Raw genomic sequence first — 56,922 nt, 5'->3', positions numbered from 1 at the left:
TCGCCACCGGCATGGCGGCCGGCCGCGGCGTGCTGTCATGGCTTGGCCAAGGCGTATGACGCCAGGCGTCAGAACCAAACTGATTGAAGCAGCAGGCAAAGCCCGGCAGCGATAGCAGCGACTCCCGTAAGGCCCGCGATGCGGCGGCCCTCAGGCATGAGCCGCTCCATCGCAATCGCCAGCGTGATCAGCATCATGGCCCAGATATTCATGACGCCAATGGCCAGCAGAATGACCATCAGTCCTGCGCAGCTTTTGATACAGTTCCAACCGTAGCGCAGCCCGTACCGCAAGGCAGGCCCAATGCCTGGCTTTATCTCAGCACAGCCTGCTGGCATATCGCGGCAGCTTGCCAGATGGCGCGCCTTCCAGCGGGAGAGTTGAAATACGCCTCCGCCCAGCACAGCCATTCCCGCAACGATTGGTACCTTACGCGCCAGGGCCATCTCGCGCAGCATGAGTTCGGACATGGCCGCGCCCAAAACGAAGATCGCAAGCCCTAGGCCAATCCAGATGGCGAAATATCCCGAGGCGGCGAGCAGCATCCAGACGTCCGGCGTCGTGTGATGGATTGTCTGACGCCAGTGCCAGAGCATCGGCGCGACGGCCGGCAGCATCATTGCCACCGTCATCACCGACCACATGCCGATGAAGGAGGCCATGGCGGTTGCCCAGCTCTGTCCGCAGACCGGCATCCAGGCCATCGACAATGTCCAGCCGCCGGGCATCGGCAGCCCCGCATCCATGTCCGCCATCGCGCCGCCCCATGCCAACGTCACCGACAGACTGGCGACGAAGAGCAGGGCCAGGATGCACAGGAAATTCCGTTGGGCTGCCGATGTGAACATGGGGATGCGTTGATATTGAGTGCGTTGATTACGAACTGCAGCAGCCGGCGTGGTTCTGCATGGCATCGTATTCATCGCGACGGCGGCACCAGACTCCCGTTTCCTGTCGGCCTTTCGGTGCCCGGTCGAGCCATTGGTACATCCCCCAGAGGCCATCGAGGCCGCGGGCATAAGTGGAATAGGTGTGGTAGATGACGCCATCTTCCTGCACGAAGGCGCTTAGGCCCGGACGGTCGCGCGCATAACTCTGTGCATCGGTGCCGGACATGGCCGCCATCTGGACGACGGGCTCCGGTAACGGCGCCAGGTCCATCGCATGGCCGTTGCGCCGGTAATTGTATTCTATGGCGTTCTGGCGCTGCTGCTCCTCGGTGAAGGAGACGTTGAAATCGTAATTGAAGTCGCTACCCTGCGACGAAGCCCAGGGAAAGCTCCATCCCATGCGCCGCTTATAGGCCTGCAGCTTGGCGAGCGGCGCACGCGATACTGCCATCAGCATGACATCATGATTCGCCAGGTGAATGGCGAAGCCATCGAACCCATCGGCCAGCGCCGAGCAGGACACGCAGCCTGCGGACCAATCGGGTCCGAACATGAAATGATAGACCAGCAGCTGCGAGCGCCCCTGGAACAAGTCGACCAGCGTTGCGCTGCCCGCATCGGTATCGAAACTGTATGTCTTGTCGACACGAACCCAGGGCAAGGCCTGGCGCTGCCGCGCCAGTTCGTCGCTTTGGCGGGTTAAGGCCTTCTCGGCTTCCAGCAGCTCCAGTCGCGCCGCCAGCCATTCTTCACGCGTGCCAATCCTGTGCATGGTCATGATCGCTCTCCTTGTTCGATGGCAGGAGCAGGCTAGTGCCGTTGCGGCCCTGGCTGGGAGTTACAAGTGTGTCGGGATTTCACCGCGCTGGCTGCCCGCCATGCAGTGCAGTAGGATTGTCGCCGGATCTTGCGGAGCTCCTATGGACTCGTTGATTACGGCCGCCGCGCGCGCTCTTGCCGAGGGTGATCCCCTCGGCGCTTTGAACCGGGTCGCTTTGCGTGACGACCCGCCGGCTTTGGCATTGCGCGGCATCGCGATGGCACAGCTTGGTGATTTCACCAAAGCAAAACTTCTGCTGCGCAAGGCCTCGCGCACCTTCGGTGTCAAGGAAGCTGTTGCCCGGGCGCGTTGCGTGGTGGCCGAGGCGGAAATCGCACTGGCATCGCGTGACCTGAGCTGGCCGGAAAAGAAACTGGAGGCCGCGAGAATGGTGCTCGAGACCCATGGCGATCTGGCGAACGCCGCGCATGCGCGGCATCTCGAAGTACGGCGGCTTCTCCTGATCGGCCGCCTGCAGGAGGCTGAACGCAAACTCGCCCTGCTCGACCCAGCGCCCATGCGGCCAGCCCTGCGTGCCAGCCACGAACTGGCCGTCGCCGGCATAGCGATGCGCAAACTGCAAACTAAGGCAGCGCGTGCAGCGCTGGAACGGGCGGGCCGGGCGGCACAGCGCTCCGGGATCTCTGCCTTGATGGGGGAAGTGGAAAGCGCGCTGCGCATGCTGGAAGCCCCAGCGGCGCGGCTGATCGCGCGCGGGCAGCACCGCCTGCTTATGCTGAGCGATGTCGAGGCTTTGCAGACCCCGAAACGGCTCATCGTCGATGCCTGCCGCTATGTCGTGCGGGAAAAGCAGAATCTCGTCTCTCTTGCCAGCCGGCCGGTGCTGTTTTCACTGGCGCGCACGCTAGCAGAAGCCTGGCCGAATGATGTCTCGCGCGAGGATCTTGTGGCGCATACCTTTCGCGCCCGGCATGCCGATGAATCGCATCGCGCACGCCTGCGGGTGGAGATCGGCCGGCTGCGGACGGCGTTGCGCGATCTCGCCGAGATCAATGCCTCCCCATCAGGCTTCGTCCTGGTACCGCGCTATGCCGAGGAAGTCGTTGTCCTGGCGCGCCCCGTAGAGGAGGAGCATGCCGCAATACTCGCCCTGCTCTCCGATGGCGAGGCCTGGTCGAGTTCGGCGCTGGCGATGGCCCTGGGCACCAGCCAGCGCACGATCCAGCGCGCATTGGAGGATCTGGCGGTGGCTGGCAAGGCGCAGTCCTTTGGGCAGGGCCGGGCCCGGCGCTGGATGACAACTCCGATACCGGGATTCACGACGACATTGTTACTCCCTGGTCCGCTGCCTGGCAGCTAACCTGCATGGGCAACAGCGAGAAGGATTTCCCATGAAACGCAGCCCTGCAGAGATCATCCGCGAATACGGTCCCTTTCCAGGCATCGAAACTGTGCACGGCCTTACCTTCGACGGGCGGAATGTCTGGTTTGCCTCCGGAGACAAAGTCATCGCACTGGATCCGGACAGCGGCCAGACGATGCGGGCGATCGAGGTGCCTGCCGATGCCGGCACGGCCTTTGACGGGCAATATCTGTTTCAGATCGCCGAAAAGGTCATTCAGAAGATTGACCCCAAAAATGGCAAGGTGCTTGCCACCATCCCGGCACCCGGCAATGGCTGTGATTCAGGGCTGGCCTGGGCCGAGGGCACGCTATGGGTTGGTGAATATCAGGCGCGCAAGATCCATCAGATCGATCCCGAAACCGGCGCGGTGTTGCGCAGCATCGAATCCAACCGTTTCGTCACCGGCGTTACCTGGGTCGACGGCGAACTCTGGCACGGCACCTGGGAAGGCGATGAAAGCGAGCTGAGGAGGATCGACCCGCAAACCGGCAAGGTCATGGAAAGCATCGGAATGCCGGCAGGAACCGGCGTGTCCGGCCTGGAAGCCGATGGTCGGGACCGCTTCTATTGCGGCGGCGGGCGCAGCGGCAAGGTCCGCGCCGTGCGCCGGCCTCACCGGACATGATACGCATCCTGAACTGGCCTCTCAGCGGCGATCCAGCGGTTCGTTGGATGCCGCATGGCGCGGGGCGCTAGGGGTGAAGGCGCTGCCAGCAAAGCCCTGATCGTCGTCAGCGATGGCAGCCCGTTCCGCCCGATTCAGGTAGCGCTGCAGGAACAAAGCAATCGCACCGGACAGGGCGGCGCTGGCGACGACGTCGCTGACGAAATGCTCGCCGATCACAAAACGCGTTGAAGCCAGAACCATCCCGTAGCCGATGAAGGCCCACCGTGCCGGACGGAAAGCGAGCGCGGCTGCAAAGGAGAAAGCCAGCGCGGCGGTGGCATGGGACGACGGCATGGAATCGAAAGGCTTGAATCCCTCCAGCCAGGAAAGATCATCCAGGCCGTGATCCAGCAGCAGATGCGGCCGCGGGCGGCCCAGAATAATGGCGACGGCCTCTCCCGCCAGAATGCTGACCGCCATTGTTACGAATATATAGAGGGCGCGGACGCGAAGCAGGGCTGTCTTACCCAACAGGGTGACATCCCCGAAAAGATAAGAGACGACGAAAATAATGGCGGTGCCAAGCAGATAGGGCCAAGCGTCGCCGTAATCCGTTATCACCTCGGCGATATCGACGACCCAGCTTTCCCGCTGCGCGCGCATGAACGACGCCGCAGCTGGATCCACCAGCATTGCCGAGACCGGACATAGCACTATCGCCAGCATCAGGGGCACAAGCCATCGGTTCTCCTGCCGCGCCAAGACGCGGATCAATCCCGGGCGTATGGACAATTCCGTCATCGTCAGAACCGGTAACTGAGGAAAAGGCCGGTGATGAACTGGCTGTCGGAGCCGCGATCCTCCACCAGCGGGCTGTCAGCTGCATCGCCCAGCATCCGCTTGTAGCCGAGCCGTCCAGTGAGCACCCAATGGTCGGTCAGGCTGTAATCGAGATCGAAGCTCACGCCGACATCCTTGATTCCGCTGCCCGGCTGATAGGCCCGCATGCCGCTGCGGGCCGATTGCGCTGCCGTGACGCCGAAGAAAGTTTCCATGTAACTTTCATCGGCCCAGGTGGTGGAAAGCTCGCTGCGCAGCCGCATCTTGGGCGAGAAGGCATGGCGATGACTGGCAGACAGCTTTGCGGTGAAGCCGTCATGGCTGCCGCTGACGTCCTGTAAGATCGTCAAACCGGCCGCCCAGGCGCCGATGCCGTAGGTGATGAAGCCGCCGAGTTCGATGCCGCCATCGATATCGCCCATGCCGTGCAGGTCATCGCTGTCATCCTCGTCGCGTCCGGGCTGGTATCGGATCAAGGGGCCGATCTGCAGCTTGTCGCCATCACGCGGGCCCTGCCAGGTGAGCGCATTCGCACCGAGCGTGGCTCCGCGCAGGAAAACTAGGTCCCGGTAGCTCACCATCAATAGCGGCAGCGGATCGAAATCGTATTCGTCGCTGCCTTCATATTCCGGGCGATACAGAACCCCCGCGCCAAGACTGACTTTCCAGTCCTTGCCGGATGCATCTCTTTGCGACGCCTGCTGCGCCAGTGTAGCGGCTGGCGCAGCCAGAAAGATGACGGCCGTCACGAGCGTGCTTGCGACGGAAATGCGGGGAGTTTTTTTCATCACAAAGGCTTTTTATGGTCGTGGCCGGAGCGGCCGGCGATTTGAGTGAGGGAGTGAGGATGGCGCCACCCTACCCAATCCGGCGCTCCGGTCGATGACGGCTGCGTATCAATATGTTTCAGAATGTTGCTGTAGGGCAGCGCGGCGACGACGGACTGCTATGGTGCGCGCTCAGAAATCTTCCTGCAGAGATCCTGCCTTGAATCCGGCCAGCATCCACGTTCTGATTGTTGATGATGATCATCGAATTCGCGCCATGCTTGCGCGTTTTCTCACCGATCATGGCCTGCGCGTAAGCCAGGCCGGCGACGGCAGGGAAATGTTTACCATCTGCAGCAGCGCCCGGATCGATGTCATCGTGCTCGACATCATGATGCCGGGCGAGGACGGCCTGTCGCTGTGCCGGCGCCTGCGCGCGCAGAGCAGCGTGCCGATCATTTTGCTGACGGCGATGAGCGGCGATACCGACCGCATCATCGGACTGGAGATCGGCGCCGACGATTACGTGGTCAAGCCATTTAATCCGCGTGAACTGCTCGCCCGCATCCGCGCCGTCACCCGCCGCCTCGGCGCCGCCAGCATCAACGCCGAGCGGCCGGTGGCGTCCGTCTATGCGTTTGGCGGCTGGCGGCTCAATGCCAGCCGCCGCACCCTTACCTCGCCATCCGGCATGCTGACCGATCTGACCAGCGGCGAATTCGATCTGCTGCTGGCCTTTCTGGAGCATCCGCAGCGCGTGCTGAGCCGCGAGCAGCTGCTCGATCTTGCCCATGGCCGCATCAACCAGTCTTATGATCGCAGCATCGACGTGCAGATCAGCCGTCTGCGCCGCAAGATCGAAGCCAATCCGCAGGAGCCGGTCTTCATCAAGACCATCCGCAATGAAGGCTATCTCTTCACCGCGCCGGTCGCTCTGCTGCGGGATGATGCTGCATGAGGGTGCAGATTTCCTTCTGGTCGCGTCTGCGGCTTGCCCCGCGCATCGCCCTGGTGATCGTCGGCTCTCTTCTTGCGGTGGAAGCCGTCGACAAGTTGATGCCGCTGGTGATCCGGCCGCCCGATGTCATGTTCATGGATCGCGACTGGCTGCTGGACAGGCTGGAGGAGTATCACAGTCACAGCCTCAAGACGCCCGCTGCCGAACGCATGGCGCGGTTGCAGGATCTTCCGGCACAGCAATGGCTGGATGTCGCCACGCCGAACGCTCCTTTGGATTTCAGCCATACGGAACGCCCCGGCGGCTTTGCCGATCTTCATCAGCGGATTGCCAAGAGGCTCGGGCTCACGCCGCAGGATGTGGTCATCCGGGCGGACGATCCGGACGATCCCGAATATTCCCGCCGGCCGCTTGTGATCATCCTGCCGCCGTTGCCCATCGTGATCACGGATGTCTTCGATGAGCGCAGCGCCAACATGCTGAGCAGCGATCTGCGCATCGCTGTCCGCATCGGCCCGGAAGAATGGCTGATGGTGACGCCGAAAAGCGACGGCCAGGAAATGGTGCGCATGATCCGCAACGTGGCCTTGCCGCTGCTGGCGGTGGTCCTGATCGGCGCAGTGTCAATCTGGGTTGCGCGCGGCATCGTAAAGCCGCTGGACGACCTGGCGGCGGCGGCCGAGAAACTTGGCCGCGAACGGGAACTCAGTCTGGTCGGCGACTTCAACACGCCGGAACTGCAGGCCATCGGCAATTCGTTCAACGCCATGCAACGGCGCCTGAAACGCTTCGTCGATGACCGCCTGCACATGATCGCTGCGATCAGCCACGACCTGCGCACGCCGCTGACGCGGCTGCGGCTCTTTGCCGAGTATCTGCCCGATCCAGACCAGCGCCGGCAGGTTCTGTCCGATATCAACGACATGGAAGAAATGGTCAGCACCACGCTGACGTTCGCCAGCAATCGTCTGAAAAATGAAGCCCGCAGCGCCGTCGATCTTGCATCCTTGGCAATCAGCCTGTGCGACACCGCCGCCGATGCTGGCTGCGCCATCATCTATGATGGTCCAGATCACGCCGAACTGACCTGCCGCCCGGTGGCGATCCGCCGCGCGCTTGGCAATCTGATCGACAATGGCTGCAAGTTCGGCAGCCGGGTTGTCGTGACTTTGCGCGCATCCGACAAGGAAATCATCATCACCGTGGCCGACGATGGCCCCGGGATTCCCATTGATCAGCGTGAAGATGCCTTCCGTCCCTTCATGCGGCTGGAAAGTTCGCGCAACCGGGAAACCGGGGGCACGGGCCTTGGACTGACCATCGCGCGCGATGTGATTCATGCCCATGACGGCACAATCACATTGGGAAAGGCCGATATCGGCGGCCTGCTGGTAACGGTGACGATCCCGAAAGTGGCGTAAAATCTAAAGAGCCCGCGCCCGCCAGACTTTGGTCGAAGCGGAATGTCGTTGACAGCCCCTCGACCACAGATATCTTGTATACAAGATATGCCAGAGGCGAGATGATCCTTCAGCGCTCGAGCGTCAAACCCCTGCCGGCCCGGCCTGCCTTGCGCTCGGCCCCACGCTCGACGGCGGCAGCGCTGGTCTATGACCGCCTGCGCAGTCAGATTCTCTCACTCGCCATCCCGCCCGGCGCGGCCTTGTCGGAGAATGAACTGGCAAAAAGCTTTGGCGTCAGCCGCACGCCGGTGCGCGAAGCCCTGCTGCGGCTCGCCGATGAAATGCTGGTCGAGATCGTGCCCAAATCGGGCACCACGGTCAGCCGTATTCCCTATTCGCAATTGCCCGAGGCCATCGCGATCCGCAAGGTGCTGGAAGAACTCGCCGTGCGCACGGCCTGCGAGCGCGCCAGCAAAAGCCAGCTGACCAACATCTGGATGCAGGTGGAGCGGCAGCGCGAAGCCGATCATGCCGGCGACATCGACGCTTTTCATGAGGCGGATGAGGCCTTCCACGCGGCGATTGCCGATGCCGCCGGCTATCCCAGCATCTGGCAGCTGGTCAAACAGGTGAAGCTGCAGGTCGACCGCTATCGCCGCCTGACCTTGCCGGAAACCGGCCGCATGGCGCGGGTGATCGAGGAACATGCCGCCGTGATTGCGGCAATCGAGAAAGGCGATGCGGCGCGGGCGATGACGGCCATGCGCGGCCATCTCGAAGGCCTGGAGCATAGCCTGCCCAATATCCGCAACCTCAATCCGGACTATTTCGTGGAAGACGTCGGCGAGTTCGCTCGTCCAACAACAATGAATGGGAAGTGAGTATGCGAAGCTAGCGTAAGAACCAAACCTAGGGAGGTTACCATGACAAAAGAAAAGATCGGGCTGGCCTGTCTGGCCATGGCCATGGCCATGGCGCTGGCCGTTTCAGGCCCGGCCGCGGCGCAGACCAAGCTGAAATGGGCCCATGTCTACGAGACCAACGAGCCCTATCATACCGAAGCTCTTTGGGCCGCCAGCGAAATAGCTAAGCGCACCAACAACAAATACCAGATCGAAGTTTTCCCAGCCTCGCAGCTTGGCAACGAAAACCAGATCAACGAGGCCCTGACGCTTGGCACCGTCGACATGATCTATACCGGCGTCGCCTTCGCCGGCTCGATCCACAAGCCTCTCGCAATCACCAACGCGCCCTTTATCCTGCGCGACTTCGATCACTGGAAAGCCTACCGGGATTCCAGGCTGTTTCGCGATATCGCGTCCGGTTACGAGAAAAAGACCGGCCACAAGGTGATGTCGCTGACCTATTACGGCCAGCGCCATGTGACGGCGAATAGGGAGATCAAGGTCCCCGAAGACATGAAGGGCATGAAGCTGCGCGTCCCGCCCGCGCCGCTGTTCATGATGTTCACCAAGTCGGTCGGCGCGAATGCCACACCGATCGCTTTTGCCGAAGTCTATCTTGCCCTGCAGCAGAAGACAGTGGACGGACAGGAAAATCCGCTGCCGACCATCATGGCCAAGAAATTCTATGAAGTGCAGAGCCATATCATGCTGACCGGCCATATCACCGAATCGCTGGTCACCCTGGTCGGCGGCCATGTCTGGAGCAAGCTGAACGATGCGGAGAGGAAGGCATTCGATGAAGTGCTGCAGCAGGCGGCCGCCAAGGCCAGCGATCAGATCCGCGCAGCCGAAATGAAGCTGGCAGAAGAGTTCCGCAAGCTGGGCAAGACGGTCGTAGAAGTCGACCGCGAAGTCTTCCGCAAGGCTGCCATGCCGCTGCACAACGATCCCAGCGCCGGCGCGGGCTGGAGCAAAGCTGAATACGACGCCCTGCAGGCGTTGAAATAGTTGCGTCCAATCGACCGGGCCGGTCCGGCATGGCAAAGCCGGGCCGGCATTCCTGTCACGGGAGACCGAAATGTACAGCAATCCTGCAGGCGAAAAGCGCCCCAATGACATTCCTGAAAATCCTCACGAAGATGAGTTGCATCTCATCGTGGCGCAGGACGTCGAGGTCGAGATCAAGCCTTACCTGGAGGATGTGATCGGCTTCACCGTCTTCTGGATCCTGGGCTTCGTGGTCTTTCTGCAGTTCTTCACGCGCTACATCCTCAACGATTCCATGGCCTGGACCGAGGAGATCGCGCGCTACCTGCTGATCTGGCTGACTTTTATCGGCTCGGCCACCGCCATTCGCCGCGGCACGCATATCGGCGTCGAAGCCGTGATGCATTTCCTGCCCGGCCATATCGGCACTTTCTTCCGCTTCGGTGTCGACATCATCACTGTAGGCTTTATCGCCCTGCTCTGCTGGTTTTCGATCATCGTCGCCGAGCGGATGCAGATTCAGACCATGATGGTGATCGAATGGCCGATGAGCATCGTCTATGCCGGCGTCGCCTTCGGCTGCTTCCTCATGCTGTACCGCTGCGTGCGCATGATCTTTGCCAATGCGCGGCGGCGCTGGCAGCCCGACCCCGATAAAGCCAACCTGATCATCGACTGACGGAGCGTCCGATGGCACCCCTGTTTCTTACCTTTTTTGGCCTTCTGGCCTTCGGCGTTCCGATTTTCATTGCCCTCGGCGGCGCCTCACTGATCTATACGCATTTCATGTCGGCCATGCCCGACTTCGTCGTGCTGCACCGGATCGCGGGCGGCGTCGATTCCTTCCCGCTCATCGCCGTGCCCTTCTTCATCCTGGCCGGCAACCTGATGAACACCGCCGGCATCACCAACCGCATCTATGACTTCGCCGTCGCCGGCGTGGGCTGGCTGCGCGGCGGGCTTGGCCATGTCAACGTGGTCGGCTCGGTCATCTTCGCCGGCATGTCCGGTACGGCGGTTGCCGATGCCGGCGGCCTCGGCACCATCGAGATCAAGGCCATGCGCGATCATGGCTATCCCGACAAGTTCGCCGTCGGCATCACGGCTGCCTCATCCACCATCGGCCCGATCATTCCGCCGTCCCTGCCGATGGTCATCTTCGGCGTCATGGCCAATGTTTCGATCGGCCAGCTTTTCGCCGCAGGGCTGATCCCCGGCCTGCTGATGGCTGCTGCCATGATGGCCTATGTCACCTGGTATGCCCATCGCTACGGGATCGGCCGCGACCAGGCCTTCCGCTGGGGCGTCCTTGCGCGCAGCTTCCTGCGGGCCCTGCCGCCTTTGCTGACGCCAGCCATCATCATCGGCGGCATGTCGGCGGGATTGTTCACGCCGACCGAAGCCGCCATCGCCGCCTGCGCCTGGGCGCTGCTGCTCGGCGTGCTGGCCTATCGCTCACTGAGCTGGCGGCAATTCTACCGCATCACCATGGACACCATCGAGACGACGGCGAGCGTGCTGATCATCGTCGGTGCCGCCTCGCTGTTCGGCTGGGTGCTGACGACGACCCGCGTCACCGAGACGGTTACCGAGGCGCTGCTGGCGATCACCTCGGACCCGCTGCTTCTGCTGCTGATCATCAACCTTCTGCTGCTGATCATCGGCTGCTTCATGGAGACGATCGCCGCGATCTCGATCCTGGTCCCGGTGCTGATGCCGGCCATCGAGAAGGTGGGCATCGACCCGGTCCAGTTTGGCGTGATCATGGTACTGAACCTGATGATCGGCCTGCTGACGCCACCCGTCGGGATGGTGTTGTTCATCCTGTCACGGGTGGCGCGCATGTCGTTCGACCGCACGGTGATGGCGGTACTGCCCTTCCTGTTCCCGCTGCTGGCTGTGTTGGTGGCGATCTCAGCCTTCCCGTCGCTGACGCTTTACCTTCCCAGCCTGCTGTATCGCTGACAGGACTTAACGGTCAGCGGGATGAGACAAGGCGGGGCCGAAGGCTGCTGTTTGCGGCCTTCGCATGCTGCGATGGGGCGGAGGGTCCGTGGCCAAGCCGCTCCTGCAGGTATTCCTCGACGTCCTTGACCTTGAGGTTTCTTTTCTCGTTGAATGTCTTCGACTTGTCCCACCACATGCCATCGCCAAGGGCGAAGGCGGCGCGGTAGCGGGTCATCACGTCGGTGGGCGCCGCGGCCAGATCGGCGCGCAGCTTGTCCAGGGTCCACTCTGTCTTTTCAAACGTGCGCCCCGTGACGCGTTCGACCACTTCCGCCAGCCTGCCGTAGGAAATCGTATCGCCGGCGACAAAGACGACTTCATTGGCAATCCGCGGTTCGGTCAGCAGGATCTCGGTCGTCAGCTTGCCGACATCCTCAGGCGTCGTCACCGTAACCTTCGTGTCCCAGCTGCCCAGCCCATGAATCGTCCCTCGGTCGAGATTGACCACATCGAAGGCCGGTTCGAACAGGAAGCTCGTGAACATGCCGGTCGAGACGATCACCCACTCGGTGCCCTGTTGAGCGCGGAGCAGCTCGCGGACTTCATACTGCTCGTCAAAAACCGGCTGCCCGCTGCCGCGCCCGACGATGTCGTAATCGACCCCGAACTGCCATGGGAAGTACCGCTTGACGCCAGCCGCCAGCACGGCGCGTGTGATCCGCAACTGGGTGCCCGGGCCGGCGACAAATCCGGTGCAGTTCACGACGGTTCGAAAGCGCCTGAACAGCGCCGTCAGGTCGGCTTCATCGGAGTTCAGATCAAAACCGATGAGCTCCACGCCGAGCGCACGCAGCTCCGCAAGGTTTTTTGCGTCCTGTTCGGAGGGACTGCTCAACACCTGCGGGGCGATCAGAACAGTGAGCGGCTGCTTCGCCGTCCGGATCCGCGGCGCCAGCGCGCGCAGCACGGCCATCCCGAGCTGCCCAGCTCCCAGAACCAGGATGTCCCGCAGATCGACTTTTCCATTATCGCTTGTCATTTGGTATCCTTTCGCATTCGTTTGAAACTGATCGAAACGCCCTCTCAGGCGGCCTCTCTGATGACGTTGACCTGACAGAACTCAGCCAGACCGAGTTCCGTCCACTCCACTCCGATGCCGGACTGCTTCGCGCCCGCGAGCGGCACCTCGGGGCCGAAATTCAGATGCTGGTTCACCCAGACCGTGCCTGACTGCATCCGCCTCGCCAGCGCCTTTGCCCGCGCGGAATCCGCCGACCAGACCGAACCGCCCAGGCCGAATTCACTGCGATTGGCCCGCGCCAGGGCATCCTCGCCATCTGTGACCCGGACAATCGGCAGGATGGGACAGAACTGCTCCTCCGTGACGAGTTCGCTTTGGTCGTCGATGTCGCGCACGATGGTCGGGCGGATGAAGTAACCCTCTCTCTCCATCGCCATGCCGCCCGCAATCACGCGGCCATCGCGATGCGCGACATTCAGAAAGTGCTTCGCCTTTTCGAATTGCTGGCGGTTCTGCAAAGGCCCGATCCGCGTGGAAGGCTGACTGCCCGGCCCCACGACGGCTTCCTGAGCCCGGCGGGCCATTGCCTTGCAGAAGGCCTCATAGATCGCATCGGCGACATAGACGCGCTTGATGGCAAGGCACGCCTGCCCGGCATTGAAGAACGCGGCATCGAAGATGCGATCTGCTGTCTCCTGGATATTCACATCGTCGAGCACGATCGCGGCATCGTTTCCGCCCAGCTCCAGCGTCAGACGCTTCAGCGTCGAGGCGCCGTTCGCCATGATTCTCCGGCCGGTCGCCGTGGATCCTGTGAATGTGACCTTGGCAATGTCAGGATGCGAGGTGAGCATGTTGCCGAGATCGTTCTGATCCGTAATGACGTTCAGCACGCCAGGCGGCAGGATGCCGATCCCCAGTTCGCCGAGCATAAGAGTGAGGATAGGCGTCGTCGGCGCCGGCTTCATCACCATCGTATTGCCCGCAATAAGCGCCGGTGCGATCTTCGCCGCGGGAATGAGCAACGGGAAGTTCCAGGGACTGATGCCAGCCACCACACCCAGCGGGCGATGACGCAACTCAACCCGTCCGCCCGGTGCCGGTATGACTTCGTCCTGCAATCTCAGGCCGGCGAAATAGCGGATAAAGGCGATCGAATAATCGACCTCGTCCGCCGCCTCGCGGCTGGGCTTGCCCTGTTCGGCGATCATCACGTTGATGAAGTCGCCGCGATGCTTCTCCAGGCTGTCGGCAAGCGCCTTCAGCATTTCACCGCGCCGGTCCCATCCCAGCGCCTCCCAGCCCGGCTGGGCCTTCTTGGCGGCCGCAATCGCTGCCGCCGCCTGCTGCTGAGACGCACGGGCGACGGTTGCGAACAGCTTGCCTGTCGCGGGATTGATGACATCGAGGGTGTGGTCGCCCGCCACAAGCTTTCCGTCGATGACGAGCTTTGTTCCGAATTGCATAGGGAAATCTCCGATGAAAGGACCTGCCGCCGGCGCCTCCGGCCCGAAGCGGCAGGGCGGGTTAGTGTTGCTGAGGGGAAAGCCCGCTGCCGTGCTCCCGGATGATGCGCCAGCCGTCGCTGGACCGGCGCCAGACAAGGCTCGACAGCGTATGGGCCTGGCCGGTATCGCCGTCGGCGGTCACATATGACGTGATGAACTGGACGCTCATGATCGCGAGATCGCCCGACACCAATATGCGTGGGCCGCCGACAAGGACATTGGTCAGCTGCTTCATTTGGGGAACGACCTCATCCCAGATCGCGGCATATTGGGCCGCGGTCTTGTTGACGCGCCGCTCCTTGTCGAAGTCGTCGAAGAACTGCGTATCCGGCGACGACCAGTCGTAGAAGCGCTCCAGGCGCTGGCGGAAGTTGAAGGGTTCCTCGGGCGTATGACGCCAGCCCACCTCCACCCATTCCCGGGCAAGGTTGGCCAATGTCGTGACATCCGGCTCCTGGGTATTGGTCTTGAAAGCCCGTTGCATGCTGAGACTCCGTTGGAGAGTGATGGCGACGATCTTCTGGGAGGCCTCGCGGCGTCCGTCGCCTGCATATTGCTTGCTTCGCTGCGGTGAATAAGACCGGCAAATCTGATTTGATTATTCGTCTATAACGAATAATCTTCGGGGCGTCGCGGCCGGTCCGGTCCCCCGTCCTGGCAAGGCGCCGCTTTACCGATCCTGCGGAGAGCAACGGGATGGATCGTTTTCAGGCGATGGAGACGTTTACGCGCGTTGTTGAAGCAGGCAGCTTCAAGCGCGCCGCCGAAACCCTGCGTGTTCTGCCTTCCAGCGTCACCAAGACCATCAAGGATCTTGAAGCGCATCTTGGCGTCCAGCTGCTCAAGCGGACGACCCGGGCGATCAACGTCACCGAAGCAGGCCTGCGCTACTATGACAGCTGCAAGGCAATCCTGCGCGAGGTGCAGGCTGCCGAAGGGTCCATCATTGCAAAAGGCGGCGCCGTTCGAGGTGCCGTCCGTGTCAGCACGACGCCCTCTCTGGCCCGTCGCTTCATCATCCCTGCGCTTCCGCGGTTCCGAACACGTTATCCCGACATCGACATCGACCTGCATCTGGGCGATGCCGTGATCGATCTCGTTCAGGAAGGCATCGACTGCGTCATCCGGGCGGGCAGGCCTCAGCCGTCGAGCCTCATCGTTCGCCGGCTCGCCAGTTTCCATTGGTATGTATGCGGCTCGCCGGATTATCTAGCGCAGTACGGCGAACCTGCCAGCATCGCCGAGCTTCGCAAGCATCTGGCGGTGGGTTACGCCGACAGCCGGACCGGAAGGCCGATCCCCTGGACCTTTCGGAATGGCAAAGAGGCCACTTCCGTTGCGATGAAGTCGTCCGTTACCGTCAACGACACCGACGCCTACATTGCGGCGGGCATGGCCGGGCTCGGCCTCATTCGCGCTGCCAGCTACATGGTGCGGCAGCCGCTGTCGGAAGGGCGTCTTGTCAGGGTATTGGCGGATCTCGACGCCGTAAAAGATCCGCTATCGGTGCTTTATCCGCAGAGCCGGCATCTCTCACCGGCTGTGCGGACCTTCATCGACTGGTGCATAGAGATTATCGGCGCGGAAGCGGCGGAGTTTTAGCGCCAAGGCAGGTCAGACAGCTCCGCCGCCACCGTCATCAGAAAGTTGCCCGGTCATCAGAAGGTTGCCCGCACGCCGGCATAGACTGCACGGCCGGGCGTCTCGTAGGTGTAGACATCCTGATATTCCCTATCGAGCAGATTTTCGACGCGGCCGTAGATCTCCACCGCCTCGGTCACCTTGTAGCCCGCCCCCAGATTCACCAAGGTATAGCCGTCCAGCGTCACGCGGCTGGCATTTGCACCGAAACCCGTCTCGAAATTGTGGTCAACCTGCCGGCCGTTATACAGGATGCCCAGGTTGACGTTCGCCTTGCTCTCCATGAAGCGGTAATGGACGTTGAGGCTGCCGGTATGCGCCGGACGCCGCACCGGCTCCTCGCCGGTATCGGGCAGCCTGCCATCCAGATAGGTATAGGCAGCCCGCAGCATCAGGTTGGGAAACGGCTCGACCGCGCCTTCCAGTTCGATGCCGCTGATCCTCGTTTCGCCATTCGCATTGAAGGCCGATGCGCCGGAATTGCTGATCAGGTCGTCAATGCGCTGGTCGAAGTAGGTCAGGCCAACCATCGCCTTGCTGTTCCAGAAGCCCTGATCGATGCCGACATCCCAGCCCTTGGTCTTTTCCGGCTTCAGATTGGGGTTGCCGGTGAAGGTCGCCGTGAAGCCGTATAGCTCGGTCATCGTCGGGTTCTTCACGCCCGTGCCGTAGCTGCCGCGAATCTTGGTGTCGGTGTCCAGGAAATGGTAGGCCGCGGTGCCGCGATAGGTCCGGGCATCCTTGAAGAGGTCGTTTTTGTCTTCGCGGACGGCACCGGTCAGGAATAGCTGCTTGAAGAAATCGATCTTGTACATGCCGACAAAGCCGGTGCTGTCGATCTTGCGGATAACACCAGGTGTCACGCTGTTGCGGTACTCCTCATGCTCCTGCTCGGTCAGGAAGGTTACCGTATGGCGCGCATCGGCGAAGGACGGTGTGTCGAACAGCACATTGGTGCGGTAGTCATACTTGAGCTTCGAGCCCTCGACGCTGTTGGTGAAACTGCCCCAGCTGTCACGATGGTTGCGCGTATAGGCGGTGCCGACAATGTGTTCCCAGCGGCCGTCCAGCACCGTCAGCTTGCCCTGGCCGCGACCGTAAAACTGGCCGCCCTTGCCGGTATTGTTGGCATCGACCACCTCCGTGTCAGGATAATCGTCGAGCTCGGCGTTGTAATCCGTGTAGCGGCCGACGAAATCCAGATCCAGGGTCTCAAGCGGGCTGAAGCCGAACTTGGAAAAAATGGTCTGATTTGAGTAGCCGTCGTTTTCATTGAACCCGCGATCCTTGCGGGCGTGCGAAACACCGCTGGTGCGATAATCGGTGCCGGTCAGCGAGAAATGATAACGCTCACCGCCGCCACGGACCGAGGCCGCGGTCTGATAGGTATTGAACGATCCGGCCTCGAAGCTTGCGCCGTAAACCGGCTTGCCGGAGCCGCGCCTGGTGACGATGTTGATTACGCCGCCGGCTGCATCGGAGCCATACAGCGCGCTCTGCGGGCCGCGCAGGATTTCGATTCGTTCAATATCCACTGCCAGCAGATTGGCGAAATCGAATTCCGAAATGCCCCCCGCAGTGTCGTTGACCTCGATGCCGTCGATCAGAACGAGGGTCTGGTTGCCTTCGGAGCCACGAATGCGGACCTGCGTGGAACCGCCAACCGTGCCGCTGCGGCTCACCGCCAGGCCCGGCACTTCCCGCAGCACATCGGAGACAAGCTGCGTCTGGCGCTGCTGCAGTTCCTCGCCGGTGATGATGGTGACGGCGCTGCCGACTTCCTGGAGCGGCGTTTCGGTCATGTTGGCCGTAACGGAGATCGACGGCAGTTGTGCGACACTGCCTGTATTCTGCGCGCCAGCCTCACCGCTGAGGGCCAGGCTCAATGCGGCGGCGGTCGCGAGGAGAGTGTTGCGATGGGAATGGGAGAAACGGCGGCCGTGAATGGCCAGGGACAGGACGTTCATATGACCTCGGCGGTATACGCCATGTGGCACGTCACCGCGTTCGAGGTCGCTCCTGGACGTCCTTACAACAGGGGACGCCCAGGTGGGCTAACCCATCGGTTCACCCTGCCCGATGTGATCGCGTGTGACCACGGATGACGGCAGGTCTCCTGGCTCGCAGGTCGTCGTCTTCAGTCTCCTTCCCAGGGCTTTGCGACCCCAGTGGCTACGGACAGAAGACTCTCTGCTTACAGTTGCAGGGGCAGCCGCGGCTTTGAACCGCGTTCCCAGTTAGGCCCCGAGGGGCACCGTCGCGCCGGATGCTAAGATGCGCCAGCTTGGCCGTCAACTCAGCGCCGGCTTGCATCAAAGGCCTCGTCTGGCCCCCAAGACTGGTCAGGGTGGACTGCACACTGGCGAGCACTAACTGCCTTTCTGAGCGGCTGACATCCCGGCCACAAAAGGGTTGGGGTTTTTGTCATTTAGCTGTAATGATTCTGTAACATATCTAAATTTAGGCTGTAGGCTGATGTTTTTCCTACAAAATCCTGACCCTGACCCGGACGGCTTTGGCATGGCGCAGCCCCTCGTTCGTCCGCGCCTTGGCCGGGGGGCCAACCGATGACCGAACACGGCGCGACCGAACTTCTGCTCAACCTTGTCGCCGGCGTCGCCCTGCTTCTATGGGGCGTGCGCATGGTGCGCACCGGCATGACCCGAGCCTTCGGCGCTCAGCTGCGCCGTTATCTGGGCCATGCAATGCGCAACCGCCTACAGGCCTTCGTCGCCGGTATCGGGGTAACCGCGCTGCTGCAATCGAGCACGGCCACGGCAATGATCGTGTCTTCCTTTGCCGGCCGCGGCCTGCTGGCCGGCGGGGCCGCGATCGCCGTACTGCTGGGCGCGGGCATCGGCACCTCGATCACTGCGCAATACCTGTCGCTCGACCTGCACTGGCTCGGGCCGCTCTGCATTATCCTCGGCGTGATTGGTTTCTTCGCCGCCGAAAGCGGCATGCCGCGCCATGTCGGCCGGCTCGGCATCGGCATCGGCCTTATGCTGCTGTCGCTGGAAATGATCATCGGCGCTTCTGCGCCTCTACGTGACGCGCCGGGCCTTGCCGCCATCCTGCTACCGCTGGAACGAGAGCCGGTCCTTGGCGTGCTGCTGTTCGCTCTGCTGACCTGGCTGAGCCATGCCAGCCTCGCCACTGTGCTGCTGGCCGCCTCGCTGGCCAAGGCCGGCACGGTGGATGCCACGCTGGCAGTGGCGCTTGTGATCGGCGCCAATATCGGCACCGCGATCTCGCCGTTGGTGGCCAGCACCGGTCAACCACCTGCGGCACGCCGCGCCCAGCTCGCCAACCTGCTCACCCGCGTGATCGCCACGCTAGCCCTGCTGCCATTTATCGACCAGTTGCCGCACTGGCTGGCCTATGCGGGCGGGGATGGCGCCCGCATGGCAGTGAACGCGCATACTGCCTACAACCTTGCTGTCGCCGTGATCTTCCTGCCCTTCGTCACGCTGCTGGATAAGCTGGCGAAGCGGCTAATGCCCGATGCCAAGGAATCGGCTGTCTTCGCTCCGCGCTATCTGGATGAATCGGCACTCGATACGCCGAGCGTCGCGCTGGCGGCCGCTGCGCGCGAAACCCTGCGCATGAGCGACATCGTCGCACAGATGCTGAACCAGACGATGACGGTGTTCACCCGCGACGACGCCAAGCTGGCCAAGGCGGTCGAGCAGAGCGATGACAGCGTCGACCGCCTGCACGAGGCGATCAAGCTGTATCTGACCGAACTGTCCAAGCACGGCATGGACGAGGCGGAGAGCCGCCGCTATGTCGACGTGCTCACCTTCACCACCAATCTGGAGCATATCGGCGACATCATCGACAAGAATCTGATGGAGCTGGCGCAGAAGAAGATCAAGAACAAGCTGACCTTCTCCAAGGAAGGCCTGGCCGAACTGACCGACTTCCATCGCCGCGTCGCCGCCAACCTGCAGATGGCCTGCAACCTGTTCATGGCCGGCGATCCGAAACTGGCGCGCCAGCTGCTGCAGGAGAAGGCCGCTTTGCGCGAGGCCGAGCAGCTTGCCGCCGAACATCATTATCAGCGCATCCGCGAAGGCCGCGCCGAAAGCATTGAGACCAGCGCGATCCATCTCGACGTGATCCGCGATCTCAAGCGCATCAACAGCCATCTCACTGCCGTGGCCTATCCGATCCTGGAACAGACCGGCGAGTTGACGGCAACGCGCCTGCGCGCCGACAAGCGGCCCGATCTGACCTCGGCCCAGTCGGCGCCGGGCGGCGGTCTGGAAGCGGGCAAGAACGGCAAGGCCAGCCTAGCATAATCAGGCTGGCCTGAATTCCGCTGAAATCGAAAGATTAGGCTGGCAGGGCATTCGCCTTGTCTCTCCTTGAAATGCGCCTTTTACAAAAGATTCCGTGAATAAAATTTTCGACTCGAAATTGATGGAAAACTGAGGTTTTCCGTGAACGGAATTTTAGCTGTGCGAGCGGGGCTTGAGTGCTAAAAGATCGCCCTAGTTGTGCTCGCCAGTAGTATCCCCCATGACCGCTCACATCGCCGATCCGCTGCTCCTGCAGCTCTATAATTACTGGAACGGCCGCCGTAACGGCCGCCCCGTTCCGGATCGGCGCGATATCGATCCGATCGACATGCCGCGCGCGGTCCTGCCGCACCTTCTGCTGGTCGAACTGCACGGCCCAATACCGCGCGTCCGTTATCGTCTGGTCGGCACCGCGATCTGCGCGCGCTATGGATCGGATTTCACCGGTTACTGGCTGGACGAGCTTTCGGGCCCGCAATATCGCCAGCGACTGGAAGAGATGTATCGCCGCATGCGCGATACCGGCCGACCGATCTATACCGAGAGCGAATTCCGCATCGATCCCGAAACGACAGCGATCACCTGCCGGCTTTATCTGCCGCTGTACCATCAGGGCAGCATCAACATGGCGCTGGCAGGCCAGACCTTCCCGGCCTATCCCTTCGACGAGCGTGCCTTCTTCGGCATGATCCGCTCCGACTTCAACGACCGGCTGGTCCATCGCGACTGGATCATCGATCCCGATGTTGCGGTATCCGGCCCTTCGACCTTGATCGCCGCCTGATCAGCTAAGAAATCCAGCACAAAAAAATGGGCCGGCATGATCAGCCGGCCCATCTTGCTTTTCACATCGTCATGCTGCGGCAGGCAGCGCCGACAATTTCTCGCCGGCGAGGCTATGCAGACTGAGCAGCGGCACGAGCTGCTCGCCCACCCGGGCGATGCCTTCGACCAGATGCGACGACCAGGCCTCCTCGCCTGAGCGGGTGATGCTGCCGCCGTCGATCTCGACGATATCGGACACGCCGTCCACCAGAAGACCGAACGGCTTGTCTTCCATCACCGCAACCACGATGACGTCCTGCGGCCGCGGCTCCGGCGCCGGCTTGCCCAGGATGCGCCGGGCATCGAATACCGGCAGCACATTGCCGCGCAGATTCAGCACGCCAAGGCAGGACGCATCCGTATTCGGCAGCCCCGTCATCGCCGTCCAGCCGCGGATCTCCTGGATCTGCAGCAGCGGCAAGGCATAGGTCTGATTGCCGACATTGATCAGCAGGGCGTCAAACCGGTCCATGGTCAGAACTCCTGCCAGTCTGCGTCCTCTTCATATTGCAGGGCCGCCGGAACGGCCTGCTTCGGCGCCGGAGCGGGCATGGCCTTGAGCTTGGCCGGGGCCGCTGCGGCCACAGGCTTCGGCTGGGAAACAGGCTTCGACTGCGGGATGGGCTTTTCCACCGCTTGCGGACGGATCGGCGTTACCGTCGCGCCGGTACGGAAGAAGCTGACCAGCTCCATCAGCTGATCCGCCTGCTGCGACATCGACTGCGCCGCCGCCGAGGTCTGCTCGACCAGGGCGCCGTTGCGCTGCGTGGTTTCGTCCATCTGGCCCACAGCCGTGTTGATCTGCTCCAGACCGGTGGCCTGCTCGCGGCTGGCGGCCGCGATCTCGGCCACGATATCGGAGACCTTCTTCACCGCGCCGACGATGTCCTGCAGGCTGGAGCCGGCTTGCGCCACAAGCTGGCCGCCTTCGCGCACCTGACCGTTCGAGGTGGTGATCAGCGTCTTGATCTCCTTCGAGGCATTGGCCGAGCGCTGCGCCAGCGCGCGCACCTCCTGCGCCACCACTGCAAAGCCCTTGCCGGCTTCACCCGCACGTGCGGCCTCAACACTTGCATTGAGCGCCAGCAGGTTGGTCTGGAAGGCGATCTCGTCGATCATGCCGACGATCTCGCTGATCTTGCTGGCCGAAGCCTCGATCCCCTCCATGGCGCGCACCACGTCGCCCATCACCGCGCCGCCCTTGTTGGCGGCCTCGCGGGCCACCGAGGCAAGCTGGTTGGCGGCGGCAGCATTGTCGGCATTCTGCTTCACCGTCGTGGTGATTTCGTGCATGGAGGCAGCCGTCTCTTCGATACTGGCGGCCTGCGATTCTGTGCGCTGCGCCAGATCCTGGCTGCCGGCCGCGATCTCGGCTGCTGCACTTTTGACCAGTTGCGAGCTTTCGTTCAGCTTGCCGGCAAAGTCGCGCAGCTTGGCCGCCATCGCGTTGACGCTGTCCTTCAGCGTGCCGAACACGCCGTGATAATTGCCACGGATCGAATTGGTCAGGTCGCCCTCGGCCATCGCGGAGGTGATCTTCGCCATTTCGCTGGTCATCTGCTGCAGCATGGCGGTCAGGCCGTTCAGGCGCTGGCTGATGGTCAGCAGAAAACCTTCCTTGCCGTTCTCGTCGATGCGCATCGACAGATCACCGGCCACCGCCTTCTCGCAAAGCGCAGAGATTTCCTCGATCGCCTTGCGCTCGCGGGCTTCGCGGGCGGCACGCTGCCGCTCATTCTCCTCGCGCTGCCGGGCGATGTCAGCCTCGGCCTTCTCGCGGGCGATCATGTTGTCCTTGAAGACCTGCACGGTTTTGGCCATGACGCCGATCTCATCGCCGCGGCCGACGCCGAATACTTCCACTCTCGTATCGCCGCCGGCAAGCGTTTCCATGCCGGACACAAGGCGCGCAATCGGGCGCGAAATGATGAAGGCCGCCAAAGCTAGGCCAGCGCCGAATGAGACCAGCAGCACCAGGCGGACAGGGCGAGGATGAGGTTCATCTGCTCGGACTTGAAGTTATGCAGTTCCGACGAGATGGCATTCAGTTCCTCGTCGCTGCGCGCCACCGCTTCGACCAGCGCCTTGTTCAGCATCTGGCGGTTCGCACGGTTGGTGTCGTTGTTGCCGAACTTGTCGGCTTCCACCGGGCCGACCTCGGTGCCGATGCGGGCCAGTTCGCGGCGGAAGGCGACGAAATCGGCAATCGTTTTCTTCTGCTGCTGGAATTCGGCGCGATGTTCCGGCTTCTGGGACGCCTCATAGGCCGGCAGGTTCTTTTCCATCCAGGCCAGCTCTTCCAGCAAAGGCTTGGCGAAGCGCTGTGCCTCTTTTACGTCGCTGGCGTGATAGATGCCGCGCGAATCCATCACCACGGAGAGAACGGCGGAATTGTATTTCTGCGCGAGCTGCGCGCGATGGGCGGCGGCGTTCAGATCTCCCAGGCGTTCGTCATAGGTCTGGATGGCGTTGACGCCGAGCCAGCCGACAACGCAAAGGCCTGCGCCCATGAGGATGAGTGTCGCGAGGATTCGCGTGCGGATTTTTACATTGTCTAGGAAGTGCATGGGAAACCCTGGTTGCAGGGCGCGGGATGCAGGCTACGTGCGGGAGATGTGAGAGGCTGATCGCCATTTCGGCGATCGCCGATAGCGTCAGCTCAACACATGAGTAACATGATCAACCACAACGTGCGCTTTTGCGCAGACCTCGCCCGTTTTGTTTCGTTAGGGGTAACGCGGGAAACTCACACTGAAATCGCCCTGAGGCAAAGGGTCGCAGATATGATGTTTTGTTCAGACATCATGCGAAGTCGGAATGTGTGGATCGGCGCACAATCGCACCGATGTGGTGTTGCTAACTTGCGCGTGCCGCCGGCCGCAATCGCATCTGCCGGGTAAGCAGCCATGCTGCAATCACCGCATTGACGATATTCCACGCGACGCCGTTCATCATCGCCGCCTGATACGATCCGGTCGCATCGAAGATCGCGCCCGATACCCAGCCGCCCAGAGCCATGCCGCCGAGCGTGGCGGAAATCGCGAGACTGATGCGCAAACCCGCCTGGCTGGCAGGAAAAAGCTCCCGCACGATGAAAGCATAACTCGGCACGATCCCGCCTTGCACCAGACCGAACATCGCCGAGATGATGTAGAGCGACGCCAGTCCATCGAAGGGAATGTAGAAGGCCAGCGCAATCGCCTGCAGCACCGAGCCGAGCAGCAAGGTCGCCAGTCCGCCGATGCGGTCGAGAATCCAGCCCGAGGCCAGCCGGCTGACGATGCCGAAAGCCAGCATCAGCGACAGCATTTCCGCGCCGCGTGCCGGGCCGTAACCGAGATCGACGCAATAGGCGACGATATGCACCTGCGGCATCGACATCGCGACGCAGCAGCTCAGGCCTGCAATCATCAGCAGCGCCTGCACCAGATTGATCGGCAAGCCGAGCGGCCGCGCCGGATCGCCACCGCCAGGCTGCATTCCGCCGCTGGTGCCGGCAGCAAAATCCTGCACAGGCGGCCGGCGGCGCAGGGCCAGCGCCAGAGGCAGGATGGTGGCAATGCAGAACAGACCGATGCCGATATGTGTGGCGCGCCAGCCCTCGGCGGCGACGAAATGCTCGATCACCGGTGGCCAGAGCGTGCCGGAGAAGTAATTGCCGCTGGCGCAAAGCCCGATGGCCAGCCCGCGATGGCGCGTGAACCACAGCGAGGTATCGGCGATCAGGGGCGCGAACATGGCCGAGCCGCCCATCATGCCGATCAGCAGGCCATAGGCGATGGTGAAGCTGATGATGCCGCCGGCAAAGGCGGAGAGCACATAGCCGAGCGCAATCGCGCTGGCGCCGATGACCAGAGGCACGAAAATGCCGTGCCGGTCGGCCAGCCGCCCCATGACAACGGCGCCGAAGAGCAGCCCGATCATCATCATCGTGTAAGGCAGCGAGGCATCGGCGCGGTCGATGCCGAACTCGGCCTGCACCACCGGCATGATGACGACGATCGACCACATGCCGACGCCGCCGATGATGCCGATGAGCACAGCAGCGATCAGCCTGAACCAGGCATAGGACGATTCGACTTCGCTGACCCGCTGCTGCGCCATTGCGGCTCAGTCGACGATGAACAGCTTGGCGCCGGCCGGGCCGGTGCGCGAGCGATGCGGCTCGGCATTGTCGGCCACCTGATAGGACTGGCCGGGCTTGAGCACGAAGACGCGGCCGTCTTCCAGCTCGGTGGTCAGCTCGCCTTCCAGCACCAGAAGGATATGGCCTTTCACGCACCAGTGGTCGGCCAAGTAATTCGGCGTGTACTCCACCATGCGCACGCGGATATTGCCAAAGGTCTGGGTGCGCCAGATCGCCTGGCCGGTCTCGCCCTTGTGATAGGTCGGCTCGATCTTCGACCAGTCGGTGGTGCCGAAGGGAATATTGGACATCTGCATAATATGAACTCCGAAACGGACCTTTTCGTTCTAGGCCGCCGGCCCTGATAAAACCAGCCTCGAATTGTCGGCGGACAATTCCTCGATGGCTGCCTTCTTCACTCACCTGCTGTCGCCGTCCGATGCAGAGCAGGTGGGGCGGTCATGCTGACCGCGGTGCGGCCGATGGCGTCTGGCTGATGGATGCCGAGCATTCCGGCCGTCCAGGCAGACGCACCCGCATAAAGGAATATGGCTCAAAGAGCACTATCCAATCGCGAGCATCCAGATGGCCCAGCCCTCGTTTGAGAAGCCCGGACGTCTTCGAGAAGGACGTCACCACCCCAGCTGACGGCTTGCCAGATCCTTCATGATCTCCTCGGCGCCGCCGCCGATGGCGTTGACCTTCACCTCTCGATAGATGCGCTCGACCTTGGCGCCGCGCATGTAGCCCGCGCCGCCGAAAATCTGCACGGCTTCAGAGGCACAGAAAGCCATGGTCTGTGTCGCCTGGTTTTTCAGCATGCATAGTTCGGCAATCGGGCTTTCGCCCTGATCGAGCGCCCAGGCAATGCGCTCCAGCATGGCCTGGCTCGCTTCAATGCGCTGCGCCATGTCGACCAGCTTGTGCCGCACCACCTGATGCCTGATCAGCGGCTTGCCGAAGGTCTCGCGCAGCCGGGCATAGGCCACCGCTTCCTCATAGGCCGTGCGCGCAAAGCCGATCGACGAGGCCGCCAGCGACAGGCGTTCGTCATTGAAGTTGAGCATGATGCCCATGAAGCCGGCATTCTCGGCGCCGATCAGGTTTTCAACCGGCACGCGGCAATCGTCAAAATGCAGCGTCGCCGTGTCGGAGGCCCACCAGCCCATCTTCTTCAGCGGCGTGCGGGTGAAGCCCGGCGTGTCGCGCTCGATCAGCAGCAGCGAGATGCCCCCCATGCCCGGCCCGCCGGTGCGCACCGCCACGGTATAGAAATCCGCGCGCATGCCGGAGGTGATGAAGGTCTTTTCGCCGCGCACGATATAATGATCGCCATCGCGCCTGGCCGTCGTCTTCAGATTGGCGACATCCGAGCCGCCGCCGGGTTCGGTAATCGCCAGGGCGGAAATCTTCTCGCCCGCCAGCACGGGGCGCAGCACCTTTTCCTTCAGACGGCCCGAGCCCAGCTTGGCAATCGGCGGCGCGCCGATGGTATGGCTCATCAGGCTGGCCGCCACGCCGCCGGAGCCTGCCCGCGCCAGTTCCTGGCCGGCGATGATGGCGTAGAAGCGGTCGGCTTTGATGCCGCCGTACTCTTCCGGGAAGTTGAGCTGCAGCAGGCCGATCTCAGCCGCCTTTTTGTAAAGCTCGCGGGGGAATTCGCCGGCCTCGTCCCATTGATCGGCGAAAGGCTCGATCTCTTTTGCCACGAAGCGCCGCAGCTGATCGCGGAAGGCTTCGTGATCGGGCGTGTAATAGGGCGACTTGGCGAGCATGGATATGGTTTCCCTACGGCGTCATCCCTGCGATGGCGGCCGCAGCCGCGCCATGATCACGATATCGTCGTAATGATTGTCGAGCTTGCGCGCCCGCACGCGCACGCCTTCGGTGACAAAACCGAATTTGCGGTACAGCGCAATCGCGCCGGTATTGCTGGCATAGACCTGCAGCTCTATGCGTTCCAGGCCGATGCGCTGCGCCCAGTCGAAGCAGACCCGCATCATCTTCGTGCCCAGCCCCTTGCCGCGGAAGCCGCGATCCAGCCCCATGCCGAGCTGACCGGCATGCTGGAAGCCGGGCCGCAGCGGATTGGGCGGCGGCACATGAATGTCGCACCAGCCGACGACGGTATTGCTGCCGTCCACTGCGACGACAAAAGGCAGGTCGCGCTGGATCATCGCCTTGACGAAGAAGCGCGCCTGCTCGGCCGAGGGCGCCTCGGTGAAAGCAAGATACATGCGCTCCTGCGCAACGCGGTCGAGACAGGCGCGGTAGGAGTCGGCATCCTGCTCGGTGATCGGCCGCACCGTGGCAATCGCGGTTTCGGTCATGGCTGTTTTGCCACCTCATTTGGCGTAAGCGCCGCCAGCAACTGCCGGCTGGCCACCTGATCGCCAACCTTGACCGGCAGCTTGTCGATCACCGCATCGGCGCGCGCCACCATTTCATGCTGCATCTTCATTGCTTCCAGCACCACGATGCGCTGGCCCTTCTTCACCTTATCGCCTTCCGCCGCCAGCACGGCGACGATCTTGCCATTCATCGGCGCGCGCAGTTCCCGTTCGGCAGCGGCCTCCGCCGCGCCGGGCAGCTGATAGGTCACATCGCGGCAGGTCAGATCCGCCCCACCCGACGCCAGATGCAGGTCATCGCCGACGAAGCAATAGGCGATATCGCATTCGGTGCCGTCGATGGCGACGCGCAGCGCATCAGGCCGGCGCTGCACAACATGCAGAAGCTTGTCCTCCACCTGATAGCGGTCCGGCCCCAGCGTGGCGATCTGCAGCTTGCGCTTCGCCTGCCCGTCATCCAGCAGCAGCGGCCAGGCCATGCGGCCGGTGGACGACCAGGCACGCGCCGGATCATGACCCAGTGAAGCGGCGCTATGCTCGAACCAGAGCAGCGCGGCTGCAGCCAGCAGCCCGTCGTCCGCGGCCGGTCTGGCGGGCGCGGCGAAATGCTGCGGGATGAATCGCGTGCTGGCGCGGCCGGCGGCGAATTCCTCATGCTTCAAAAGGTCGATCAAAAAGCCGCGATTGGTTTCGATCCCCAAGGCCACCGTGCGTTCCAGCGCCGCGATCAGGCGGCGGCGGGCTTCGTCGCGCGTCAGACCGTAAGCGATGATCTTGGCGATCATCGGATCGTAATGCGGCGTGATCGTCTGCCCGGCGCGCAAACCATGATCGACACGGATGCCAAGGCCTTCCGGCGGCTGCCACGCGGCCAGCAAACCGCTTTGCGGCAGGAAGCCCTGATGCGGCGCTTCGGCATAAAGACGGGTTTCGATGGCATGGCCGGTCAGCACGGCCTCATCCTGCTTCAGCGGCAAAGCCTCGCCGGCGGCAACGCGGATCTGCAGCGCCACCAGATCCAGGCCGGTGACCATCTCGGTGACTGGATGCTCGACCTGCAGGCGCGTATTCATTTCCAGGAAATAGAAGCTGCGCCCATCGGCATCGAGCAGGAATTCCACCGTGCCCGCGCCGACATAGCCGATGGCCTTGGCCGCCGCCACCGCAGCCTCGCCCATCCGGCTGCGCAGCGCGGCATCCGCTGCCGGCGACGGCGCTTCCTCGACCACCTTCTGATGCCGCCGCTGCACCGAGCAATCGCGCTCGCCCAGATGGATCACATGGCCGTGACTGTCGGCAAAGACCTGGATCTCGATATGGCGGCCATCAATGACGGCCTTTTCCAGGATCAGCTCGCCCGAGCCGAAGGCATTCTCAGCTTCCGAGCGCGCCGCCTGGATCGCCGGCAGCAGCGCAGCCTTGTCCTGCACCAGGCGCATGCCACGGCCGCCGCCGCCGGCAGCCGCCTTGACCATCACCGGCAGGCCGATCCTTTCAGCTTCGCGCAGCAATGCCTCATCGGATTGATCCTCACCCTGATAACCCGGCACGCAGGGCACGCCCGCCTCGATCATGCGTCGCTTGGCGGCGGCCTTGTTGCCCATCGCGGCAATGGCGGATGCCGGCGGCCCGATGAAGACAAGGCCTGCCCTGGCGCAGGCTTCGGCGAATGCCGCATTCTCCGACAGGAAGCCATAGCCCGGATGCACGGCCTGCGCGCCGGTTCGTTTTGCAGCGGCGATGATCGCCTCGGCATTCAGATAGCTTTGCTTCGCCTCTGCCGGCCCGATGCAGGTGGCAAGATCGGCCTGCTCACAATGCGGCGCGCCGGCATCGGCCTCGGAATAGACCGCCACCGTGCGATAGCCCAAGGCCCTGGCCGAGCGGATGATCCGGCAGGCAATCTCGCCGCGATTGGCAATCAGGATGGTGTCGAAGGCGCTCACGCTAGCCAGCCTCTTATCCGTCGATCCTCTCACCTTCCCGCCGCTTTGCAGCAAGCTCCTCTTTCTTCCGCCAGCGGAAGAGGGAGGATGGGAAGGTAAGGGTATGTGTCATGCTGTCTTCTGTAGCCTTACTTCCTCTTCCCCGGCAGGATGCCCATGTATTTCGAAATGATCCCCAGCATGATTTCATCCGCGCCACCACCGATGGAGGCAAGGCGGCTGTCGCGATAGGCGCGGCTGATGGGGGTTTCGTTCATGAAACCCATGCCGCCGTAATATTGCAGGCAGGCATCAGTGATCTCGCGCGCCAGGCGGCCGGCCTTCAGCTTGGCCATCGAGGCCAGCATGGTGACATCCTCGCCCTTCAGCATCAGATCGGCGGCGCGGTAGCTGATCGAACGCAGCAGCTCGACTTCCGTCTTCAGTTCGGCCAGGCGGAAATGCACCACCTGATTGTCGAGGATCGACTGGCCGAAGGCCTTGCGCTGGCGGGTGTATTCGATCGTCTCGTCGATATGGCGATCGAAGGCAAGCAGGGATGAGAAGGCGCACCACAGGCGCTCTTCCTGGAACTGCTGCATCTGATAGACGAAGCCATGGCCTTCCTGGCCGATCAGATAGCGCTGCGGGATGCGCACATCGTCGAAGAAAACCTGCGCCGTATCGGAGGAGCGCATGCCCATCTTGTCGAGCTTGCGGGCGATCTGCACACCCTTGGTCTTCATTGGCAGGCAGAACAGCGACTTGTTCTGATGGATCGGTCCGTCGCCGGTATTGGCCAGCAGGCACATCCAGTCGGCCTGCGTGCCGTTGGTGGTCCACATCTTGCCGCCATTGATGACGTAATCGCCGCCATCCTTGCGCGCCGTGGTCTTGATCGCGGCGACATCCGAGCCCGCGCCGACTTCCGAAACGCCGAGGCAGACCACCTGATCGCCGGCAATGGCCGGCGCGAGGAATTCCTTGCGCAATTCGTCCGAGCCATAGCGCGCCAATGCTGGCGTGCCCATATCGGTCTGCACGCCGATGCCCATCGGCACGCCGCCGCAATTGATATGGCCCAGCGCCTCGATCATCACCATCTGATAGGAGTAATCGAGGCCCAGCCCGCCATATTCCACCGGCTTGTTGATGCCGAGGAAGCCGAGATTGCCCATCTTCTTGAACAGTTCATGGGCCGGAAAGGCGCCTTCCCTTTCCCATTCGTCGACATAAGGGTTGATTTCGGTGTCGATGAACCGGATCAGGTTGCGCCGCAGGCTTTCATGCTCCTCGGTGAATTCCATCGTTTCCTCCTCGTCCCTATCTCTTCTTTATCAGGTCGTTTTGCAGGATGGCGGTCTGCCGTCACATTCGCGCAATCCCGAAGGCATTCTCTTTTGTTACCCGCGCATCCGCCTCACGGCAGATGCTCAGGCAGAAGGCGAGCACGCGGCGGGAATCGCGCGGATCGATCAGCCCGTCATCCCAGAGCCGCGCAGTGGCGAACAAAGCCGTGCTTTCGGCTTCCATCTTCTGGATCACCTTGGCCTTCATGCCCTCGATCACCTTCGGATCGATCTCCTGACCCGCGCGGCGGAATTTCTCTTCCGTGACAATCGCCAGCACGCCGGCGGCCTGTTCCGGGCCCATGACGGCGATGCGGTTGTTCGGCCAGGCGAAGATGAAGCGCGGATCGTAGGCGCGGCCGCACATGCCGTAATTGCCCGCGCCGAAACTCGCGCCGATATGCAGGGTTAGCTTCGGCACCCGCGCATTGGTCACCGCCTGGATCATCTTCGAGCCATGCTTGACGATGCCGCCGCGCTCGGCCTCCTTGCCGACCATGTATCCGGTCGTGTTCTGCAGGAACACCAGCGGCATGTCAGCCTGGTCGCAAAGCTGGATGAACTGCGCGGCCTTCGCAGCGCCCTCGGTATCGATAGGGCCGTTATTGCCGATGATACCGATGGCCTCGCCTTCGATGGCGGCCTGCCCCACCACCGTATGGCGGCCCCAGATGGGCTTGAACTCGGTGAAATCGCTGTCATCCACCAGGCGCGCAATCACCTCGCGCACATCGTAAGGCTTGCGGTAATCCACCGGCACGATGCCGCACAGCTCATCGATATCGTAGCGCGGCGGCCGCCAGGATTTTGTCGCAAGCTGCGGTCCGCGTTCCTTCCAGGGCAGGCGGGCGCAGATTTCGCGCGCGATGCGCAGCGCATCGGCATCGTCCTCGGCCAGATATTCGGCGACGCCCGAGACATGGGTATGCATCTCGGCGCCGCCGAGCTCCTCGTCGGTGGCGATCTCGCCGGTGGCGGATTTCAGCAAGGGCGGCCCGGCCAGAAAGATCTTGGCCCGGTTCTTCACCACCACGACATAGTCGCTCATGCCCGGCACATAGGCGCCGCCGGCCGTGCTGGAGCCATGCACCACGGTGATCTGCGGAATGCCGGCAGCCGAAAGCCGTGCCTGATTGGCGAAGCCGCGGCCGCCATCGACGAAAATTTCTGCCTGGTAATTGAGATTGGCGCCGCCGGATTCGACCAGATTGACAATGGGCAGCTTGTTGACCAGCGCGATTTCCTGCGCACGCAGGCTTTTGCGCAAGCCCATCGGCGCAATCGTGCCGCCCTTGATGCCGCTGTCGGAAGCCGTGATCAGGCAGCGGATACCGGAGACATAGCCGATCCCGGCGATGAAGCCGCCGCCCATGATATTCTCGGCGCCATCGTCGTCATGCATGCGATAGCCGCAGAGCGTCGAAATCTCCAGAAATGGCGCGCCGCGATCCAGCAGATGCGCGATGCGGTCGCGCGGGCTGAGCTGACCACGCTTCTCGAACACCGCCTTGCGGGCATTCGAGGTATCGCGCACGCGCTGCTCCAGCGCGCGGAACTGTTCGATCAGCGCCAGCATATCGGCGCGGTTCTGCCGGAAGCTTTCCGATCCCGTGTCGATCTGCGACTGGATCACCGCCACGGCTAGTCCTCCAGCACCTTCGGCGTCACCGCGCGGTGAAAGCCGTTGAAGGCCTCGGATTTTTTGTGCGGCGGCAGCGGATAATGCCGCCGCGCATTCGGCACGCCGCCATCGACGCGCAGGGTCGCACCGGAAATGAAGCTTGCTGCCGGCGACAGCAGATAGACGATGGCAGCCGAGACTTCCGCTTCCGTGCCCAGCCGCTGCAGCGGCACATGGTCGCGCATCGAACGGATCAGTGGCTTCATCCAGTCGGGATAGGTGTCCATGCCGGAAGATGCGATCCAGCCCGGCGCCACGGCATTGACCCGCACGCCGCAGACGCCCCATTCGCAGGCCGCCGTTTCGGTGAAGTTGACCATGCCGGCGCGCGCCGCCCCCGAATGGCCCATATTCGGCATGCCGTTCCACATGTCGGCGACGATGTTGACGATGGCGCCGCCGTGATCGGCCATCCATTGCGTGTAGCATTCCCGCGCCATCAGGAAACCGCCGGTGAGGTTGTTGCGCACCACGGCATCCCAGCCTTTCTGGCTGATCTGGGCCAGCGGCGCCGGGAACTGCCCGCCGGCATTGTTGACCAGCCCGTCGATGCGGCCGAAGCGTTTCAGGATCGCCGCCACGGTATCGCGCACCGGCTCTTCTTCGCGGATGTCGCAGGAATGGCATTCAACCGCCGTGCCCGGATTATCGGCACGCAGTTCTTCCGCAACGGCCTGCAGCTTGTCGATCTTGCGGCCGATCAGCGCGAGGCTAGCGCCGAGCCGCGCCAGTTCATGCGCGGTGCAGCGGCCGATTCCTGAGCCGCCGCCGGTTACGATGATCACCTGGCCATCAAACAGACCGTCGCGGAAAACAGAACGGTACCGGCCCGCCGCTACGGAATTAGCTGCAGCATCTTCTGGCGCAACGCTCATCGGCGCTTTCACTCCCTGTACGCAACATCTTCGTGCCGCGCGTTGTTTTTATGCTGTGCGTCGACGCTACTTGACGCTTACGTTAACGTCAATATAGGGTGCCGCAACACCGCAAATCCGTTGACGTTGCGTCAATTTCGAAGACCACACACATCATAGAGCCACGGAGGCATCATGTCGCTCGACCAGATCACTCAGCAGATGGGCCAGCGCGTCAAGCCCGGCGTAATCGACGCCACGGTGAAGTTCGACTTCGGCGACGACGGCAAGATTTTCATCGATGGCCCCGCCGGCACGGTCACCAATGACGACAACGATGCCGACTGCACCATCGCGATTACGATGGACAATTTCAAATCGCTGGTGGCCGGCGATCTCGATCCCACCACGGCCTTCATGATGGGCAAGCTGAAGGTGAAGGGGAATATGGGCGTGGCGATGAAGCTGCAGTCGATCCTCGGCTGACCGTCCCCGTATTTAGTCCGATCAGAAAATAAAGCCGGCAGGACTGTCCTGCCGGCTTTTCTATGCGTTCATGTCAGCAGCCAGCTTCAGGCTGCTTCCGTCCGGGGCGTCCGGGCGTTGTCCTGGGAATGGCCGCTGCCGCGCGGCCGGTTGCGCGCATGCAGAACCGCGCCCAGCCCGGCGCCGAACAGCAGCACGAGCTGCATGGCAATCGCCTCGATGGTCGGATTGAATCCGGCCTGCACCGCCCAGGCCGGCAGGCCAATATCGGTATAGGACACGGCGCCGATCTCCTGCAGTTCCAGCATGGCCTGGCCGATGAAGCGCAGGCCCAGCAGGAAGAGAATGGCGGAGGTCGCCATGAAGACCGGCCGCAGCGGCAGTTGCAGCGCCAGCCGCGTCATGACCGCATAAATGATGCCAAGCGCGAAGATGGCGGCCAGCAGCCCCGCCAGCATCGCCTGGAAGCCATGCGCGGCATCGCCGATCACGGCATGCAAAAACAGGATCGTTTCCGCCCCTTCGCGGAATACGGCGAGGAATGCGATCCCGGCCAGCATCCATGGCGCATCGGCGGCCAGCGCCCGATCAGCCTGCCTTTGCAGATAGCGGTTCCAGACTGCCGGATTCTGCCGCAGCCACAGCCAGCCGCTGACATAGAGCATCAGCGCGGCGGCAATGCCCATCACGATGGCCTCGGTCAGATCGTCATGCGCGCCGTCAAAGAAAATCATGAAGATCCAGGCCATGACGATACTGGCGATCAGCGCCAGCCCGGCGCCCCAGGCCAGCGCCCGGCGGCGATGGCCCTCGCCGGCCCGCAGCAGAAAGGCTGACAGCGCGGCGATGACGAGCAGCGCCTCCAGCCCCTCACGCAGAACAATGAAGAAGGATTCAAGAGCGATTCCAGCCATGCGGAGCTCTCCTCAATAGAGCGGGGCACCGCAAAGCTAGGGCGTGCGCTGCGTGGCGACAACGCAGCCGCCCCGGGCAAAAAGCCGCAGGGCGCGCATTGAGGCAGCGAAAGGCTGATGCAGGTCATGCTGGCGGCGATGCTAGCGACTCGCCGCCAGCTTTCATCCTGCAGTCCTAGCGTTCGTCGGCGGCGAAATAGGTCTTGATCGCCTCGACCGCCGCCGCATCCTCGCAGGTATAGCGCACAGCAATATAATCGCCGTCGATGCGCGCCACCGTGCCGGTGCAGGCAAAGTTCAGCCGGCCGCGATCCGTCGCCACCGATACCGTGAGCGGCAGCGTCGCATTCAGCGGCGGCGTCGGCTCCAGCGGACCGAAGAAGAGTCCGATGCGCGACCAGTTGCGCAACGGCACCTCCTTGCCGTTCACCGTGACCATATCGCCCGAGCGCCCCTCATGGCGCGGCGCCTGGCGATGTTCCTCATGCTTCTCGCCCAGCTGGAAGAAGCTGGTCAGTTCCGCCAGGCTCTGCGCCATATTGGCAAGCGACTGCGCCGATGCATGGGTCTCTTCCACCAGCGCAGCGTTGCGCTGCGTGATCTCATCCATCTGGCCGATGGCGATGTTCACCTCATCCAGGCCGCGCGACTGCTCGGCCGAAGCGGTGGCGATCTCGCCGACGATGGACGTCACCTTCTCCACCGAGCCGACGATATCCTTCAGCGCCTCGCCCGCCTGATGCACCTGACGCACGCCATCCTGCACCTGGGAGGTCGAGGCCTGGATCAGGTCCTTGATCTCTTTTGATGCATTGGCCGAGCGCTGCGCCAGCGCGCGCACTTCCTGCGCAACGACGGCGAAGCCCTTGCCGGCATCGCCGGCCCGCGCCGCTTCGACGCTCGCGTTCAGGGCCAGCAGGTTCGTCTGGAACGCGATCTCGTCGATCATAGCCACGATGTCGGAGATCTTCTGCGCACTCTGTTCGATGCCGTTCATCGCCTCGACCACGCCGGCAACCACGTCGCCGCCGCGATGCGCGGTGCTGCGCGCCACCTCCGCCAGTTCGTCGGCAGCCTTGGCGTTGTCGGCATTCTGCCGCACGGTAGTCGTGACCTCGTGCATCGCCGCGGCGGTTTCTTCCAGGGTTGCCGCCTGGCTTTCGGTGCGGTGCGCCAGATCCTCCGAGCCGGCCGAGATTTCCGCCGAGGATTGCCGCAGGGTCGCTGAAGAGACCAGCAGTTCTTCGGCGAAGCTGCGCATGGTGGAGGCCATGCGGTTGGCGCTCTGCTTCAGGTCGGCGAAGACGCCGTGATATTCGCCATGCACCGCGCGGCTGACATCACCTTCGGCCATGCCGTGCATCACATCGGCCAGTTCGCCCGTCACCTGCTCCAGCGTCTCGGTCAGATGATTCAGCCGGCGGCTGACATCCAGCAGGAAGCCTTCCTTGCTGGCTTCATCAAGCCGGGTCTGGAAATGGCCATGGGCGATCTCGTCGCACAGGGCTGCGATCTCGGCCGCCGCAGCCGCTTCGCGTGCCTCGCGCTCCATCCGCCGCTCGTCTTCGGCGCGGCGCATCGCTTCGGTCTCGTTCTGCAGCCGCTCGTGCTCGATGCCGTTGGTCTTGAAGATTTCAACCGCGCGTGCAATGGCGCCGATTTCGTCGCCCTTGCCTGTATGCGGCACCTCGGTGGTCCAGTCACGCTCGGCCAGACGCTCGATAGCACCCGTCAGCGCCTGCAAAGGCCGTGCAACCGCGCGCGCCAGCAGCCAGCCGAACAGCACCAGCATCACGCCATTGGCGGTCACCGTGATGCCCGTCTTGATGATCTGACTGCGCATGACGGCATCGACGTCGTCGAGATAGATGCCGCTGCCGATCACCCAGCCCCAGGGCGCATAGGCCTTCACATAGGAAATCTTCGCCACCGGCTCGTCGGCGCCCGGCTTCGGCCAGCGATAGGCCACCTCGCCGCCGCCCTTTTCGCGCGCGATCCTGGAGAATTCGATGAAGATCCGCTTGCCGTCCGGATCGGCATAGTTGCTGACATCCTTGCCGACCAGATCCTTGGCGAAAGGATGCATCAGCAGCTTGGGCGACTGATCGTTGACCCAGAAATATTCATTGCCGCTGTAACGCAGCCCCTGCAGGGCCGCCAGCGCGGCAGCCTGCGCCTCTTCGCGGCTGACGGTGCCGCGTTCCGCCTGCGCCGCATGGAAGGTGACCACGCCATAGGCGACCTCGACCAGTTCGCGGGTCTTGGAGGCGCGGTCTTCCAGCAGCTGCTCGCGCAGCTGATAGAGATCGACGCCAAGCTGCCCGATCAGGCTGATGATGGCGACACCGATGATCGCCATGATTCGATAGATCACCGGCAGGCCCGAACGGCGCGTTGCCGGCTTGGTGGAATGGGCCGACGCCGCATTACGGGGCGCTGAAAGCGAGGCGGTGATAGACGCGGACATGCGTTACTCCATGCTTGTTGGTCTGGCCCGCTTGGCATGGCCTGCGGGAGACGGCCGCAAGGTAACAAACCCGCACCCGGCGTGGTTGATCTTGATCAAATTCACTCATTACTTCCCGCACTTAGCGGAAAGCGCGGCCATGCCGATGCCGCTCTGCCACCCTAGGTGAGCGGGTGTTCTGCGCCTGCTGCTTTGGGGCTTTCATCCGGCCCGGTCCGCCATCTCCGCGGGTTGGCAATTGAAGCGCCGCTTCGGGCCTCCCCTGCGTCATGCCGCATGGGCATTCAGGCGGCACATCCTGCGCTTCGCCCCCTGCGCCGTCCGCCCCTGATTGGGGCTGGCCGCGATCCGGGCCGGCACCACCGCCAGACGAATCGAAAATCCTTACAAGTCTTTGTTCCTAAAAGGGTTATCCACCTTGGCCTGCGGCCCCCTTTCGAGTAATCTCCCCCGCCTATGCGCCGGCCATGCTGCCAGGCCACAAGTCATTCTTTCGAGGGATTCATGTCGCAACAACCGCAGATGGCCGGCCAGATCATGCAGGGTCGCCGCGGCCTCATCATGGGCGTCGCCAATGACCGTTCGCTTGCCTGGGGTATTGCCAAGGCCGTGCACGCCCAGGGCGCCGAATTGGCCTTCACCTATCAGGGCGAGGCGCTGGAGCGCCGGGTGCGGCCGCTGGCGCAATCAGTGAATTCCAAGCACATCCTGGAATGCGACGTCACCAACGCCGCCTCCATCGATGCGGTGTTCGACACGCTGAAGAAGGACTGGGGCAAGCTCGACTTCCTCGTCCATGCCATCGCCTATTCCGACAAGGAAGAGCTCAAGGGTCGCTACATCGATACCAGCCCGGAGAATTTCGCGCTCAGCATGAATGTGAGCTGCTACAGCTTCACGGCGGTCATGCAGCGCGCCGAGAAGCTGATGACCGATGGCGGCGCAGCGGTGACGCTCACCTATTACGGCGCCGAGCGCGTCATGCCGCATTACAACGTGATGGGCGTGGCGAAAGCCGCGCTGGAAGCCAGCGTGCGCTATCTCGCCGCCGATCTCGGCAAGCAGGGCATCCGCGTCAACGCGATCTCGGCTGGTCCGATCAAGACGCTCGCGGCCAGCGGCATTGGCGATTTCCGCTATATCCTGAAGTGGAACGAGCTGAATGCGCCGCTCCGTCGCAATGTCACCATCGAGCAGGTCGGCGGCGCCGGCCTGTATCTGCTGTCGGATCTCGGCGCGGGCGTGACCGGCGAAGTGCATCACGTCGATGCCGGCTATCACAGCGTCGGCATGGTGGCGGTGGACCAGGCAGCGTCGGTGGCCGAGCTGCTGCTGTCGCTCGGCGGCAAGAAGGCCGAATAGGCGGAAGCGGGCAAGGCATATGTCGGATAACAGCTTCGGCAGGCTCTTCCGCTTCACCACCTGGGGCGAGAGTCACGGGCCGGCTCTGGGCTGCGTGATCGACGGCGCGCCGCCGCAGATCGCGCTGACGGAATCCGACATCCAGCACTGGCTCGACCAGCGCAAGCCGGGCTCCTCGCGCTTTGTCACCCAGCGGCGCGAGCCGGATCAGGTGAAGATCCTCTCCGGCACGTTTGAAGGCAAGACCACAGGCACGCCGATCTCGCTGATCATCGAGAATGTCGACCAGCGGTCGAAGGATTACGGCGAGATCGTCGACAAGTTCCGCCCTGGCCATGCCGATTATACCTACTGGGCCAAATACGGCATCCGCGACTATCGCGGCGGCGGACGCTCGTCTGCGCGCGAAACAGCCGCCCGCGTCGCCGCTGGTGCCGTGGCGCGCAAGGTGCTGACCCATATCCTCGGCCCCGGCGTGTCCATTCGCGGCGCGCTGGTGCAGATCGGCGAGAAAAGCATCGATTACGCCAACTGGAACTGGACCAGCACGACGCAGAATCCCTTCTGGTGCCCCGATCCGAAGATGGCGATGGAATGGGAAGACTATCTCGACGGCATCCGCAAGGCGGGCTCATCCGTCGGCGCCGTCGTGGAGGTGCATGCCAGCGGCATCCCCGCCGGCCTTGGCGCGCCCATCTATGGCAAGCTGGATGCCGATCTCGCCGCAGCGATGATGAGCATCAATGCGGTGAAGGGCGTCGAGATCGGCGCGGGCTTTGCTGCCTCGCGCTTGACCGGCGAAGAGAATGCCGACGAAATCCGCATCGATGAGGATGGCCGTCCGCGCTTTCGCTCCAATCATGCCGGCGGCATCCTCGGCGGCATCTCGTCGGGCCAGGACATCGTCGTGCGCTTCGCCGTGAAGCCGACCTCATCGATCTTAAATCCGCGCGAGACCATAGACCGCTTCGGCAACGAAACCGAGATCACCACCAAGGGCCGTCACGATCCCTGCGTCGGCATCCGTGCGGTTCCGGTGGGCGAAGCCATGATGGCGCTGGTGCTGGCCGACCATCTGCTGCGCCATCGGGGCCAGGTCGGCGAGTTCAAGACCGACTTCGACAGGCGCTAGGCGCAATACTCTGCAATCCCTCGCCCTCCCGGCCCCCTCTCTCTGAGGAAGAGGGAGGAGAAGCGTCAGTTCTTTGCTTTTCATCCCCTCGCTTACGTCTGCGGGAGAAGGAGGGGCCCTCGCATCAGCTATTTGGGGGTGAGGGTATGGCCCCGCCGGTCATTCCCATACGCCGCTGTGCGCTCTAATCTTCCTCACAATCTGGAGGAAGCCTGGAGGAAGCTTATGTCTCAGCCCAAGCGCGTGCATGCCCTGAATATCCCGATCCCGGCCCGCAAGGAGCTGGATGCCGACACGCAGGCCTATTTCGCCAAATGCGACGAGAAGATCGGCTTCGTGCCGAATGTGCTGCTCAGCTACAGCTTCGATGCCAAGAAGCTGCGCGGCTTCACCGAGATGTATAACGAGCTGATGCTGGGACAGTCCGGGCTTTCCAAGCTGGAGCGCGAGATGATTGCGGTCGTCGTCAGCAGCATCAATCACTGCTTCTACTGTCTCACCGCCCATGGCGCGGCGGTGCGCCAGCTATCGGGCGATCCGAAACTCGGTGAGCTGATGGTGATGAATTACCGCAGTGCTGAGCTGACGCCAAAGATGCGCGCCGCTTTGGACTTCGCCGCCAAGCTGACCGAGACGCCGGACAAGATCGTGGAAGCCGACCGTGAAGCCTTGCGCAAGGCGGGCTGGACCGACCGCGACATCTGGGACATCGCTGCCACCGCCAGCTTCTTCAACATGTCGAACCGCATGGCGGCTGCCATCGAGATGATGCCGAACGAGGAATATCACGGCATGGCCCGCTGAGCCTGCTGCATCAACGCCGCATCGGCGCAACCGCATCGAGGCGCATCGCATAAGGCCCGGAGCGATCCGGGCCTTGAACGATCGGCATATTGGGCGGCATGGCAGGCGGCCTATATAAAAGGCCCATGGACCAAAGCCATGCACAAGAAGCCACGCATAAGCCTACGGCAATGACACTGCCCGCCTTCTCTTTTGCGCAGAGGCTGCTGGCCAGGCTTGGCCGCTATGAATTGTCGCTTCTGCTGGTGCCGGGATTTGTTGCCGGCGCCGTCTGGCTGTTCATCGAACTGGCCGACGAAATCCTGGAAGGCGAAACGCATCGGATCGACCCCGCCCTGCTGCTGGCGATGCGCAAGGCCGGCGATTTAGCCGAGCCGATCGGCCCGCGCTGGCTGGAAGAGATGATGCGCGATGTGACCGCCTTCGGCAGCACCGGGCCGTTGGTGTTTCTCACTTTGGCTGCGGTGATCTATCTGCTGCTGCGCCGGCGGCATCGCACGGCGCTGTTCGTCTTTCTCGCCGTCGGCGGCGGGCAGCTTCTGTCTTCGCTGCTGAAACTGGGTTTCGACCGGCCGCGTCCCGATCTCGTGCCGCATGGCATGACCGTCTACACGGCCAGCTTCCCCAGTGGCCATGCGATGATGGCCGCCGTGACTTATCTGACCCTGGGCGCGCTGCTCGCCCGCACCGAGACGCGCAGGCGGCTGAAAGCCTACATCATGCTGCTGGCCCTGCTGCTGACCCTGCTGATCGGCATCAGCCGGGTTTATCTCGGGGTGCACTGGCCGAGCGACGTGCTGGGCGGCTGGATCGCGGGCAGCGCCTGGGCGGCGATGTGCTGGAGCCTTGCCGTGACCCTGCAGCGGCGCGGCCGCCTGGAGCGGGAGAATGCCCCGGAAGATTCGGACCCTTCTTCGGAGGACCGTCCGGCGGCATAAAATTTTTAGCCCCTGACGGCGCTGGCGTGGTTTTAACCGGCTTGTCAGATAGAATTAACGCTGCTTAAAAAGTCACCATGAAGGCGGCTGCCTGTGTCTTGGGCGCAACACTCCCCGACAATTCGCGCCTGCACAATAGGATTTACGCGAACAATATGTCGGGGAATCGGCTTCAAATGGTCAGAAAATGACCTAAGTCGCTGATATCATAGGTGCGACGATTTATCCTAACTTTCCTCTTGCGCTGCACCCGGTTCCCAATTACATTGTGCATCGCAACAAGCTTTCCGGTTTGTTGCATGCCCTTCTCGGGCGTTTCCTCCCTAGACTTGGGCCGCACTGAGGTGCGGCCCCTTTTTTTTGTCCAGGGTTCCCTTTTCCAAAGACTTTGCTTTCTTAGAACCGGACCAAACTGGCGGCGGATTTAATCCGCGTCGGCGGCAGCCGGCGGCGGCACGGCCAGCACCTTGTCGATGCGGCGGCCATCCATATCCACTACCTCAAAGTGCCAGCCCTGCCAGTCGATGCTATCGCCGGCGGCCGGCACGCGGCCGAAGCAATCCAGCAGGAAACCGGCCACGGTATGATGCTCGGCATGTTCGGGCAGCGTCAGGCCCAGCCGTTCGGCGAAATCGTCGCGCGCCAGCAGGCCGTCGATCAGCCATGAGCCGTCATGGCGGCGCACTGCCTGCGGCTGCTCGCTATCGGGCAGCGCAAAGCCGCCGGCGATGCTTTCCAGAATGTCGGAGGCCGTGACCACACCTTCCAGGCTGCCGAATTCATCGACGACGAACGCCATGCCGCTGGGCGAGCGTTTCAGCAAGGCCAGAACGTCCAGCACATCGGCGCTTTCATGCACGGCAGAGACCGGCTGCACCAGCGCCGCCAGGCCTTCGCCATTCGGCTTGCCGATCGCATCGGTGCTCAGCTTGCCGTCCAGCAACGCGTTCAGCACGTCTTTGACGCTGATGGCGCCGAGCGGCTCGTCGACCGAGCCATGCGCAGCCGGCAGGCGCAGATGCACGGTTTCGCGCAGACATTTCAGCTGCGCCTCGCGCCGCGCATCGAGATCGAGCCAATCGAGTTCGTGGCGCGGCGTCATCACCGCGCGCACCGAGCGGTCGCCGAGCTTCAGCACGGCGGCAATCATCTGGCGTTCCGCAGGCTCTACCGTGCCCGCGCTTTCCGCCTCCGCCACCAGATGGCGGATCTCTTCTTCCGTCACCGCATTGCTGGCGGCGCTGTTCTGGCCAGTCAGACGCAGCACAAGCTGCGAGGAGTGATCAAGCAGCCAGACCAGAGGCGCTGCGATACGCGCAAGCGCCGACATCAAAGGCGCGACCGCAACCGCGATGGCTTCAGGATTTTTCAGCGCGATCTGCTTGGGCACCAGCTCGCCGACGATCAGCGACAGATACGTGACCGAGCCGACCACGATGGCGAAAGCGATGGTATCGGCGCTGGCTTCGGTCAGGCCAAGCGTCTCCATCAGCCAGGTCGAGAAGCGATCAGCCAAGGTCGCGCCGGAGAAGGCGCCCGCCAGCACGCCGACGAGCGTGATGCCGATCTGCACGGCCGAGAGAAAACGGCCCGGATCGGCGGCCAGCGCCATGGCGCTGCGCGCGCCCTTGCGTCCCTTGCGCAGCATCGCCTGCAGCCGCGCCTTGCGGGCGGACACCACCGCCAGTTCCGACATGGCGAGCAGGCCGTTGAGCAGGATCAGCGCGAAGATCAGCGCCAGTTCAAGCGCAAGCATGGCTGATCCGCGGATGCAGGCCGGAAATCAAGGATGGGCTGCGGCTTTAAGCGCAGCTTCGCCGGCCAAGGAATTTCGCCTGCAGAGGGCTGACCCTGGCCGCGATGTAATCGAGACGACATAGCCGCGCCAGTATAGAAGACCGCCGCTGCCCCCGCCAGAGGGTCACCGCCAGAGGGTCAAGGCATCGGTGCCGATGGCGTTCTGGGACAGGTCGAACTGTGGATTGCGGCAGGCTCAGGGCTTGCCGACCGCCGCCTGTATCTCCGCCTTCACGCCTGTTCCTATCTGCAGCATTCTCGGCTCCAGTTCGGCCTGAAGCCCCGACGCCGTCGCTTCCTCGTTCCAATGCAGGATCAGCACCGCGCTTTCCGGCCGCTTCGTCGCATCGAGAACGGCCTCGATCCGCTCGATCTGCGCAAACAGGCCCAGCGTGTTCAGGCCGGGCGTGTTCAGATCGGTGAAGAACAGGAGCCCGCCGACGAGCCCGCTCATCACGAAGACCGCGGCGGTGCCGGAGAGGCTGACGCCATGCCCCTTGCAGGCGGCGCAGATGCGGGGCGTTCCATTGCCATGATCGACCTGACCGCTGCCCTGACAGGTCCAGCATTTCCAGGCGTCATGCATTGGATCCCCCGTTCTGCCTGGCTCAGGAAAGTGGCCAAGCCATGTCGATGCCATGCCAACAGGCTACAAAACGCGCGCAGCAGATTTGTTCCGCGCAGCAACGTCGTTTGGGAAAGGCAAGGCGCCGCGGCTGTGCGTGCTAGCCGCTGTCCTGCAAGGGCGAGGCGATGATGGGCCCAGGGGTCGGCACTGGGGTCGGCACTGGGGTCGGCACCGGAACGGTCTGCGTCGGCAGGGCATAGGAGAAAGCCAGCCAGCCGGCCAGCAATCCTATCACGACAACACTGACGATGCTCGACAGGCTGATCCCGGTCCCGTCGCAGGTCGGACAAGGACAATCCTCGTCGCCGATATAGACCCGCCTTGTGCCATGGCACATGCGGCAGGCCCACATGCTTTGCAGGACGTTCCCCGGCACCATATCTCTCATGATCGGACCCCACCCGCATCCAGCGATTTGCGATGCGCTAAAGTCATCTTCTCTCAATCTTCTATTAAACGGTGCGACCTTTCTGTGACGCGGATGGCATGCCAATTGGCGTAATTAAAGAAAAACAGGCTCCATCCGCTTACGGATGGAGCCTGCTGTCTTACCGTTTAATCGTCTTGAAGCGGATCAATTGATCTTGCGCGACCAGTCATCTACCTGGCGCTCGGCTTCTTCCTTGGCGCAGCCATAGCGTTCCTGCACCCGGCCGACCAGCTGCTCGCGCTGGCCGGCGATCCGGTCGATGTCATCATCGGTCAGATCGCCCCACTGCTCGCGCACCTTGCCCTTCATCTGCTTCCAATTGCCTTTGACCTGATCCCAGTTCATGGCCCGCTCCTCTGTTGCGATGTGGAGCCCTACCAACAAAGCTGGGCGGGTACGGTTCCCTTTATCCTTGTCCGCCGCGCTGCGCCGCTTCCCGCCTGATCGTTTCCCGCCACTGCGCGCGCAAGGCGGCCGGCCGCTGCGGATAGCGTTCCTCGAGGAATTCGGCCGCCACGATGCGGTCGGTGCGGAAATGGCGGAAATCCTGCCGCAGTTCGCACCAGGCGGCGATGATGCGCACCGTCTGCATGAAGCCCAGAGTGATCGGCCAGATGATGCGCCGCGTGGTGCGGCCTTCCACATCGGTGTAGTCCAGCGCCAGCTTGCGCCCCAATCGGATCTGCGCCCGCAGCATGGCAAGGTCGATGCGGTCCAGTGGACGTTCGTCTGCCCCGACCGAAACAAAGGAGGGCGGCTCGGCCAGATAGGGCCGCAGCTTTTCCGGCACGGCGGCTTCGATCTTGGCGATCAGATCCTGCGCCGCGCGCGCCAGGGCCGGATCGCCCTGGCCGGAAACCCATTGCGCGCCCAGCACAGCGGCATCGATTTCGTCCGGCGTCAGCATCAGCGGCGGCATGTCATAGCCTCCTTCCAGCACATAGCCGAGACCGGCCTCGCCACGGATCGGCACGCGCTGCGCCATCAGGTCGGCGATGTCGCGATAGACCGTGCGGGTGGAGCATTCCAGCTCCCGCGCGATGGCCTCGCCGGTGAGCGGCGCTCGGGCCCGGCGCAGAATCTGGATGATCTGAAACAGGCGGTCGGCGCGGCGCATCGGAATATCGTCCTGATCGCATCCTGCATGAAGGCTGCTGACAGCATGCTGTCAGCATGGTTGGCGTACAAGAGAGGCATGCCGGATGCAACGAAACGCTGAACGCCCTGAACGCACCTGTACACAACGGAGCGCCTCATGACCGCCGCAACGCCGACAGAAGCCCAGACCGGACCCGTCACCCTCTACGGCTTCGGCCCCTGGCTTGGCCTGCCCGACAGCAGCCCCTTCGTGCTGAAGACGGAAATACAACTGAAGATGGCAGGCGTTGCATATGTGAAGGATGTGACCGGCCATGCCACTGCGCCGAAGAGCAAGCTGCCGTACCTGCGCGATGTCGACGGCACAGTCGTTTCGGATTCAACCTTCATCCGCGCGCATATCGAACATACGCGCGGCATCGATCTCGATGCGGGACTGAAGCCGCGCCAGCGCGCCGAGGCCTGGGCGATCGAGCGCATGCTGGAGGATCACCTGAAATGGGCGATCACTTGGTTCCGCTGGATTCCGCGCGAGAATTTCGAGACCGGACCCGCCCGCTTCTTCGACCACGCGCCGGTGGAACTGCAATCGGACCTGCGCAACATGGCGCTGGCGACAATGAGCGCCGCCATGCATGCGCATGGCATCGGCCGGCATAATATCGAGGATGTCTCGGCGCTCGGCATCCGCTCGCTGGAGGCGCTGGCGATGCTGCTGGGCGACAGCGAATTCCTGTTCGGCAACGAAATCAGCGGCACGGACGCCATCGCCGCGGCGATGCTCGCCTCCCTGATCACGCCGCCGCTCGATTCAGGCCTGCGCCGGCGCGCGATGCAGCTCGACAATCTGGTGGAATATACCCAGCGCATGATGGCGCGCTTCTTCCCGCCGGTGCCGCGCTACATTCCGCCGCGAAAGGCGCCGGGCCGCACCAATCTGGAAAAGCTTGCGCAAAGCATGGCGCCCGAACGAGTACAGTCCGAGCCCGTGCAGGCCCAGGCACTGCCGGAAAAGGCGATGGTCGCCGTCGGCTAGGGCCGCATCATGCAGATCCGCGTTCTATAAGCCGGCGCGTCCGCTTTCCATGTCGCGGCGCATCTGCGCGGCATAGTCGCGGAAATCGACTTCCAGCGTATAGCGCGCGGAATCGACATAGCGGCTCTGCACATGGCGCCAGTGAGCCGCGATCTCCTGCTTCATGGTGGCAAGGTCGGGCAGCGTGAGCCTGCCGCTGAGCAGGGCTGCGAGCCAGCGCGACTGGATTTCGACAAGCGGAATTGTCGCGCCGATCGGCTGCACCAGGCCGACGAAGAACAGCCCCGGATGATGCGGCACCACCATGCGCCGGTAAAGCTGCACCGGCTGGCGGTCTTCGACTGAGAAGATCGAGCGGTCGAGGAAGGGAAAGGTCGTGCGATAGCCGGTAGCGTAGATCACCGCGTCATAGGGCTCGGTGCTGCCATCGACGAAGGCGATGCGATTGCCCTGCAGCTCCTTCACATTCGGCTTCACCTTGATCCAGCCATGGCCGATATAGGGCAGCAGTTCCTGGCTGATCGTCGCATGCTCGCGCCACATCGGATGCGGCGGCTTGGGCACGCCATAGCGTTCCTGGTCGCCAACCGTCAGATACATCAGCTTGTTGATGATCATGCGCGTGACCACGGTGGGCAGGCGCAGCTTGCGCGACAGGAAGGCCGACCAGCGGTCGGTGGGAATGCCGAGGATGTATTTCGGCATGATCCAGGCGCCGCGCCGGGTGGACAGATGCACGCTCTTCGCCCGGCGGCACAGATCGACGGCGATGTCGACGGCGGAATTGCCGATGCCGACCACCAGAACGCGCTTGTCGTCGAAGGGATCGGCGGTCTTGTAATCGTGGCTGTGGATCGCGATGCCGTCGAACTGGCCGGGGAAATCGGGCCAGCGCGCATCCCACAGATGGCCATTGGCAACGAGCACCGCGCGATAGGTTTTCGCCGCGCCGCTGTCCAGCGTCACCGTCCAGCCGCCGCCTTCAGCGGGGGTGACGCTTTTCACTTCCGTCCTGCAGCGGACATAGGGCTTGACGCCGAAGCGTGTTGCATAGGCGTCGAGATATTCCATCACCTGCCAGTGCGAGCAGAAATCCGGCCAAGTCTCTGGGATGGGGAAATCGGAATATTGCAGGTTCCGCCGGCTGGTATCGATATGCAGGCTGCGATAGGCCGACGACATGCCGTTGTCGTTGTTGTAGCGCCAGTTGCCGCCGATATCCGATCCCTTTTCGAAAACCTCGAAGGAAAGCCCGGCCTGCTTCAGCGCCTTGGCCGCCGCGATGCCGGACGAGCCCGCGCCGATGATGCAGATATCCGCGCTCCCCTGATCCATTGCCTGATCACCCGTCTGACTGCTCATGCCGGAACTCCCGCGGCTGCCGATGCCGCCTCATAGGATGCAAGAAAGCTCTGCAGGATCGCATCGAAGGATTCGTCCGGCAGAATGCCATGCTGGCGGGCAAGCGCGGATTCGAACCGCTTGGGCCAGCCATCGACGATGCGCTGCACGGCCGCATCCTCGCGCCAGCCGATCTGGCCGAGCTTGCGGCCGCGGCCGACGCGCGACAGCGCCTTGAGCATTTCGGCAACGCTGACGCTTAAGGCCGGCAGGTTGAGCGCGCGGCTGGCGCCGAAAACCGTGGCCGGCAGATCGTGCGCGGCCAGCAGACCCGCCGTCACCGCCTGCACGGAAACAACCGGCAGAACCGTCTCCGCCTTGAAGGGCACCGAGACATCCTGGCCCAGCAGCGGCGTGCGCGTGACCGCCGCAACGGCATCGGATACCGATGGTGCTGCGCCGGGCGGACGCATCAGAACGATAGGCAGGCGCAGCGCGCGGCCATCGACGATGCCATGGCGGCTATGGTCGTTGATGAGCTGCTCGACAATCACCTTATGCACGCCGTAGGAGGTCTGCGGCTGCTGCACGGTGTTGTCGTCCACGATCTCGGGCAGCGCGCCGCCGAAGGTGGCAATGGAACTGGCGAAGACCAGCTTCGGCGCTGGATGGCCGGCAGACCGCAGCGCGCGGCAGGCGGCCAGCAGATCGAGCATGCCGAGCACATTCACCTCCAGGCCTTTCGCGATGTCGCGTTCGGCATCGGTGGTCAGCGTGGCCGCGAGATGGAAGACGCTGTCGAAGGGCGATGCGAACAGCCTTGCGCGGAAAGCGGGATCGGAAAGATTGCCGGTGGCCTGCCGGATGCTGGGCTGGCTGCTGTCGGGCTGGCTGCTGCTTTGCTGGCTGGCTCCGCCGTTGCGGCCAGCGCCATTACTGCCGGCAATGGGCGAAGGCGCTGCCACCTGATCGGCCAGAATGAGTTCGGTGACCGGCCTTTGCTGGCCGCTGCTGTCGGTCAGATGACCACGCGCCAGCAATGCGGCGGTGAGCTGGCGGCCGATGAACCCGGCGGCGCCTGTGATGATGACGCGCATGTTTCCTCCCGCGCCGGCCCGGTCTGCTGCCGGGCTCGCTTACTGCTCCGTTTGCGGATGTCTTTTATGCCAGTGGAAGCTTGCTGCTGCAATCGCGGGGAGGACCAACCTCAATCATATCCCCGCAAGGTTTACTGACATTGCTCGTAGCGGCAGGAAGCTTAATGGCACTGCGCCTGGGCCGCGCTCGGTTCAGAATTTATCGAATTCCAGGCCGTAGCACATTGGGAAGAATCGGCTCGGGAGTCGCCAAGGCCCTGATGGAGGCAAGGCCGCGAAGCGGCCGCAGGCTGCATCAGGGCAAGTCATGGCCAGCCAACAGGTCTCTAAAGTGAGGTTGTCGAGACAACACCTTGGAGGCTGACCGACCATGACCAAGCATTCTACTACACCCGCCGACGCCGTGCTGGTAGCGATCGACATGGCGAAGAACCGCCAGGAAGTGCTCATTGAGCGCCCCGAAGGGGGCCGGCGCCGGCGCATGACAGTGCTTGCAACCAAGACGGACTATGATCGGCTTGCCGAGCAGCTCGCCGCGATCGGAAGGCCCATTGTGGTCGGCTTCGAGGCGACCGGCAACTACCACCGGACCCTCGCGCATCGCCTGCTGACCGCCGGGTTCGAGCTGCGGCTCATCTCGTCAGTGGCGCTCGCTCGCACCAGGGAGGCGCTACACAACGGCTGGGACAAGAACGACCCGAAGGACGCGCAAGTCATCCTGCACATGCTCCGGATCGGCGCCACGCAACGCTACGTCGACCCGCTCGCCGCCGGCATCAACGACCTGCAGGAGCTGTCAAAGACGCACGAGGTAGTCTCGCGGATGAAGACCCAGACTTGGCATCGCATACTGACCCACTACCTGCCGCTCTATTTCCCGGAGGTCGCCCGCTTCGCCGGCAACAGCCGGTCGGACTGGTTCCTGGCGATGATCGAGCGGTTCCCGACCCCGGCCAGTATCACTGCGCTCAACAAGGAGGCCTTCTCAGCGGAGGTCTGGCCGCTGATCGGGCGCAAGGTCTCCAAGGCCCGGCTGATCAACGATGTGTACGAGACAGCGTGCAGCTCTGTGGCATTGCCGGTGCCAGAGGACTCGGCCGCGATCGCCATGTTCCGCATGGTGATCGCGCAAGGACGCAGCCTTATCCACCAGCGCGACGAGATCGAACGACTTGCCCATGCCCGGCTCGCCGATCATCTCGATTACAAACTGTTGCGCAAGATCCCGGGCATCGGCCCGATCAACGCGTTGACGATCCTGGCCGAGGCAGGCGATCTTCGTCGCTTCAGCCATCACCGTCAGTTCCTCAAGTTCTGCGGCCTCGATCTCGCGACCTGTCAGTCCGGCACGTTCCGCGGCCGTACGAAGCTGTCCAAGTACGGCAACGCGCGATTGCGCCGGACCTTCTGGATGGCCGCGCAGGTCGCCGCGCGCCAGCGCGACAATAGCTTCCGCGACAAGCTCGGACGATATACCGCCGGGCACGCGGATGATGCCGATCGTCGCCGCAAGGCGATGACGGCGCTGACCGCCAAGATGGCGCGCGTGGCTCACGCCGTTATCAAGACGGGGACAGAGTACCGGCCGTTCCTCGAACGGTCGGATGCCAGGTGGAAGGACCCCTCTCTGCAAGTGCCGTGAGGGCGCTCGTCGAGCGACCCTGTAGATAATGTTCGGGCCTTCCACCTGGGTGCGTATCTCGTCTTAAGGATGGTGAGGACCACGGCTGCTCTGGCGCGCCGCTGGATCCTGTGTTTGCTATGGCAGGGAGCGATCCCATTGACGGTGGAAGCCATCTGGCTCAGACTACGCACCGCGCCGATCGATGTCGGCGCGTAGAGACCTGCTGGCCAAAACCCGCCGCTGCTTCCCGACATAGGACGTTGTCTCGCCATGTCGGATCTTCCATAGCCCTGCGAATGAAATCTCAACATCTCTGACATGCTCTTCAACATGAGGGGACTTGCCCGATAACGTGGTCATGCTGACCGTTCAGTTTCTTTGAAGTTTGTTAAGCACTTCTCGAGCGATTTGCAGGTCAGCACTGAATCACCGTTTGGTCCGGCGACGGCAAATCGCCATGGATCAAGGCCTCTATAGCTTTTGGGACATTGGCCTGCACTTGTCTGGCAATCGTCCAGCCTCGCAACTAGCCGCCGGAGCGCAGCCATTGCTGCGCGTCGCGCCAGTCCGGTCAATAGGTCAGCGCCGATCCGTTCCCCAGAGGCCGTCCCACATCTGCCTGAAGCCGCCCTGGCTGGGCGGCGGGCGCTCGGCCAGAATTTCCGGCCGGCCGCGCAGGCGGTGCTGCGCATCGAAGCGGTAGCGCAGGCCCCAGAAGCCAAGCTCGCTGCCGCCCGGCAGGCCGTAACGATAGTCGCGCGCCTCCACGATATGCCCGCCGGGCGAACCGGTATCGGCCAGTACCGTCCAGTGCAGCCGCCCCATGGCGAACCAGTGAAAGACCTTGCCGGACGGTGTCGCCAGCGCCGCCTGCACGGCGGGATGATGATCGATGCGCGTGTAGCGTTCCCAGTGGATCGGGCGGTCGTCGAACGGCGAGGAGAAGCCGACCAGGATTTCGTCTTCCGTATCGGCCACGATGCGCCGCCAGAAAGGCTGCAGCAGGGTCGGATAGGCCGAAACCTCCACGCCATGGCGGCCGGCATTGCCGCTTTCGGCCAATTCAAACCGCGCGCGCTGCTCCATCTTCAGCGCCACACCCCAGCCCATCAGCGTGTAAAGCGCCACATAGATGAGGGCACATTGCGCCAGCCGCTGCGGCAGGTCCACCGCGGCGATGCCTGAGGCCGAGCGGCTGCCTTTCGCGCGGCTGAAAAAGCCGAGCAGGAAGACGATGATGAGCGGCAGCGAATACAGCGGGTCGATGATCGACAGTGCATCGATGGCGAAACGCTGGTTGCTGAACGGCGCCAGAAGCTGTGTGCCCCAGGCGGTAAAAAGATCGAGCAAGGGATGCGTTGCGGTGCATAACAGCCCGAGCCAGATCCAGGAGGCGCGGCGGGTATTGTCCTCGTTGATGTCAAAGGGTACGCGCCGCATGCGCTCCAGCCGCCAGGCCAGCCAGCCCAGAGCCGCGCCATAGATCAGCGTCGGCACCACGCCATGCGTGATCCCGCGGTGATACAGCCAGGCATGGGCGACATCGTCGCTGAACCAGCCGCTGATCACGTCGAGATCGGGCAGCAGCGCCAGCATACCGCCCACAGCAGTCGCCCGGCGTCCCAGCGTCTTGCGAAATCCCGCCTGCCCGACGACGCCGCCGAACAGGATCTGCGTCACCGTATCCATGACCCACCCTGCTGCGCGCCCGAACGCGGGCGCTCCCGTGAATACAGGCTGCAAATGCGCGAAAAGGCAAGTGGGTTAAGCTCTTACGGCTTTACGAACGGAGCTTGCGTCGCTACCGTCGCGGGCCGAACGATAAAAAAGGGAGGAAAGCCGCGTGGCCGCCACCACCGCCCAATTAGCTTCCGTTGCCGCGACGACGCGCCCGGCCGTGCATCTGCGCGGCGTGGACATCACCTTTGTCCTGAAGGACGGCGCGACGCACCGCGCGGTGCATGGCATCGATCTGGCTGTTAAGCCGGGCGAGTTTGTCGCCATCGTGGGGCCGACCGGCTGCGGCAAATCGACCCTGCTGAATGCGGCGGCCGGCCTGCTGAAACCCAGCGCCGGACAGGTGGAGATCGACGGCGCGGCGCTGAGCGGGCTGAATGCCAAGGCCGGCTATCTGTTCCAGGCCGATGCGCTGATGCCGTGGAAAACCGCGGTGGACAACGTCGCCGTGGCGCTGGAGCCGCAGGGCGTGCCAAGAGCCGAAGCTTTGCGCCGCGCGCGCGAATGGCTGGCCCGCGTCGGCCTGAAGGGTTTCGCCGACCGCTATCCGCATATGCTGTCGGGCGGACAGCGCAAGCGCGTGGCGCTGGCGCAGATGCTGATCCGCGATCCGCAGATCCTTTTGATGGACGAGCCTTTTGGCCCGCTGGATGCGCAGACGCGGCAGATCATGGGCAATCTGCTGCTCGATCTGTGGGCCGCCAACAAAAAAGCCGTGCTGTTCGTCACCCACGATCTGGAAGAGGCGATTGCGCTGGCCGACCGCGTGGTGGTGATGTCGGCCGGTCCTGCTGCCGGCATCGTCGGCGATTACACGGTGACGCTGCCGCGGCCGCGCGACATCGCCGAAATCCGCACCGAACCCGCCTTCCACGATATCCACAAGGCGATCTGGGCCACCCTGCGGGTGGAAGTGCAGAAGGCCTATGCGCAAGGAGAGAACCTGCCCGTGACGGGGGTGCAGCCATGAACCGCGCCAATCTGCTCGGCCTGCAAATCCTGGTCGGCGTCGCCAGCCTGGTGATCTGGCATCTGCTCACCACCGTGCCGGTGATCGACGGCAAGCCGCTTCTGCCGCCCTTCTTCTTCTCCACACCGCTCGACGTGCTGGAGCGCACCTGGAAGGATTTTGCCTCCGGCGAAATCTGGCGCCATCTCGGCATCACCCTGCTGGAAACCGTGCTGGCCTTCGCCATCGGCGCCGGCGCTGGCATCGTGGTGGGCTTCGCCTTTGCCCGCCGCGCGCTGCTGGCCGCCGTGTTCGATCCTTACGTGAAGGCGGCGAATGCGCTGCCCCGCGTGGTGCTGGCGCCGATCTTCGCGCTGTGGTTCGGCCTTGGCATCTGGTCGAAGGTGGCGCTGGGCTTCACGCTGGTCTTCTTCATCGTCTTCTTCAACGTCTATCAGGGCGTGAAGGAAGTCAGTCCCACGGTGCTTGCCAATGCCCGCATGCTGGGCATGAACGAAAAGCAGCTCATGCGGCATGTCTACTGGCCGGCCGCCCTGACCTGGATGTTCTCGTCCCTGCATACCAGCGTCGGCTTCGCGCTGATCGGCGCGGTGGTGGGTGAGTATCTCGGCTCGGCGGCGGGGCTTGGCTATAAGATCCACGAGGCCGAGAGCGTCTTCGACGTCACCGGCGTCTTTTCCGGCATGCTGGTGCTCGCGATCTTCGTCATCCTGCTCGACTGGTTCGTCACCATGATCGAGAACCGCCTGCTGGTCTGGCGGCCCGATACCGCTGCAAGAACCACCTGAACCAAAAATATCTGGATTAAAAACGGAGGAAACCACATGAAGATCAGAACACTCATCGCCGCCGCAGCCCTGGCGCTGGCGGCCAGCGCAGCCCAAGCCGCGCCGGAGAAGCCCAAGCTGACGCTCGGCGTTGGCGGCAAGCCGCTCCTGTATTACCTGCCGCTCACCATTGCCGAGCAGAAGGGCTTCTTCAAAACCGAGGGCCTGGATGTCGAGATCAACGATTTCGGCGGCGGTGCCAAGTCGCTGCAGGCGCTGATCGGCGGCAGCGTTGATGCCGTCACCGGCGCCTATGAGCACACCATCCGCATGCAGCAGAAGGGCCAGGACATCCGCGCGGTGCTGGAGCTTGGCCGCTTCCCCGGCATCGTCGTTGCCGTGAAGAAGGAGCATCAGGGCAAGGTCAAGACCGCAGCCGACCTGAAAGGCATGAAGATCGGCGTCACCGCGCCGGGCTCGTCGACCAACTTCTTCGTCAACTACCTGATCGCCAAGGCCGGCGGCAATTACAAGGACTCGTCCTATATCGCGGTCGGCGGCGGCGCCTCCGGCGTGGCGGCGATGCAGAAGGGCGAGATCGACGCCATCTCGCATCTCGACCCGGTGATCTCCAAGCTGCAAAGCGACGGCACCGTCTTCATCCTGGCCGACAGCCGCACGGAAGAGGGCACCAAGGCGATCTTCGGCGGCTCCAACCCGGCGGCCGTGCTCTATCTGAAGAGCGAGTTCATCGAGAAGAACCCGGAAACCACGCAGGCTCTGGTCAACGGCCTGTACAAGGCGCTGAAGTGGATCGAGCAGGCCAAGCCCGAGGATATCGTGGCCACGGTGCCCGAGAGCTACTATCTGGGCGACAAGCCTCTCTATCTGCAATCGGTGAAGAACTCGCTGGAGACCTATTCGCGCACCGGCATCATTCCCGAGGAAGGCATGAAGAGCGCCTACAACATGCTGGTGCAGTTCGACGAGGAGCTCGCCAAGGCGAAGATCGATCTGAGCAAGACCTTCGACGACCGTTTCGTGAAAAAGGCCAAGTAAGAGGAATTTTTCAGAATTGATCTATGTCACGGCCGGGATGACCTCCCGGCCGTATTGCTTTGGCAGAGGTGCTTAAGACCGGTAAGATTGCCCGATGGACTTCTTGAGTTCCCTGCCGACGCCGCTGACGCAGCCCAGCCGTCAGTTCTTCGCCACCTGGCATGGCTGGCGCCGTGGCCGCAAACTGCCCGAGCGCCGCGACATCGATCTCTCCAGCCTGGGCGATCTGGCCGATGCCTGTCTGCTGCTGGATATCCGCGGCCGCGACGAGATCCGCATCACCGCCGTCGGCAAGCGGATCACCGATCACCTCGGCTTCGATCTCACCGGATTCAACTATCTCGATCTGACCAGCAAGGAGAACCGCAGCTGGCGCGCGCATCTGACGCTTGCGCAGGCCGCGCAGCCTTGCGGCGTCGTCATCTATTACTGGCTGCGGCTGGCCGACGGCACCGTCCTGCCGGTTGAATTTGTCGGCGCGCCGGTCTGCGAAAACGGCCAGACCAGCGCCACGCTGATCCTGTGCTGCGCCACCGGCCTGGCGAAGACAAGCTGGAAAAGCCAGAGCATCGATCCGGAGTCCTACGAAGAGGGCGAAGGCATGCGCTATATCGACCTCGGCTATGGCATCCCGCCCCTGGTGCCGAGCCAGCGGCAGGAGCCGAAGCCGGTGCAATGACGGCACGCCTGAACACCTAGCAGCGTGTTCCGCTTTTGCTTATGCTTTAGTCAAGGAAATTGACGTTCTTCCGTCTTCCAAGTTATTTGAGGAATTTCACGGCGATTTGGGGATTTTTCTTTTTCGTATACCCGTCCAGTCACCGTTGTATAGTTCTCTCATGGCCCTGGTTGATACCTTGCCTGCTCCGCTATCTGCTCCTAGCCGCCGCTTCTTCGCCGTTTGGGACGGCTGGCGCCGTGGCCGCCGGTTGCCCGAACGTGCCGACATCAATCTCGAAGCCTTCGGTGATGCGAAGGAAGGCTGTTTCCTCGTTGAGGTGCGCAGCCGGGATTCCATCCCGATCCTCTATGCCGGTCCGCTGATCCAGCGTTACGCCGGCTTCGATCTCACCGGCTACAATTATCTTGATCTGACCATGCGCGAGAACCGCGCCTTCCGCGCCGCGCTGACCATCGAGCAGCTGGAGCAGCCCTGCGGCTTCATGCTGTATTACTGGCTGCGCCATCCAAGCGGCAGCATCGTGCCGCTGGAATGGGTCGGCGCGCCGATTTGCGAAACCGGCGCCGAGAAGCCGACCCTGATCCTCTCCTGCGCCGTGCCGCTGACCAAGGCGGAAGCCTCCGGCCCTGTCGATCCGGATTCCTATCTGATCGCCGACGGGATGCGCTTCATCGATCTCGGCTTCGGCATCCCGGCGATCGTTCCCTCGGCGCCGCAGCGACTCTTGAATCTGGAGTGATCAGCCCTCCAGTTCCTCGCGCAGGATTTCCAGCTCCAGCCACTGCTCTTCCGCCGCCGCAAGGTCGGCTTCGGCCTGCGCCAGGCCCTTGGTTGCAGCGTCGAACTTCGCCGGATCCCGGCTGAAAAGCTGCGGATCGGCCAAAGCCGCCTGATGCCTGGCGATTGCAGCGCGCAGCTCATCCATCTTTTTCGGCAAAGTTTCCAGCGCGTGCTTTTCCTTGAAGCTGAGTTTGCGCTTCGGCGCCGGCTTCGCGGCAGGTGGCGGCGCGGACTTCGCCTCAGCTTCAGTCTTCTTCTGCGCCGGCGCGGCCTTGGCCTTCACTCCTTCGCCGCGCTGGGCGACCATGTCGGAATAGCCGCCGGCATAGAGCAGCCACTTGCCCGCCCCTTCAAAGGCAAGGACGGAGGTACAGACGCGATCGAGGAAATCGCGGTCATGGCTGACCAGCAGCACGGTACCGGGATAGTCGCTCAACATTTCCTGCAACAGATCGAGCGTTTCCAGATCAAGATCGTTGGTCGGCTCGTCCAGCACCAGCACGTTCGACGGCTTGGCCAGAGCACGCGCCAGCATCAGGCGGCCGCGCTCGCCACCGGAGAGCACGCGCACAGGCGTGCGCGCCTGTTCGGGCGAGAAGAGAAAATCCTTCATGTAGCTCATCACATGGCGCGGCTGGCCATTGATGGTGACCTTGTCGCTGCCGCCGGCGAGCGCGTATTGCAGCGTCATGTCGGGA

53 protein-coding genes, 1 pseudogene and 1 riboswitch (2 of these 55 only partly in view) are annotated in these 56,922 nt (G+C 63.0%); of the genes and pseudogenes, 24 read left to right on the top strand and 30 right to left on the bottom strand.

Annotated elements, in window-relative coordinates:
- Positions 1-59 carry the final stretch of a TIGR03862 family flavoprotein gene (locus tag Q0603_RS18790; RefSeq protein ID WP_298728595.1) on the top strand. 1,204 nt of this gene lie to the left of the window's left edge, so only the last 59 of its 1,263 coding nucleotides appear in the window; the start codon falls outside the window, past its left edge; the stop codon is at positions 57-59.
- A 9-nt stretch (positions 60-68) separates the two neighbouring features.
- Here the strand turns inward: Q0603_RS18790 and Q0603_RS18785 are convergent, their stop codons facing one another.
- Complete coding sequence (locus Q0603_RS18785) at positions 69-923, bottom strand: DUF2182 domain-containing protein (protein WP_298728593.1); 855 nt, start codon at positions 921-923, stop codon at positions 69-71.
- Entirely contained in the window at positions 877-1,668 is a 792-nt protein-coding gene (locus Q0603_RS18780) for a DUF899 domain-containing protein (RefSeq protein ID WP_298728591.1), read from the bottom strand. The genes Q0603_RS18785 and Q0603_RS18780 overlap by 47 nt, the downstream gene beginning before the upstream one ends.
- A gap of 142 nt (positions 1,669-1,810) precedes the next feature.
- Between Q0603_RS18780 and Q0603_RS18775 the strand changes: the two genes are divergently transcribed.
- Together Q0603_RS18775 and Q0603_RS18770 are read left to right on the top strand one after the other, a co-directional pair.
- Positions 1,811-3,031, top strand: a complete 1,221-nt coding sequence (locus Q0603_RS18775; protein WP_298728590.1) for a helix-turn-helix domain-containing protein — start codon at positions 1,811-1,813, stop codon at positions 3,029-3,031.
- Between the two features lie 31 nt (positions 3,032-3,062).
- The gene (locus Q0603_RS18770; RefSeq protein ID WP_298728588.1) at positions 3,063-3,701 is read left to right on the top strand and encodes a PQQ-binding-like beta-propeller repeat protein; all 639 of its coding nucleotides are present in this window, start codon (positions 3,063-3,065) and stop codon (positions 3,699-3,701) included.
- A gap of 21 nt (positions 3,702-3,722) precedes the next feature.
- On the opposite strand, the gene Q0603_RS18765 is transcribed toward Q0603_RS18770, so the two are convergent.
- Together Q0603_RS18765 and Q0603_RS18760 are read right to left on the bottom strand one after the other, a co-directional pair.
- A complete protein-coding gene (locus Q0603_RS18765; RefSeq protein ID WP_298728587.1) occupies positions 3,723-4,346 on the bottom strand; it encodes a phosphatase PAP2 family protein in 624 nt (207 codons plus the stop codon).
- A gap of 140 nt (positions 4,347-4,486) precedes the next feature.
- A complete protein-coding gene (locus tag Q0603_RS18760; protein WP_298728585.1) occupies positions 4,487-5,272 on the bottom strand; it encodes a MipA/OmpV family protein in 786 nt (261 codons plus the stop codon).
- Positions 5,273-5,471: 199 nt separating this feature from the next.
- On the opposite strand from Q0603_RS18760, the gene Q0603_RS18755 reads away from it, so the two are divergent.
- The 6 genes from Q0603_RS18755 to Q0603_RS18730 all read left to right on the top strand — a co-directional run bounded on the left by Q0603_RS18755 (position 5,472) and on the right by Q0603_RS18730 (position 11,508).
- On the top strand, positions 5,472-6,248 hold the full coding sequence (locus tag Q0603_RS18755; RefSeq protein ID WP_298728583.1) for a response regulator: 777 nt from the start codon (positions 5,472-5,474) through the stop codon (positions 6,246-6,248).
- Complete coding sequence (locus Q0603_RS18750; protein ID WP_298728581.1) at positions 6,245-7,669, top strand: ATP-binding protein; 1,425 nt, start codon at positions 6,245-6,247, stop codon at positions 7,667-7,669. The genes Q0603_RS18755 and Q0603_RS18750 overlap by 4 nt, the downstream gene beginning before the upstream one ends.
- A gap of 101 nt (positions 7,670-7,770) precedes the next feature.
- Positions 7,771-8,532 carry a GntR family transcriptional regulator gene (locus tag Q0603_RS18745; RefSeq protein WP_298728579.1) on the top strand — a complete coding sequence of 254 codons (762 nt, stop codon included), beginning with the start codon at positions 7,771-7,773 and terminating at the stop codon, positions 8,530-8,532.
- Positions 8,533-8,574: 42 nt separating this feature from the next.
- Positions 8,575-9,564, top strand: a complete 990-nt coding sequence (locus Q0603_RS18740) for a sialic acid TRAP transporter substrate-binding protein SiaP (RefSeq protein WP_298728577.1) — start codon at positions 8,575-8,577, stop codon at positions 9,562-9,564.
- A 70-nt stretch (positions 9,565-9,634) separates the two neighbouring features.
- Positions 9,635-10,222 (top strand): TRAP transporter small permease, encoded by a 588-nt coding sequence (locus Q0603_RS18735; protein ID WP_298728575.1) that lies wholly within the window; start codon positions 9,635-9,637, stop codon positions 10,220-10,222.
- 11 nt (positions 10,223-10,233) lie between these two features.
- Positions 10,234-11,508, top strand: a complete 1,275-nt coding sequence (locus Q0603_RS18730; protein WP_298728573.1) for a TRAP transporter large permease — start codon at positions 10,234-10,236, stop codon at positions 11,506-11,508.
- Positions 11,509-11,521: 13 nt separating this feature from the next.
- Here Q0603_RS18730 and Q0603_RS18725 read toward each other — a convergent pair whose 3' ends face one another.
- The 3 genes from Q0603_RS18725 to Q0603_RS18715 form a co-directional block, all read right to left on the bottom strand.
- Positions 11,522-12,529 (bottom strand): aromatic alcohol reductase, encoded by a 1,008-nt coding sequence (locus Q0603_RS18725; RefSeq protein WP_298728571.1) that lies wholly within the window; start codon positions 12,527-12,529, stop codon positions 11,522-11,524.
- Positions 12,530-12,573: 44 nt separating this feature from the next.
- Complete coding sequence (locus Q0603_RS18720) at positions 12,574-13,977, bottom strand: aldehyde dehydrogenase family protein (RefSeq protein WP_298728570.1); 1,404 nt, start codon at positions 13,975-13,977, stop codon at positions 12,574-12,576.
- 61 nt (positions 13,978-14,038) lie between these two features.
- Positions 14,039-14,503 (bottom strand): nuclear transport factor 2 family protein, encoded by a 465-nt coding sequence (locus Q0603_RS18715; protein ID WP_298728568.1) that lies wholly within the window; start codon positions 14,501-14,503, stop codon positions 14,039-14,041.
- A 212-nt stretch (positions 14,504-14,715) separates the two neighbouring features.
- On the opposite strand from Q0603_RS18715, the gene Q0603_RS18710 reads away from it, so the two are divergent.
- On the top strand, positions 14,716-15,621 hold the full coding sequence (locus tag Q0603_RS18710) for a LysR family transcriptional regulator (protein ID WP_298728566.1): 906 nt from the start codon (positions 14,716-14,718) through the stop codon (positions 15,619-15,621).
- Positions 15,622-15,677: 56 nt separating this feature from the next.
- Here Q0603_RS18710 and Q0603_RS18705 read toward each other — a convergent pair whose 3' ends face one another.
- Positions 15,678-17,627, bottom strand: coding sequence for a TonB-dependent receptor (locus Q0603_RS18705; RefSeq protein WP_298728564.1), 1,950 nt, complete (start codon positions 17,625-17,627; stop codon positions 15,678-15,680).
- A gap of 121 nt (positions 17,628-17,748) precedes the next feature.
- A riboswitch (cobalamin riboswitch) is annotated at positions 17,749-17,934 on the bottom strand.
- Positions 17,935-18,227: 293 nt separating this feature from the next.
- Here Q0603_RS18705 and Q0603_RS18700 point away from each other — a divergent pair.
- Both Q0603_RS18700 and Q0603_RS18695 read left to right on the top strand, forming a co-directional pair.
- Positions 18,228-19,964 carry a Na/Pi cotransporter family protein gene (locus Q0603_RS18700; protein ID WP_298728562.1) on the top strand — a complete coding sequence of 579 codons (1,737 nt, stop codon included), beginning with the start codon at positions 18,228-18,230 and terminating at the stop codon, positions 19,962-19,964.
- Between the two features lie 220 nt (positions 19,965-20,184).
- Complete coding sequence (locus Q0603_RS18695) at positions 20,185-20,748, top strand: PAS domain-containing protein (RefSeq protein WP_298728560.1); 564 nt, start codon at positions 20,185-20,187, stop codon at positions 20,746-20,748.
- Between the two features lie 69 nt (positions 20,749-20,817).
- Here Q0603_RS18695 and Q0603_RS18690 read toward each other — a convergent pair whose 3' ends face one another.
- The 11 genes from Q0603_RS18690 to Q0603_RS18640 all read right to left on the bottom strand — a co-directional run bounded on the left by Q0603_RS18690 (position 20,818) and on the right by Q0603_RS18640 (position 33,096).
- Positions 20,818-21,261: a chemotaxis protein CheW gene (locus tag Q0603_RS18690; RefSeq protein WP_298728558.1), complete on the bottom strand. Its 444-nt coding sequence runs from the start codon at positions 21,259-21,261 to the stop codon at positions 20,818-20,820.
- A gap of 2 nt (positions 21,262-21,263) precedes the next feature.
- Positions 21,264-22,763, bottom strand: coding sequence for a methyl-accepting chemotaxis protein (locus Q0603_RS18685; protein WP_298728556.1), 1,500 nt, complete (start codon positions 22,761-22,763; stop codon positions 21,264-21,266).
- Positions 22,733-23,356: a Tar ligand binding domain-containing protein gene (locus tag Q0603_RS18680; RefSeq protein WP_298728555.1), complete on the bottom strand. Its 624-nt coding sequence runs from the start codon at positions 23,354-23,356 to the stop codon at positions 22,733-22,735. Before Q0603_RS18680 ends, Q0603_RS18685 begins: the two co-directional genes overlap by 31 nt.
- A 289-nt stretch (positions 23,357-23,645) precedes the next feature.
- Positions 23,646-24,893 (bottom strand): MFS transporter, encoded by a 1,248-nt coding sequence (locus Q0603_RS18675; protein WP_298728554.1) that lies wholly within the window; start codon positions 24,891-24,893, stop codon positions 23,646-23,648.
- A gap of 6 nt (positions 24,894-24,899) precedes the next feature.
- On the bottom strand, positions 24,900-25,232 hold the full coding sequence (locus Q0603_RS18670; RefSeq protein WP_298728553.1) for a DHCW motif cupin fold protein: 333 nt from the start codon (positions 25,230-25,232) through the stop codon (positions 24,900-24,902).
- Positions 25,233-25,547: 315 nt separating this feature from the next.
- Positions 25,548-26,690: an acyl-CoA dehydrogenase family protein gene (locus Q0603_RS18665; protein ID WP_298728551.1), complete on the bottom strand. Its 1,143-nt coding sequence runs from the start codon at positions 26,688-26,690 to the stop codon at positions 25,548-25,550.
- A gap of 21 nt (positions 26,691-26,711) precedes the next feature.
- Positions 26,712-27,245, bottom strand: coding sequence for a GNAT family protein (locus Q0603_RS18660; protein WP_298728549.1), 534 nt, complete (start codon positions 27,243-27,245; stop codon positions 26,712-26,714).
- Positions 27,242-29,212: an acetyl-CoA carboxylase biotin carboxylase subunit gene (locus tag Q0603_RS18655; RefSeq protein WP_298728548.1), complete on the bottom strand. Its 1,971-nt coding sequence runs from the start codon at positions 29,210-29,212 to the stop codon at positions 27,242-27,244. Before Q0603_RS18655 ends, Q0603_RS18660 begins: the two co-directional genes overlap by 4 nt.
- A gap of 128 nt (positions 29,213-29,340) precedes the next feature.
- Entirely contained in the window at positions 29,341-30,498 is a 1,158-nt protein-coding gene (locus Q0603_RS18650; protein ID WP_298728546.1) for an acyl-CoA dehydrogenase family protein, read from the bottom strand.
- A 61-nt stretch (positions 30,499-30,559) separates the two neighbouring features.
- Complete coding sequence (locus Q0603_RS18645; RefSeq protein WP_298728543.1) at positions 30,560-32,179, bottom strand: carboxyl transferase domain-containing protein; 1,620 nt, start codon at positions 32,177-32,179, stop codon at positions 30,560-30,562.
- Positions 32,180-32,181: 2 nt separating this feature from the next.
- Entirely contained in the window at positions 32,182-33,096 is a 915-nt protein-coding gene (locus Q0603_RS18640; protein ID WP_298728541.1) for an SDR family oxidoreductase, read from the bottom strand.
- 174 nt (positions 33,097-33,270) lie between these two features.
- Between Q0603_RS18640 and Q0603_RS18635 the strand changes: the two genes are divergently transcribed.
- A complete protein-coding gene (locus tag Q0603_RS18635) occupies positions 33,271-33,561 on the top strand; it encodes an SCP2 sterol-binding domain-containing protein (protein ID WP_298728539.1) in 291 nt (96 codons plus the stop codon).
- Positions 33,562-33,647: 86 nt separating this feature from the next.
- Here Q0603_RS18635 and Q0603_RS18630 read toward each other — a convergent pair whose 3' ends face one another.
- Both Q0603_RS18630 and Q0603_RS18625 read right to left on the bottom strand, forming a co-directional pair.
- Complete coding sequence (locus Q0603_RS18630) at positions 33,648-34,475, bottom strand: FTR1 family protein (RefSeq protein ID WP_298728538.1); 828 nt, start codon at positions 34,473-34,475, stop codon at positions 33,648-33,650.
- Between the two features lie 175 nt (positions 34,476-34,650).
- The gene (locus tag Q0603_RS18625) at positions 34,651-36,942 is read right to left on the bottom strand and encodes a methyl-accepting chemotaxis protein (RefSeq protein ID WP_298728536.1); all 2,292 of its coding nucleotides are present in this window, start codon (positions 36,940-36,942) and stop codon (positions 34,651-34,653) included.
- Between the two features lie 504 nt (positions 36,943-37,446).
- On the opposite strand from Q0603_RS18625, the gene fabI reads away from it, so the two are divergent.
- The 4 genes from fabI to Q0603_RS18605 all read left to right on the top strand — a co-directional run bounded on the left by fabI (position 37,447) and on the right by Q0603_RS18605 (position 41,178).
- The gene (gene fabI / locus Q0603_RS18620; RefSeq protein WP_298728534.1) at positions 37,447-38,304 is read left to right on the top strand and encodes an enoyl-ACP reductase FabI; all 858 of its coding nucleotides are present in this window, start codon (positions 37,447-37,449) and stop codon (positions 38,302-38,304) included.
- Positions 38,305-38,323: 19 nt separating this feature from the next.
- Positions 38,324-39,436, top strand: a complete 1,113-nt coding sequence (gene aroC / locus Q0603_RS18615; RefSeq protein ID WP_298728532.1) for a chorismate synthase — start codon at positions 38,324-38,326, stop codon at positions 39,434-39,436.
- Between the two features lie 225 nt (positions 39,437-39,661).
- On the top strand, positions 39,662-40,240 hold the full coding sequence (locus Q0603_RS18610) for a peroxidase-related enzyme (RefSeq protein WP_298728530.1): 579 nt from the start codon (positions 39,662-39,664) through the stop codon (positions 40,238-40,240).
- A 170-nt stretch (positions 40,241-40,410) separates the two neighbouring features.
- Entirely contained in the window at positions 40,411-41,178 is a 768-nt protein-coding gene (locus tag Q0603_RS18605) for a phosphatase PAP2 family protein (protein WP_298728528.1), read from the top strand.
- A 424-nt stretch (positions 41,179-41,602) separates the two neighbouring features.
- Here the strand turns inward: Q0603_RS18605 and Q0603_RS18600 are convergent, their stop codons facing one another.
- The 5 genes from Q0603_RS18600 to Q0603_RS18580 form a co-directional block, all read right to left on the bottom strand.
- Positions 41,603-42,934, bottom strand: a complete 1,332-nt coding sequence (locus tag Q0603_RS18600) for a hemolysin family protein (RefSeq protein ID WP_298728526.1) — start codon at positions 42,932-42,934, stop codon at positions 41,603-41,605.
- Between the two features lie 237 nt (positions 42,935-43,171).
- Positions 43,172-43,561, bottom strand: coding sequence for a hypothetical protein (locus Q0603_RS18595; protein WP_298728523.1), 390 nt, complete (start codon positions 43,559-43,561; stop codon positions 43,172-43,174).
- Positions 43,562-43,700: 139 nt separating this feature from the next.
- The gene (locus tag Q0603_RS18590) at positions 43,701-43,991 is read right to left on the bottom strand and encodes a hypothetical protein (RefSeq protein ID WP_298728521.1); all 291 of its coding nucleotides are present in this window, start codon (positions 43,989-43,991) and stop codon (positions 43,701-43,703) included.
- Between the two features lie 186 nt (positions 43,992-44,177).
- Positions 44,178-44,378 (bottom strand): CsbD family protein, encoded by a 201-nt coding sequence (locus Q0603_RS18585; RefSeq protein WP_298728519.1) that lies wholly within the window; start codon positions 44,376-44,378, stop codon positions 44,178-44,180.
- 61 nt (positions 44,379-44,439) lie between these two features.
- Positions 44,440-45,150, bottom strand: coding sequence for a YafY family protein (locus tag Q0603_RS18580; RefSeq protein WP_298728517.1), 711 nt, complete (start codon positions 45,148-45,150; stop codon positions 44,440-44,442).
- 138 nt (positions 45,151-45,288) lie between these two features.
- Here Q0603_RS18580 and Q0603_RS18575 point away from each other — a divergent pair, with 138 nt between their 5' ends.
- Positions 45,289-46,167: a glutathione S-transferase family protein gene (locus Q0603_RS18575; protein ID WP_298728515.1), complete on the top strand. Its 879-nt coding sequence runs from the start codon at positions 45,289-45,291 to the stop codon at positions 46,165-46,167.
- 24 nt (positions 46,168-46,191) lie between these two features.
- Here Q0603_RS18575 and Q0603_RS18570 read toward each other — a convergent pair whose 3' ends face one another.
- Together Q0603_RS18570 and Q0603_RS18565 are read right to left on the bottom strand one after the other, a co-directional pair.
- On the bottom strand, positions 46,192-47,529 hold the full coding sequence (locus Q0603_RS18570) for an NAD(P)-binding domain-containing protein (protein WP_298728513.1): 1,338 nt from the start codon (positions 47,527-47,529) through the stop codon (positions 46,192-46,194).
- Positions 47,526-48,605: an NAD-dependent epimerase/dehydratase family protein gene (locus Q0603_RS18565; protein ID WP_298728511.1), complete on the bottom strand. Its 1,080-nt coding sequence runs from the start codon at positions 48,603-48,605 to the stop codon at positions 47,526-47,528. Before Q0603_RS18565 ends, Q0603_RS18570 begins: the two co-directional genes overlap by 4 nt.
- 370 nt (positions 48,606-48,975) lie before the next feature.
- Between Q0603_RS18565 and Q0603_RS18560 the strand changes: the two are divergent.
- Positions 48,976-50,272 (top strand): annotated as a pseudogene (locus Q0603_RS18560) (IS110 family transposase).
- Between the two features lie 536 nt (positions 50,273-50,808).
- On the opposite strand, the gene Q0603_RS18555 reads toward Q0603_RS18560, so the two are convergent.
- Positions 50,809-51,918: a metal-dependent hydrolase gene (locus Q0603_RS18555; protein WP_298728509.1), complete on the bottom strand. Its 1,110-nt coding sequence runs from the start codon at positions 51,916-51,918 to the stop codon at positions 50,809-50,811.
- Positions 51,919-52,072: 154 nt separating this feature from the next.
- Between Q0603_RS18555 and Q0603_RS18550 the strand changes: the two genes are divergently transcribed.
- The 5 genes from Q0603_RS18550 to Q0603_RS18530 all read left to right on the top strand — a co-directional run bounded on the left by Q0603_RS18550 (position 52,073) and on the right by Q0603_RS18530 (position 56,183).
- A complete protein-coding gene (locus tag Q0603_RS18550) occupies positions 52,073-52,936 on the top strand; it encodes an ABC transporter ATP-binding protein (RefSeq protein WP_298728507.1) in 864 nt (287 codons plus the stop codon).
- A complete protein-coding gene (locus Q0603_RS18545) occupies positions 52,933-53,724 on the top strand; it encodes an ABC transporter permease (RefSeq protein ID WP_298728505.1) in 792 nt (263 codons plus the stop codon). The genes Q0603_RS18550 and Q0603_RS18545 overlap by 4 nt, the downstream gene beginning before the upstream one ends.
- A gap of 36 nt (positions 53,725-53,760) precedes the next feature.
- Positions 53,761-54,762 (top strand): ABC transporter substrate-binding protein, encoded by a 1,002-nt coding sequence (locus Q0603_RS18540; RefSeq protein ID WP_298728503.1) that lies wholly within the window; start codon positions 53,761-53,763, stop codon positions 54,760-54,762.
- 94 nt (positions 54,763-54,856) lie between these two features.
- Positions 54,857-55,441 (top strand): PAS domain-containing protein, encoded by a 585-nt coding sequence (locus Q0603_RS18535; protein ID WP_298728501.1) that lies wholly within the window; start codon positions 54,857-54,859, stop codon positions 55,439-55,441.
- Between the two features lie 160 nt (positions 55,442-55,601).
- Entirely contained in the window at positions 55,602-56,183 is a 582-nt protein-coding gene (locus tag Q0603_RS18530; protein WP_298728499.1) for a PAS domain-containing protein, read from the top strand.
- Here the strand turns inward: Q0603_RS18530 and Q0603_RS18525 are convergent, their stop codons facing one another.
- Positions 56,184-56,922 carry the 3' end of an ATP-binding cassette domain-containing protein gene (locus Q0603_RS18525; protein ID WP_298728496.1) on the bottom strand. The gene runs 1,073 nt beyond the window's last position, so 739 of the gene's 1,812 nt are visible here — the last part of the coding sequence; its start codon lies beyond the right edge, outside the window; the stop codon is at positions 56,184-56,186. It lies immediately after the preceding gene.

The organism is uncultured Ferrovibrio sp., assembly GCF_937960835.1.
Taxonomy (GTDB): Bacteria; Pseudomonadota; Alphaproteobacteria; order Ferrovibrionales; family Ferrovibrionaceae; genus Ferrovibrio.
The sequence above is the reverse complement of the archived record's forward strand: the minus strand, read 5'-3'. Positions and strand labels throughout refer to the sequence as shown.

Coding starts and splice junctions, on each gene's coding strand:
- Q0603_RS18785 (WP_298728593.1), bottom strand. CDS start 923: ATGAATACGATGCCATGCAGAACCACGCCGGCTGCTGCAGTTCGTAAT.
- Q0603_RS18780 (WP_298728591.1), bottom strand. CDS start 1,668: ATGACCATGCACAGGATTGGCACGCGTGAAGAATGGCTGGCGGCGCGA.
- Q0603_RS18775 (WP_298728590.1), top strand. CDS start 1,811: ATGGACTCGTTGATTACGGCCGCCGCGCGCGCTCTTGCCGAGGGTGAT.
- Q0603_RS18770 (WP_298728588.1), top strand. CDS start 3,063: ATGAAACGCAGCCCTGCAGAGATCATCCGCGAATACGGTCCCTTTCCA.
- Q0603_RS18765 (WP_298728587.1), bottom strand. CDS start 4,346: ATGCGCGCGCAGCGGGAAAGCTGGGTCGTCGATATCGCCGAGGTGATA.
- Q0603_RS18755 (WP_298728583.1), top strand. CDS start 5,472: ATGGTGCGCGCTCAGAAATCTTCCTGCAGAGATCCTGCCTTGAATCCG.
- Q0603_RS18750 (WP_298728581.1), top strand. CDS start 6,245: ATGAGGGTGCAGATTTCCTTCTGGTCGCGTCTGCGGCTTGCCCCGCGC.
- Q0603_RS18745 (WP_298728579.1), top strand. CDS start 7,771: ATGATCCTTCAGCGCTCGAGCGTCAAACCCCTGCCGGCCCGGCCTGCC.
- Q0603_RS18740 (WP_298728577.1), top strand. CDS start 8,575: ATGACAAAAGAAAAGATCGGGCTGGCCTGTCTGGCCATGGCCATGGCC.
- Q0603_RS18735 (WP_298728575.1), top strand. CDS start 9,635: ATGTACAGCAATCCTGCAGGCGAAAAGCGCCCCAATGACATTCCTGAA.
- Q0603_RS18730 (WP_298728573.1), top strand. CDS start 10,234: ATGGCACCCCTGTTTCTTACCTTTTTTGGCCTTCTGGCCTTCGGCGTT.
- Q0603_RS18725 (WP_298728571.1), bottom strand. CDS start 12,529: ATGACAAGCGATAATGGAAAAGTCGATCTGCGGGACATCCTGGTTCTG.
- Q0603_RS18720 (WP_298728570.1), bottom strand. CDS start 13,977: ATGCAATTCGGAACAAAGCTCGTCATCGACGGAAAGCTTGTGGCGGGC.
- Q0603_RS18715 (WP_298728568.1), bottom strand. CDS start 14,503: ATGCAACGGGCTTTCAAGACCAATACCCAGGAGCCGGATGTCACGACA.
- Q0603_RS18710 (WP_298728566.1), top strand. CDS start 14,716: ATGGATCGTTTTCAGGCGATGGAGACGTTTACGCGCGTTGTTGAAGCA.
- Q0603_RS18705 (WP_298728564.1), bottom strand. CDS start 17,627: ATGAACGTCCTGTCCCTGGCCATTCACGGCCGCCGTTTCTCCCATTCC.
- Q0603_RS18700 (WP_298728562.1), top strand. CDS start 18,228: ATGACCGAACACGGCGCGACCGAACTTCTGCTCAACCTTGTCGCCGGC.
- Q0603_RS18695 (WP_298728560.1), top strand. CDS start 20,185: ATGACCGCTCACATCGCCGATCCGCTGCTCCTGCAGCTCTATAATTAC.
- Q0603_RS18690 (WP_298728558.1), bottom strand. CDS start 21,261: ATGGACCGGTTTGACGCCCTGCTGATCAATGTCGGCAATCAGACCTAT.
- Q0603_RS18680 (WP_298728555.1), bottom strand. CDS start 23,356: ATGCACTTCCTAGACAATGTAAAAATCCGCACGCGAATCCTCGCGACA.
- Q0603_RS18675 (WP_298728554.1), bottom strand. CDS start 24,893: ATGGCGCAGCAGCGGGTCAGCGAAGTCGAATCGTCCTATGCCTGGTTC.
- Q0603_RS18670 (WP_298728553.1), bottom strand. CDS start 25,232: ATGCAGATGTCCAATATTCCCTTCGGCACCACCGACTGGTCGAAGATC.
- Q0603_RS18665 (WP_298728551.1), bottom strand. CDS start 26,690: ATGCTCGCCAAGTCGCCCTATTACACGCCCGATCACGAAGCCTTCCGC.
- Q0603_RS18660 (WP_298728549.1), bottom strand. CDS start 27,245: ATGACCGAAACCGCGATTGCCACGGTGCGGCCGATCACCGAGCAGGAT.
- Q0603_RS18650 (WP_298728546.1), bottom strand. CDS start 30,498: ATGGAATTCACCGAGGAGCATGAAAGCCTGCGGCGCAACCTGATCCGG.
- Q0603_RS18640 (WP_298728541.1), bottom strand. CDS start 33,096: ATGAGCGTTGCGCCAGAAGATGCTGCAGCTAATTCCGTAGCGGCGGGC.
- Q0603_RS18635 (WP_298728539.1), top strand. CDS start 33,271: ATGTCGCTCGACCAGATCACTCAGCAGATGGGCCAGCGCGTCAAGCCC.
- Q0603_RS18630 (WP_298728538.1), bottom strand. CDS start 34,475: ATGGCTGGAATCGCTCTTGAATCCTTCTTCATTGTTCTGCGTGAGGGG.
- Q0603_RS18625 (WP_298728536.1), bottom strand. CDS start 36,942: ATGTCCGCGTCTATCACCGCCTCGCTTTCAGCGCCCCGTAATGCGGCG.
- fabI (WP_298728534.1), top strand. CDS start 37,447: ATGTCGCAACAACCGCAGATGGCCGGCCAGATCATGCAGGGTCGCCGC.
- aroC (WP_298728532.1), top strand. CDS start 38,324: ATGTCGGATAACAGCTTCGGCAGGCTCTTCCGCTTCACCACCTGGGGC.
- Q0603_RS18610 (WP_298728530.1), top strand. CDS start 39,662: ATGTCTCAGCCCAAGCGCGTGCATGCCCTGAATATCCCGATCCCGGCC.
- Q0603_RS18605 (WP_298728528.1), top strand. CDS start 40,411: ATGACACTGCCCGCCTTCTCTTTTGCGCAGAGGCTGCTGGCCAGGCTT.
- Q0603_RS18600 (WP_298728526.1), bottom strand. CDS start 42,934: ATGCTTGCGCTTGAACTGGCGCTGATCTTCGCGCTGATCCTGCTCAAC.
- Q0603_RS18595 (WP_298728523.1), bottom strand. CDS start 43,561: ATGCATGACGCCTGGAAATGCTGGACCTGTCAGGGCAGCGGTCAGGTC.
- Q0603_RS18590 (WP_298728521.1), bottom strand. CDS start 43,991: ATGAGAGATATGGTGCCGGGGAACGTCCTGCAAAGCATGTGGGCCTGC.
- Q0603_RS18585 (WP_298728519.1), bottom strand. CDS start 44,378: ATGAACTGGGATCAGGTCAAAGGCAATTGGAAGCAGATGAAGGGCAAG.
- Q0603_RS18580 (WP_298728517.1), bottom strand. CDS start 45,150: ATGCGCCGCGCCGACCGCCTGTTTCAGATCATCCAGATTCTGCGCCGG.
- Q0603_RS18575 (WP_298728515.1), top strand. CDS start 45,289: ATGACCGCCGCAACGCCGACAGAAGCCCAGACCGGACCCGTCACCCTC.
- Q0603_RS18570 (WP_298728513.1), bottom strand. CDS start 47,529: ATGAGCAGTCAGACGGGTGATCAGGCAATGGATCAGGGGAGCGCGGAT.
- Q0603_RS18565 (WP_298728511.1), bottom strand. CDS start 48,605: ATGCGCGTCATCATCACAGGCGCCGCCGGGTTCATCGGCCGCCAGCTC.
- Q0603_RS18555 (WP_298728509.1), bottom strand. CDS start 51,918: ATGGATACGGTGACGCAGATCCTGTTCGGCGGCGTCGTCGGGCAGGCG.
- Q0603_RS18545 (WP_298728505.1), top strand. CDS start 52,933: ATGAACCGCGCCAATCTGCTCGGCCTGCAAATCCTGGTCGGCGTCGCC.
- Q0603_RS18540 (WP_298728503.1), top strand. CDS start 53,761: ATGAAGATCAGAACACTCATCGCCGCCGCAGCCCTGGCGCTGGCGGCC.
- Q0603_RS18535 (WP_298728501.1), top strand. CDS start 54,857: ATGGACTTCTTGAGTTCCCTGCCGACGCCGCTGACGCAGCCCAGCCGT.
- Q0603_RS18530 (WP_298728499.1), top strand. CDS start 55,602: ATGGCCCTGGTTGATACCTTGCCTGCTCCGCTATCTGCTCCTAGCCGC.